Genomic DNA, 57671 nt, shown 5'->3' on the forward strand with positions numbered 1-57671 from the left:
AATAAAAACTTTAAAACTATAAAATTGATAAAAAATATAAACTAATTAGAGTTATAAAACTAATAAAAACTTTAAAACTATAAAATTGATAAAAAATATAAACTAATTAGAGTTATAAAACTAATAAAAACTTTAAAACTAATAAAAAATAGTTAAAATTAAAAAACATTTAAAAATTAGAATAAAAAGTATTTATTTCATTTGAGTTCTTTCTAAGATATATTCAGCCCTATTTTTCAAATTTTCATAAAGCCTAATTTGGCTCTTAAGTTCTTCAACAGCTTCCCAATGCCCTTGATCAATTCTTCTTTCTAAATCTAGTAATTTCGACCATTCATCCCCAGATGGAAGTTGTTTAAGATTTAATATATCTTCAGAAATATTTACATCAAAAGAATTTTCAGTTATTGTTATATTTATATTAAAATCATTAGGCATATCATAATATTTACGTGGCCTACCTCTTACAATCTTCTTGAAAGAAGATTCAAGGATCCCTATTTCTTCCATGGCTCGAAGATGTTCAATAATAGCTTTTTGACCTACCTCAAGTTCTTGAGAAATCTCACTAACAAATCTTGGCTCTTCCCTCAATAGATTGATTATTTCTCGCCTAGTACGGCATCCCATAACATCCAAAATAGCTTCCATATCAACATTATTAAATTGTCTACTATTATTAGTAATATTATAGGGGTTTGGACTGTTATATTTATTTATATCTTCATTATTGTTATAATTTTCCATAGTATTATCATTAATCATATTATTATCAACATTATTACTATTATGAACCTCATCATTAGGATCTGTGTTTTCATTATTGAACTTAATAATTCTAATATTACTTTTATTATTATTTTTATTATTATTCATATTATCATCTAATATTCTTATTAATATTATATTATATCGAAACATTTATATAACTTTTTGTTACTATAAGATAATGAGAAAGATAACTTTTTGTTACTTTAATAAATTTGAAAAAAAATAATGTTTAAAAATAGTTACTTCGATTACTAAAAGAAGAACCTATACTCAACCCAAAAAATTCTTTATAATTTGTAGCTATTTTTAAAAAAAATATAATAAAACAATCTTAAAAAAGATTAAAGTCCATAAAAAAACACAATTTTTTGTAAACCCCTAAATATGTATCATCAAATAAAAAGAAAATTAAATAAAAAGCGAAAAATTGTCCCTCTATTAATAAATGAAAATTAAGGAAATTAAAGGAAAATTTATTATAAGTAACAAATTGTTCTTTCAAATTACAGTTATCAGGTGAATTAATGGCTAATGACAAGAAAATAAAAGATCTTGAAGAAAAATTAAAAACAACAAGTGAAAATTTGGAACTTCAAGAAAAAAAATTAAAAGATGCTGAAAAAGAGCTAAAAATAAAGAGTGAAGAATTAGCTAACATTGAAAAAGACCTTGAAGATAAAAATAATGAAATTTTAGAATATGTATCTCATATTCAACGTCTCCAAGCTGATTTTGAAAACTTTAAAAAGCAAAGTGAAAAGCAAAAAGAAGATATCATTAAATTCGCTAATGAAACTTTAATAATAAATTTATTAGACAGCTATGAAGATCTTAATCGTGCTCTTGAACAATCCAAAAATGAAAAAGAGTTAAGAGAAGGAGTGGAGCTAATATACTCAAAACTAAAAAATACTTTAGAAAAGGAAGGTCTTAAAGAAATACCTGCAGAAGGTGAAAAATTCGATCCATTTAAGCATGAAGCCTTAATGGCTGAAGCTAGTGAAGATTATGAAAATGGAGAGATTATGGACGAATTAATGAAAGGATATAGCTTAAAAGACAAAGTAATTAAATATTCTAAAGTTAGAGTTTGTAAAAAATAAATTTTATTAAAGATAAATTTTATAAAAGCAAATTATTATTTTAAAATATAAAAAATATGAAATAAAATAAATTATTATTTTATTTTTATTTTTATCTAGATATTTATCTAGATTTATATTCATATAATTTATTTAAATATTATATAAATTATTTTAATCAATTAAAAACTAAAAAATTAAAAAGATGTATAAAAACTTTATATATCATATAGGTGATAATTATGGCAGATAAAAAAGAAAAAATTATTGGTATTGATTTAGGAACTAGTAATTCCGCAGCAGCAGTTCTTGTTGGTGGAAAACCTACTGTTATTCCAAGTGCAGAAGGAGCTACTCAATATGGTAAAGCATTTCCAAGTTATGTTGCATTTACTGGAGATGGGCAAAGATTAGTAGGAGAACCAGCTAGAAGACAAGCAGTTACAAACCCTGAAAATACTATCAGTGCAATCAAGCGTAGTATGGGAACTGATAGAAAAGTTAAAGTCAATGGAAAAGAATACACACCCCAAGAAATTTCTGCTTTTATCTTACAAAAAATCAAAAAAGATGCTGAATCCTTCCTTGGAGAAGAAGTAAAAAAAGCTGTTATTACTGTACCAGCTTACTTTGATGATAATCAGAGAACAGCTACCAAAGATGCGGGAACCATTGCAGGTCTTGATGTGGTAAGACTTGTTAATGAACCAACAGCTGCAAGTTTAGCTTATGGTATTGATAAACAAGAAGAAGATGAAATTGAAATTATGGTATTTGATTTCGGTGGAGGTACTCTTGATGTAACCATTATGGAATTTGGTGGAGGAGTATTTGAAGTTAAATCTACCAGTGGAGACACCCAACTAGGTGGAACCGATATGGATAATACCATAATGAATTACTTAGCTGATGAATTTAAGAAAGAAACTGGTATCAACCTCATGGACGATGATCAAGCTGTGCAAAGATTGAGAGAAGCAGCTGAAAAAGCAAAAATTGAGCTTTCAACTACTCTCACCAGCGAAGTAAATTTACCATTCATTACAATGGGCTCTGATGGTAGCCCTAAAAATTTAATAAATAACCTTACTCGTGCAAAACTTGAAGAATTAGTTGACCCTATTGTTAAAAAATGTGGAAGTCCAATGGAACAAGCATTAAAAGATGCTAAAATGACAAAAGGAGATATTAACAAAATAATTCTTGTTGGTGGACCTACCAGAATGCCTATAGTTCAAAAATTTGTAGAAAACTACTTAGGAAAAGAAATAGAAAGAGGAATTGATCCTATGGAATGTGTAGCTATGGGAGCAGCTATCCAAGGAGGAGTATTAGCTGGAGAAATTAAAGATCTCGTACTTCTTGATGTTACCCCATTATCTCTTGGTATTGAAACCATGGGAGCAGTTGCAACTAAACTCATAGATCGTAACACAACCATTCCTGCAAAAAAAAGTCAAATATTTTCAACAGCTGCAGACAATCAAACTTCAGTAGATATTCATGTTTTACAAGGTGAAAGACCAATGGCTGCAGATAATACCACTCTTGGAAGATTCCAATTAGTAGGAATCCCAGCTGCACCAAGAGGAATTCCTCAAATTGAAGTTACCTTTGATATTGACGCAAATGGTATAATAAATGTATCTGCAAAAGATAAAGGAACTGGTAAAGAACAAGCTATTACAATTACAGCTTCAACTAAATTATCTGATGATGAAATTGATCAAAAAGTAAAAGAAGCTGAAATGCATGCAGAAGAAGATAAAAAGAAACAAGAAGAAATTGAAGTTAGAAATAACGCAGATTCAATGATTTACACAGCTGAAAAAACTTTAGAAGATCTTAAAGATAAAATTTCCGAAGATGAAAAATCAAAAATAGAAAATCTTGTTAAAGAACTTCGTGAATTAATTCCTAGTGATGATATTGCAGCTATTAAAGAAAAAACTGAAGAATTAACCAAAATTGTTCAAGAAATAGGTGCTAAAATATACCAAGAAGCTCAAGCAGCTGAACAAGCACAACAACAAGGTGCAGGTGCAGATCAAGCTGGAGCAGGTCAAGATCCAAATAAAGAATCTAAAGACGATGATACCATCGATGCTGATTATGAAGTTAAAAAATAATAAATTAGCTAAAAATAAGTTAAATAGAATAGATTAACTAAAAATAAGTTAATAGCCTAAATTAACTAAAATTAGCTAAAATTAACTGAAAATAAAACTGTGACTAAATGTCACAGTTTAAAAATCAGCGAAATAAATATAAAAAATAAATATAAATTGCCTAAAATGATATGATTATTAAAGGATATATATTAGTTATAACATAACTATTATATCCTAAAATATATCTAAAATTTAATGAGATATAAGATATATTAATTAGATTTTATATATCTAAAGTAAAATAATCTAAATTTATATTTATATCTAAATTTTATACCTAAATCTATATAAAAATCCTAAATCTATATAAAAATTTAATATATAAACTTTATATCTAAATTTTATTTTTAAAATTTATCTAATAATTTAATTCAAATTTTTTAATTTAATTTAATTTTATACTTACAGGTGAATAAATGCCAGAAAAGCGTGACTATTATGATGTTCTCGGTGTAGAAAAGGGAGCAGATAAAAAGGAAATAAAAAAAGCTTATCGTAAATTAGCTATGAAATACCATCCAGATGTTTCTGAGGATGAAGGTGCTACTGAAAAGTTCAAAGAGATAAGTGAAGCTTACGCTGTTTTATCCGATGAAGAAAAAAGGAATACATATGATCAATATGGTCATGCTGGTATGGATGGCTTTTCCAATGAAGATATATTTAGAAATGTTAACTTTGAAGACATTTTCCAAGGATTTGGTGGTGGCTTTGATATGGGTAACATTTTTGAAATGTTTGGATTTGGTGGTGGACGTGGAAGAAGTGGTCCTCAACGAGGTTCAGATATATATGCAGAAGTAGATATAACTTTAGAAGAGGCAGCTACTGACATTGAAAAAGAAATAAGCATAAGACGAGACACAGAATGTCCTGTCTGTGAGGGAACAAAATCAGAACCTGGAAGTAATCCTGAAACTTGTCAGACTTGTGGTGGAACAGGTCAAGTAAAACAAGTAACTAATACTATTCTTGGACAGATGATGAATGTTAGACCTTGTCCAGCATGTAAAGGAGAAGGTAAAATAATTACAGACCCTTGTCATAATTGTAATGGTAAAGGTAAAATCAAAGAGAATAACGACATCAATATAAAGATTCCTGCAGGTGTTGAATCTGGTTCCCGCCTACGTGTTCCTGGTGAAGGAAATGCTGGAGATGTTGAAGCTGGTTATGGAGATCTAATCGTATTAATCAATGTGAAAAAACATGAGAAATTTGAAAGAGATGGAGCTAACCTTTACTATGAGCAACAAATTAGTTTTCCTCAAGCAAGTCTTGGAGATACAATAGATATTCCTACTATTGATGGAGAAGTAGAATTAAAAATACCTCCTGGAACTCAAAGTGGAAGTATATTCCGATTGAGAGGTCAAGGAATGCCGATAATAAGAAGAAATTCAAAAGGAAATCTTTATGTAACAGCTAACGTAGTTGTTCCTCAAAAATTAAACGATAAACAGAAAAAATTACTTGAAGAATTTGCTGAAATAAGTGGCGAAGAAATCCATACATATGAAAAAGGATTCTTTGATAAATTTAAAGAAGCTATTAATCATTAAGAGTTTTAAATTATCTCTTAAAATTTATTTTATTTTTATTTTATATTATATTTTAATCAATATTTTTCATATTTATCAATATCATTACCATTTTTTTATTTATCTAATTTTCTACTTTTTTTACTTTTTATTTAATTTTGATTTTGTATATTAATTTTCTTTTATTTTTATTTCTATTTATATTTCTATTTTTAATTTTACATAGTAATTGAAATACTATCCTATTATTTGTATATATAATAAATCTAATATAATAAATTGATATTATATACTAAATATCAAATATAGTTAAAAAAGAACTTTAATAGTAAATTTCAGTAGATTTCAATACTTCAGTGCCCCTTAGTGTTAATAAATAACCATTTCCTTTATTATCAAAACTAATACCTTCAAATTCACGATTTGTATCAAAAACAGAATAATAAAGATCTTGTTTAGTTATAGTCTTATTATTAAGTTTATCCAGAGGCATTGTATAAAATACTCCATCAGAAACTAAATACATGTAATTAGTAGTAGGATTTATTGCAAGAGATTGAGAATAGGTTCCAGGGCAGTTTTTAATAGTAGCTAAATGTTCAGTCTCAACAGAAGTATCATTAATAACTTTTCCTTTAAATATAATTGAAGAACCTTCAGAATTATTCCCTAATTTCTTAGTATAATCTGTATAAAAATTCCCATCTTTATCAAATGCTAAATTATTGAATTTCTTAATTTTATGATTATTTATTGTTAATGAAAAATTATATATCTTTTTAGGTTTTAATTCATCCATATCGATATTCATTAGTTTTAATGAAGAATTAGAACCATCGTCCTGCCACATCCACATAGAGTTATCTTTTGAATTATAAGATAAAGATTGGCCATGACCAGTATTGAATACTGGTCCAACTTTGATAGCTTTTTTAATAGCTTCCTGATCTTTTGTTAATTTATCATTTTGCTGTAAATCATATCCCAAATCCCTCATAGCACTTAAATTACTTGTAGTTAAGTTATATTTCTTTAAAATATCTGTATCATACCGGACAATGAATCCTTTATTTAAATTATAACCTGAAGAAGTCAAAACATACATGTATTTTCCATGCATAGCTATTGATTGGCAATTATACCAATATTCATTTGTACCTGTGTTTTTAGGTTCTTTCCACGCCATTGGTAAGAAATATTCTGTTTTAAATGTGTAATTTCTATTTCCATCAATAGTTTTTATTAAATTTTTTTCTGTTTCAATACCATTTGTACTTTCAAAAAAAGGAGAAATGTCATAGTTTCTATTAATCTTTACAAAATCAGGACAGTTATTATTGTCTATGAATATAGGAGCATTTTTTGAACTTTCAATTTTACTATCTTTTAAGCCAAACATCTCGCCATAAGATGAAATCACAGAAATCATAGATAATACTAAAAAGGATATTATTATAATTAAAAAGATTTTAATATATTTATTATTTAACAAATTTTCACCATATCAAAAATAAGAATTATATATTTGAAACTGAACTTATATATATTTTTTGTATAAATATTTAAATTTTATTTAATTAAAAACAAGAAAGATATCCAAAATTAAATAAAATAATTAAATCTTCGGATAGACTAATAAAAATTAGTAAAAATTAATCAAATTTAGTAAAAATTAATGAAAGCTAATAAAAATTAATAAAAGTTAATGGAAATTGATAAAAATTAATAAAAAATATTTAAATTTTTTAATTAAAAAACTAGTAATCATGATTTCTGAATATAGATACTATCAACCATATCCCTAAAATAGCACTTATTAAAAATCCAGCAATCCCTAAAAGAGAATATCCAAATAACATAGTTCCTCTATTAGAAAGTATGATTAAAGAAGATCCAATTAGTAATGCTGATAAAATAAGAGATAATGAAAGTCTGTTTGTCATCCTATCTAAATTCTTATGTTCAAGTTCAATGACTAATTTTCCCTCTTCTAACTTATAAAGAGCTTTAGATAGATTTAAAGGAAGTGTCTTTATTATATGTTCAATTTCAAAAATATTACTTTTAAAAAAATCTATTAATTTAAATGGATTTAGTTTTTTTCTAGTCATTCGCCTAGCTTGTGGTTCGAGAACAGCTATGGTATTGAAATTAGGATCTAATTCAATACCCGTCTCTTCTAACATTGAAAGTCCTTTAGAAATTAAAACAAATTCTCGAGGTAATATAACATCATAAGTTCTCATAATAGATATCATATCCATCATCCCACCATGAACACCTTTAAGTTCCATTCCATAGTATTTATTAACTAAATCCATGAAATCATATTGTAATGCTCTTCGATCAATATTATCTTTTAAAACACCCATATATCCCAATTGACTAACCATTCCTTTAACATTCCTTTCAATAAGATATATGAACAATTCAGTTAAATTTTCACGAAATTCAGAATCTAAAACACCCATCATTCCGAAATCTATATAACAAACAACATTATCTTCAAGTATATAAATATTAGAAGGATGAGGATCAGCGTGGAAAAATCCATGATCAACAACCTGTTTAAAGTATGATTCAATTCCTCTTTTAGCAATTAACTTTTTATCATATATTCCTTCACTAAGAACAACGTCGGAAATCTTTTCCCCTTGAATAAGTTCCATAGTTAGAACTTTTTTAGTTGAAAAATCACCATATGCTTTTGGTACATATACCGTAGGATCATTTTCAAAAATAATAGAAAATCTTTTCAAATTATTAAACTCTTGGAAATAGTCAATTTCTTTTAAAATAGATCTTTCAAACTCTTTTACAATAATAGGAAAATTATAAGTTTTGGCCTGTGGAATATATTGATCAATTCGTTTTGCTAAAAATTTCATTATAGAAAGATCAGTTTTTATTATCTCTTCTATATTGGGTTTTTGAATTTTAACTGCAACATAAGGACCATCTATTAATTTAGCTACATGTACCTGACCAATAGAGGCAGAAGATAAAGGAATTTCATAAAATATTTCAAATATATCTTCTATTGAACTTCCTAATTCTCTCTCAACAGTACGCCTTATCTCAGCAAAAGAGACTAGTGGATTGTCATACTGCATTTTAGAAAACTCTAAAGCAATATCTTCCCCTACTAAATCAGGGCGAGTACTTATCATTTGACCTAATTTAATGTAAGCTGGACCTAATTCTTGTAATGTTTTTCTTAATCGAATAGGTAAAGAACTATCTAATTCTTCCATTGATTCATAATTATGAGAGTGTCTAATAATAGGTATTTTGTGTTTCAATCCTATTCTTTCAATAATATAATCAAACTCATATTTACTTAAAACTTTCAATATTTCATTCAATCTTTTTAAGTTTGAATTGTTTTTTCTTCTGATTATATTCATAATTAAATAATAGTTTTTAATATTATAAATAATTTTTATAAAAATCAATAAAATGATAAAATAAAAATAAATAATAAAAATAGTAATAAAGAATATAAATCAATGAAATTAAATATAAGTAAAAATAAACAGATGAAAATAATAAAAAAACATTTAAATATGAACATTATAGAATATAGATAAAAATAAACAGATGAAAATAATAAAAAAACATTTAAATATAAACATTATAGAATATAGATAAAAATAAACAGATGAAAATAATAAAAAAACATTTAAATATAAACATTATAGAATATAGATAAAAATAAACAGATGAAAATAATAAAAAAACTATAATATAAGTATAAATAAATATTTGATGTTTAAACAATATTTAATTTAAAATAATCATCTATTTCAGTAATTTGTTCTTCAGATAATCCTGTTTTTTCAATTATATCCCCCATTGTCATATTGGTGTACATATATTTCTGAAAAACATTTAATAATGGTTCTCCAACTTCTATTACATGTTTATCTGGATCATAGAATCGGATGAATCTTTGTCCCCAAGGAACTTCTATAGTGTCATGAAGAAGTTCTACATTATGAGATTTCACTTTTTCCACAATGCCATCATAATCAGATGCTTCGAAACATATCTCAATATCATTAGCTTTACTAAGGCTTACACTATTTTTATTTTTATCAGTAGATCCTGTCCAAGAATCAATTGTTTGAAGTGAAAAGCCTCCATAAGTAACATTAGAACCTAAATCTATAGTTGCCTCCTGATTTAAAATCTTTTCATAAAAAGCTCTAGATTTTTCCATGTCTTTAACTAATAAAACTGCAGACATAAATTTCATAATCATCACTACCTTAAAGTTTATTTATAATAAAATTATGTGAAAATCAATATCAATTAAACCTATTTAATACTAATAAAAATAGTTTAAGGATATAAATTTTCTTAAATTAATTAATTATCTATCAATATCATCAATATTATTATCAATATCATCAATAATTCAAATGTAAGTTATTATAATCAATTTTCTATCATTAACCATTTTTATAATGTTATAAAATTTAAATAAGAAGAATAGATTGTTATCTAAAGTAAAAAGAATTTTATTGAATTATAAGAGTATTTAAGAGTGTTTGTTTTATGAAACTTTTTTTATATATTACTAGTGATTTAATTGATTTAAAGCTTAATCATTATATTAAATGGATTATTAGCAAAATTAAATTATTAATTTTTTGAAATCATATATTTATAAAATTTTAATAAGTCTTTATAAATCTAAATAAAAATATTAAATTATTTGAATGTTTATAAATTCATATTACTATGGGTTAAAATCTCAAAAACTACTGCAAGATCTAATAATTGAAACCTAAAGCTATTTACTTCTAATAAAAATTATAATAAATATAGAAAAATAGATGTTAGCTTTCATTGTAACTATTCTAAAAACAGTAAACTTTTAAGTTATTAAAGTATGTATAACATTGCTTATATATTTTACGAATTTCAGTCTATTAAAATAAAACTAAAAATATTATTAAAAACATATAATTTATATGTGAAAATATGAAAGATGAAAATAAAATGAATTCATTGAATTATTCTGAAAATGAAAAAAATTTTACAGATAAAAGGGAAAAATTAGTTAATATTCTTTCAGAAAATGGATTTATAAAAACAAAAGAAGTTAAAAGAGCTATAGGTACGGTTCCAAGAGAAGAATTTATTCCAGAAGAGAATAGAGCTTATGCATATCTTGATCGCCCTATAAGATTAATTGAAGGACAGACTATTTCTGCCCCACATATGGTAGCTATCATATGTGAAATTCTTCAATTTGAGGAAGGGATGAATGTTTTAGAAATTGGAACTGGTTTTGGATATAATGCAGCAGCAGTATCAGAAATGATGAATAAAAAAACCCATGTTTATACTATTGAAAGAATCGGGTCTTTAGCTAAAATCGCAAAAGAAAATCTAAAAAAAACAGGTTATGATGAAGTTATAGATATAATATTAGGTGATGGAACTTTAGGTTATGAAACAAAAGCACCTTATGATAGAATATATGGAACTGCAAGTGCACCGTATATATCAGAACCTCTCAAAAAACAGTTAAAAGTAGGTGGAAAACTTTTAATGCCTGTTGGAAAATATCCTGAGCCCCAAGATCTAATTTTACTTACAAAAGAATCAGAAAACAAATATAAAGAAGATTACTTAGGAAAAGTAGACTTTGTTCCAATGATTGGAAAATATGGGCATGATGAATAAACACGAATAAAAAAAAGATAATTAATAGTTGTAATAGTATAAATCAAGAGTAACCCACCTCCTGTTCATACAGCATTCATCTAAGCGGACTACCTTGCCTCCCACAGTTGGTTAACGGCAGTTTTGTCCTTGCATCCTATAGATTGGCCGTTTCACCGATCCTTCCAATGTCTTCAAGCATTGCTATCATAGTCATCCACTGAAAGACGTGTCGTTTCTGCTCCAGAGTCATACTTCTCAGCATACGCCTCTTGACGCTATAGTTCTGTGTGATGGATGGAGTTTCCTTAGTTAACGAATAACCAGTAGCTGTCTTTGACTTACTACTACAACATTATTATATTTCTAATTTGATATTAATAAATTTTTTTATAGCTATCTATTTCAAAAACTTATTTTTTAATTTATAATTTGATATAATTCAATTATAAATAAAAATCTAAATATAAATAAGATAAAATAAAACAAAGTAAATCTGAAAATATTATAAAAAATATAAAAATAGAAAATAGCAGGGCCTAGATTTGAACTAGGGCTCTCGGGGTTATGAGCCCCGCGGGATCACCAGACTACCCCACCCTGCTAAACGAATGAAATGCAATATATTCAAATAGAAGTACATAGTTAGCACTAATTAATAAAACTATTTAAATAAATATATTCATTAAACAATGAAAATTGATTAATAAAGTTTAATTATATTAATTATAAAATTAATTTTTAAAAGTTAAAAACTATTAAAAATAGTCATCAAGAAAATATATGTTTTATTAGTATATAAACGTTTCTATAAATTATAAAAACCATTCTAGAAAATAAGTGTAAGATTAAATAAATATTGAAAAATAATAAAAAGATTTTATAATAAAAATAAAGAAATAGAATCTTTATTTAAATTATAAAAATCTATTCATTATCTTCTTCAATCTTTTTTATTCTTTCATCGAGAGAATCTAATCTTTCATTAGTATATTCTCTATATTCATTGAATCTTTTAGATAATTCATCAACGTTCCTATAAGCTGTATCACATCTTTTTTCAAGGGTTGAAAGATCCTTTTTAGTAGCTAATTCCCAATCTTTAATCAATTCATCACTTTTTTCATCTAAAAAAGTATCGATTCTTTTTGAGAAAACATCGGTATTAAGGTTAGGCATGTCAATATCTTTAAATTTAACCTTAAGTTTTTCCCCCATTGAAGTACTTGAGTTTGCATCAACATTTTCAGTCATATCATATCCTCCTGTAGGAATCTGTTCTTCTTCAGTTTTGGTTTGAACAGAAGAAGGGACATAATCTTTAACTCTATTCATCTTATTCATAAAATCTGCATTATTTTGCATATAATAATATAATAAAACTATTATTGCACCTGCAAGTATAAGAATAGCTAAAGCTTCTAAAGCGTCCATAATAACACCTCATTTATTTTCCTTTTTTAAGAAGTTGTTTTTCTTTAGTTTCAATTTCATTGAGCATTTTTTCTAGCTTTTTTTGCTCTGTTTGTGCTTCTAATCTAGCTAATCTTTCATTGATCTCACTATGTAAATATCCAACATCACCCATAATATCAGAAGTGGATTTACGAATTTTAGAAAGATTGTCTTGTTGATTTTTAGGTAATTGAATTGGATTTTCCATTAAACGTTTGGATTCTAAATCTTTTTCAACTATGCTAATTTTTTTAAGCTCAATCTCTGTTTCCATAATTCGAACAGTGTTTTGAGATTCTCTAACACGTCTCCACTGCATAACTATTATAATAATAGCTATAAGAGCGATGATGGCTATAATCAAGATGAATATTTGATTAATAGATATAGAACCTAGATTTAGTACTGCTACATCTGCCATATTTTTACCTCATAAAATTTTACTAATTTAATTGACATATCTAAGAATATATTTAATAGTATTAATAATTTTGTTTTCAAAAGTATATAAAAATTGTGAAAATAATCATAAAAATGAGGAAAAATAAGTAAATTTATAACAATATTAGAATAAATATATAATATAAAATTATTAAATATCTTAATCAATATATTCTAATTATATAAAAATTATATTTATAAATTATATTTATAAATTATATTATCAATTGTATTACTAGTTATATTAATAATTATATTAATTAATTTTATAATTAATTAGTTTTATAATTAAATTTTATAATTAAATAAATTATTAATTATTAAAAATATTATAAATTATTAAGATTAATTTATATTAATATTAAATAATATTACTAATCTATAACTAAATAAAAATTATTAAATAAATAAAATTATTAAAATTATTAGAATTATCAAGTAAAATGACTCATTAAGAGGTAACCAATGATAGAATCTTATGAAAAAGCGGGAAAAATAGTTTCAAAAGTAAGGAATGAAGCTATTAAATTGATAAAAGATGATTTACTTATTCTTGACTTAGTTGAGTTTGTTGAAGGAGAAATATTAAAAGCAGATGCAGGAATTGCATTCCCATGTAATGTTTCTGTAAATGAAATGACTGCACATTATACTTCTCCAGCTAATGATAAAACAAAAATATCAACTGGAGACTTAGTAAAATTAGATTTAGGAGCCCATATCGATGGTTACATAGCAGATTCAGCTATTACAATTATGGTTCCTGGAAAAAATTTAGAAGAAAAGTATGATACCGATACAATCAACAAACACAAAGAAATGATTGAAGCTTCAGATGCAGGTTTAGAAGCAGCTATAAGTACAGTCAGACCAGGTGTTGAAATTGGGAAAATAGGTGCTGCTGTTGAAGAAGCCATAAATGAATTTGGATTTAAACCAATAGCTAATCTAAATGGACATAGTTTAGAACAATGGGAGCTTCATTCAGGATTATCAATTCCTAGTATTAATGATAAAAGTACAGTTAAGTTAAAAGAAGGAGATGCTATAGCTATTGAACCTTTTGCAACTGATGGAATAGGTATTGTAACTGACACTCCTCAAACTTATATCTTCAGATATTTAAAAGACAAACCTTTTAGAATGACTCACACACAAAAAGTTTTACGTGAGATAAAAACTAATTATGCAGATCTTCCATTTTCAATCAGATGGTTAACTGATAAGTTCAATGAAAATAGATTAAATAGCTCTATGAGACAGTTATCCCAAGCAATGGCTGTATATCCATATTCAGCATTAAGAGAAAAAACAAATTGTTGGGTTTCTCAGAGTGAACATACTGTTATAGTTGAAGGGGATGGGTGTACTATCACTACTAAATAGCTAATTTTTTAATAGTAGCTGTAGAATATACCAAAATTTTTATTATTATTATATCCTTCTTATTTTTTTGATTTTTTAGACTTTTGTTATTGTTCTAATAATTTTTTCATTTTTATAAAAAAGAAAAAAATTTAATTCAAACATTTCCATATTATTTTTTAGATAAACATATCAAAAACATATCGACAATCATATTATTTTTTAGATAAACATATTGAAAACATATTGATAATTATATTGACAATTATATTATTTTATTGTATAACAATAGTTAAACTTAAATGTAACATAAATCAAACAATTATATTAGTTAAGGCATAATTAATCAGAATATAATAATTAATATTAATATGCCAACTTAAACAGAATTTAATATCTTTAGGATTTTTAAGCAGATTATTATTCAATATTTGATTTATAATGTTAAAAATATGAAAAATATGGCAAATATGAAAATCCTATTTAATATTTAATAAAGAGTGTTAAACATGAAACGAAATATAATTTTTGCAATAATAGTAATCTCTATCATAGCTTTAGGCGCATTATCAATACCAACAATATCTGCAAATAATAATGGAAATGATGCATATGTAAATGAAGTTTTAAAGCTTGTTAACAACGAAAGAGAAAAAGCTAATCTCAAACCACTTATACTAGATAAAGACATGATTTCTGCAGCTGAAATAAGAGTTAAGGAACTAAACACATTATTTAGTCATACTAGACCTAATGGAAAGCCCTATTCAGTACTTTCTTCTAAAATCAAAGGTGAAAACATAGCTAAAGGTCAGAGAACACCTCAAGAAGTTATGTATACAGCTCAATTCTCGTGGATGAAATCAGAAGGTCATAGAAATAATATTTTAAATCCTAAATTCACTACAATTGGTATTGCATATATTAAAATAGGCAATGATCATTATTGGGTACAATTATTCGGTGAAAATAAAGTAACAACAAAACCTTCCACTCCTTCATTAAAAGTAGCTTCTGGAAAGAAAAAAATTAATCTCTCTTGGAAAAAGGTTCCAAAAGCAAATGGTTATCAAATTTATAAATCTACCACTAAAAAAGGAAAATATACTCTCAAAAAAACAATTAAATCAGGTTCTACAATTAAATTTACTGATAAAGGGTTGAAAAAAGGGAAAATTTATTATTATAAAATTCGTTCATATACTATTGTAAATAATGTAAAAAATTACAGTACATTTAGTACAATAAAAGGAGCTAAGGTAAAATAAACAACTGATTTTAGGAGTTTGAATAAAATAAACACATATTTTATATTATTAGCTATTTTGTATATTTTTTCTTTATATTTTTTCTTTTTAATTTTTCTTTTTAATTTTTAAAAATTTTTTAAATATTAATATATAATTTTCAATTATAGAAAATTTCAATTATAAAAAATCTATTTTTAAATCAAAAAACATTATATAATTATAAATTTTTTTATTATAAAAACTAGACAGAATGTGTTAAATATAAAAATTAGACAGCATGTTTAAATATAAAAACTAGAAAGAATGTGTTAAATATAAAAATCTTAATAAAAACTTCAAATAATATTAAATATTTAATTAAGTTCCAGTTTATGAGTTTAAGATAAATTTAATCATAGTATAATTGTCAAATCAAAATTTATTGTTATAAATTTTTTATTTTTAAACAATTTATAAAAAAAATAAGTCAAATACATTTAATTAATTAATTAATAAATAAAAAAAAATAAAAAAATAAAGAAAAATGAAATAGAATTAGAATGGGACTGGAAGTCCTAATTCTCTTCTACTGTCACTTTCTTTTTTAGCGTTATCTTTCTTGCCTTGTGATAGTTTTTCTAGTAATGGTAATCCTGGTTTTACACTATCCATTGCTTTAGTTTCAATAATTCCAGCTTCTACAGCTTGGTCAAATATTGAAGCACCAGCATCAGTTCTTTTGAGAACAGTAGACCAACCATCTGGAGAACCTACAGAACCGGTAGACACATCAGCTAACTCAGCAGTATAATCTGGACAAATATTACATCCAGCTTGTTCATATCCGTGAGTTTCTTTTAATGGGAGACCGATTTCTTCTCCTAATGATTTAATCCAGAATTTACCTTTTCCAATATCCATTTTCTCAGTTACTTCAGGTGAAGATTTCATTTTTTCACTGATGAAAGTCTCAAGTGAAGCAAATGGGAAGTTTTCCATACAGAAAATACCAACTACTAATGCTAATTTATCAGCTAAGAATCTTGTTCCAAATGGATAAGATTGCATTTTTCTGATACCTTGTAATTGACATGGAATTCCAACAGTTCCAACTTTTTCAAGACCGTATTGTCTTACAGCACTTTTCAATGCAGCAACGTTCGGAGAGAAAGTGTATTTTGTTCCTGCTGCGGAAATGATTTCATCAGCAGTCATAGCTACGAGAGGTTCTGGTTTCCATAATTCTTCGCCAGGTCCTGCTACTACAGCTCCTTCAATAATTCCTTCATCTAATGCATAAGATAATAATGCTGTTACGATTCCACCATCTTGTGAGACTTTTTGGATTTGTTTGTCAGTAGCTCTTGCAGATACAGCTTCTTTGTAAGTACCTAATACCATTTTAAATCCTCCTATAGTCCTAAATCCTTATTGATCTGTTCTGCAGGGAACCAGCTTCTTGGACAGTGAGTGTAGCATATACCACATTTAATACATCTGTCTATATTTACTTCTGGTCTTCCTTCTCTCATTTCAATAGCTCTAGTTTGACAAGCCATTGCACAAGTTCCACATCCAGTACAAAGAGATTTATTAACAATATTTTTTTGTAAATCGCAACCACAGTTAGCTGTGCATCCAGCCATGTCGAGCATAGGTTGTAAGTATTCCATGTCTCCGTTTATAAGTGCAACTACAGTTTTAGCTACAATTTCTGGAGATACAGGACAACCTGGCATTGAACAATCTACTTGGATTATGTCTCCAATTGGTAAAAATGCTTCATGTTTTGGTTGTGCTTGTTGTCCACCACGACAATATCTGGTGAAACATCCATTCATAGCACATGATCCATAAGCACATACTAATTTAGCTTTTTCTCTTAATTTTTTAAGTTCATGCATACTATGTTCATCTTGTAAACAAACGGACCCTTCAACTAATGCTAAATCCATTTCTGGCATGTCATCAATTGCGTATGGGTTGTTTTCATCATCATACCATACGTCAACTAAGGTTTGTCCGTATACAATGTCTACCATATCAGTAAGTAGGTCAGCGAGTATGTCATAATTTTCAGTTAATGCCATACCGTCACCAGAGCACCCACTCAAGTGAAAATATCCTATTCTTGGTTTATCAGCCACTTTTTCAACCTCCTGTTGTGAAGATTCATCATCTTTTGGCTTAATTGGCTTAGCTTGTTGTACTTGTTTACCTCCAAGTCCTAAAAACCTTTTAATTCTTGCAAGCATTTGCTAAACCCCTATTTCTTTTAAAATCATCTCAATGGCTTTAGGGATTGAATTTTTTACAGGCTCAGTCAAGCCCATATCCACATTCGGTGCAGAAATTTCCTTTGGTTTACATCCTACGATAACTACTTCGATTTTTTCAGCTAAATCATGAAGTGGTTCTTCAACAGGCCATGAATGAACATTTTCATATGCTCCCCGTGGCATGTCATAAGGACTAAAAATTTTTAGAGTTCCTGGTTCTGCATCAAACTCCACAACATCAACTACAATTATCTTTTTCCAACTTTCATGTGGTAAAGTAAATATAAAGTGTGTTGCACCAGTTCCTGCATCAATAAACATGGTGTCATTTGGCATTTCTTTATCTTTAAAATATTCTTCTAAAGCATTAATAACTTCAGGTCCGAAACCATCATCTTTAAAGAGTATGTTTCCGCACCCTACAACTAATGTTTCTGCATCGTATGGCATATTTTTCCCTTAGAATAATCCATTAATAATATCAACGATTGTAAAGTAATAATAACTTTAACTCATCAACAAATTAACTTAGATTCTTACCATTTCGTTTTTAACAACGCTCTTGTCTTCATCATCTACTACCATTACATGAGTAGCACAAGATAAACAAGGGTCATAAGCTCGTATTACGTGAGGTCCCCATTCATGATGGAATCCTTCGGTTGCAGGCCCCATAGTTGGAATATTCCAAGTAGTAGGTACTAATGCACTATAGAATTGAGTTTTTCCATCAGCAACTTGTGCCATGTGAATATCAGTTCCTCTAGGTCCTTCAATAGGTCCAATACCAAGCTTATTTGTACCTCTTGGGTCAAAGTCAGCCATAGTATTTGCAGAAGTATCTAACTCGTCTAAGATAGCAATTGCTCTAGAAAGATAAGTTTTCATTTCTACAGCTCTAGCTACATGTTGAGCTACAACTCCTTGATCTTTGAATCCTCCGAATTTAGCTGCTCTTGCTCTTGGACCAGTTTCTACATTTACACCATCGTATAAAGGAATGGTAGAACAAGCTCTTTTAGCTATTTCTGCATCATCATACCAACTTTCAGGCATGATTTCAGTAAATCTATCTAAATCAAAGAATTCTTTTTTACCGTAAATTTTATCACTAGCAAATACAGGTTGGTCATGTACACCTAAACCTTCTGGGAATCCTTTGTCTGCAACTAAACCAGTAATTAATTCAACATGTGAATCTACAACAGGTACTAATGCTTTTAATCTTGAATATAATTTTTTCCTAGCTAATTCACTAATGTTACTAGCCATACCACCTATTCTAATATCAGATGGGTGGATACCTTCACCAGCAACCATATCTACAACATATTGTGCATTTTTTCTTATTGTAGAAACACTGTTTACAGCATCAGCAAATAAGTTTTCTGGCACAACATCAGTAGCTATTAAAAAATGGTGTATAGCGTGACTGTTAACTGTGTGTGCAGCTAAGGTTAATTCTCTCAACAACTTTGCGGCTTTAGGAATTTCAATATCTAATGAATCATCCATTGCCTCTACGGAAGCTAAAGTATGAGGTATTGGGCATACACCACAAATCCTCTGACACATAACTGGTGCAGTCTCAGGTGCTTTACCAGCTACGAGTTTCTCTAAGCCTCTAACAGGTGTGATACTAAAGTATCTTCCTTTGGTAACTATCCCTTCATCATCAACTTCCATGACAAGCTCAGCATGTCCTTCTTGTCGAGATGTAGGAGATATAACTATTCTTTCGCTCAAATGTGTCACCTCTTTATTTATAAAAAATTAGAAACTAACAAATAATATTTACATAACTCTTTATTAATAAAGTTTTCATTTGAAAAAAAAAGAAACACTTATATATAATAACAGTAACTTTAAGTGTTGTTAAAAAACAAGATTTTTAATAAAAATTTTAACATCAGTATTAATCCAAATATAAAGGTCATTAGTATAATTATAGCTAAAATTATAACTATACAGGACAAATCAAAAAAATCTAAATCAAAAAAATAAATACTATCTTAAATGAATAAAAATTATAATGAGGATACTATACAGAATCATAATAATAAAGAAAAACAAGAAAATATTAAGAATTGATGGGAAAAGAATAATGATTCATTTATAACAGCTTAATGACTCATATACTAATAATTGTTTTATAAATATAGAAAGATATATTAACTAAATAATATATATTATATCATGTATAATTATGTTATAGTTAATAAACATAAGATTTAACTAATTTGGTTATATTAATCTAAATAAGAAATAAATCTAAATAAAAAAGCCTAAAAAAATAAAAAAGAAAAAAACAAAAAATAAGTGTTATTAACGGCATAATATACCAAATTTTAAAGAGGTAATTAAATGAAAAATTCAAATATAATTATTTCAGTTATAATAGTGTTATGTATAGCTGGGGGAGTAACAGCTTACAGCATTACCAACCCAGAAGGAAGCATATTTAGTCTTCCAGGTTTCACTCCATCAAGTGATAGTGGAGCTGGAGATTTAGCTGGCGATAATGGTGTAAACAACGGAACAACAAGTAACAGTAGTGGAAGTACTGGTGGAAGTTCAAGTGGATCTTCAAATGGAGGATCTAGTAGTCAGAGCTCTGGAAGTAGTGGAAGTAATGTCCATATAGGAATGACTTCATCACAAGCACAAACAATTATCAACAATGCTGTTGGTGAACCCGGAGCTTATGCAGGCAGTGCACAATGGGATAGCTCTATAAATATGTGGGTAGCAAAAATTTACGACAAAGATGGAAATGTTGTAGATGCCATTGGTGTCGATTCAAATAAGCGTACCAATAGAGTATAACTATTAAAAAAGAATAATAGCTAGCTTAAAGTTAGCTATTAACTTATAATAGCTATCAAATAATTAAATTAATAATAAAATAAAATTCATAATCATTGAGGCGGAAATATGATAAATGAAAAAGAAGCACAGGAAATAGCTGAAAGGTATATTGAAGAACCTAAAGCTACTACTGGAACACCAAAATTAAAAGAAATAGATAATGATTTATTAATTTACATTGTCCCTATACTTATTGACGATGATGTAAAAGGAGAAATACATATTCATAGTGAAACTGGTGAAAACCTCGGTGGTGCTGGTTGCTAATTATAATTAATAGGATTATTAATATAATTTAAATTAATTTTTTTAAATTAATTTTTAAATTATATCTAACAATAATTTTAATAAATCATTAAATATCAATATTTTATAATTTTTTAAAAATTTAATTTTTTAAAAAATATATTAATTTATTTTTAAAAAATTTTCAATTTCATAAAGTTCATTTATACAATTAAATGCTAAATTCATCAATTTAATTAATATTTCATAAAGTTTAATTTCATAAGTTCATTTATACAATTAAATGTTACTTTTCAATCTCATAAAGTTCATTTACAATTAAATATACATTTCATCAATTTAATTAATATTTCATAAAAATTAATTTCATACAGTTTATTTATACAATTAAATGTTATATTTCATCAATTTAATTAATTCTACATATTAAAGTTATATTATTAATTATTATATAATAAAACAAAAATAAAAAGAATGAGATGAATTAAATGATAGTGGAAACTAAAACAGAGTGTTGTAAAATAGTATCTGAAGATATAGAAGATGCGATTGTACTTGAAGGATCTCCAGGTGCAGGACTTATTGGAAATATAATCGGATGGTTATTAGTTGATAATTTAAAGATGAGAGAAATTGGTTATATTGAATCAAAATATTTTCCTCCTTTAGCTGTACTTTATAAAGGAGTGGCATTACATCCTTTTAGAATATATGAAGGAAACGGACTTGTATTATTTTTATCAGACTTTATAGTTCCACAAGAAGTTGTTTTTGATATGACTAATGCTATTGTTGATTGGATGGAAAAAAATAATAGCAAAGAGTTAGTAACATTTAACAGTGCTATTGTTAGAGAAAAAATGAACCCTGCAGGGGCAGTAGCTAACACAACTGAGTCACTTGATAGATTAAAAGAAAAAGACTTTCCAATAATGCAAATAGGAAATATAAATGGACTTTCTGGAACTCTCTTAACTCAGACAGCTCAGAAAAATATCAAAGCTACTTGTATATTAGCAGAAACTCTCACCCAATATCCAGATCCAAGAGCAGCTTCTGAAGCTGTTAAAGGACTTAATAAATTATTAGATATGGATATTGATTATGAACCTCTTATCCAAGAAGCTCAAGACATCGAATCAAGATTGCAAAAATTAGCTGAAGACGTTAAAAATGATCCTCAGCCACCTATTTATATGTAAGTAGCTAACTAGCTATTTACAAATATCTTTTTTAAAATTTTAACTTTTAATATATTGTTAATAGATAATATATTATATTATAATTACTAATTAGCTACTTAGAAATAACTTTTTAAAAATTTTACTTTTCAATATATTTTAATATATTATATTTACTAATTAGCTACTTAGAAATAGCTTTTTAAAAAATTTATTTTTATATATTATATTTAATATTTTAGCTATAAATTTAAATATTAAAAAATTCAAACTATATCTTTCATAGAAATAGTTACATTTATATACTAAAAAATATAATATCTTATTATTCTGCATATCATAGCCTTTGGCATAGTTTATATAGTGCAATAAACTTCTAATCTTAATGAAGTAATATCCTATGACAAAAGCAAGAATTAGCAGGAAATATTAGCTTTAAAAAAGGAGAAACAACTCCAATTCAAAAAAATAAATCATATTCAAATGGACCGGTGGCCCAGTCTGGATAAGGCGACGGACTTCTAATCCGTAGATCGAGGGTTCAAATCCCTCCCGGCCCGTTAATTTCTTTTTATTTATATTCTAAAATTTTTCAACTGATTCAATTTAATTAATCATCAAATATAGCTATATTTTAAAATAATTCATCAAAAGCTTTATAATTTTAGAAAGATCTATTTATTGTAAAATATATTATATTAATAAATAGCTAGCTATTAAAATAAATATTTAAAAAAATAATATATGAATATAATATTTATGGGCTTGTAGCCTAGTCTGGAAGGGCGTAAGACTCCTAATCTTAAGATCGAGGGTTCAAATCCCTCCAAGTCCGTTTATTGATAATTTAGTATTATTACTAAAATATAATTTTATCAATTTTCAGTTTTAAAAAAAGCAATTAAGCTATTTATTAAATGGAATGCTAGATTGCTCAGTGAATTCTAAAAATATTTTATATAATTTTTCCCAATTAACATCATAATTTATCATTTCAAGAAATTTAGGAATGTTTCCCAAAAAATCATACCATGCACATATGAAGTCAGAATCATGTCCCCATTTTGCAAATAATGATTTATGAATAATAATTAAACATTTTTCCCTTAATTCTTTTTTATCATAATGTTCATAAAAAATTGTGCTTGGAAATCCATGATACCACCCATCACAATATTTAGCAATTTTTTCAGGCCTAATATGGTTGTTTTTTATATATTCTAAGTCTTCTTCTGAAATATAGCCGTTTTCAAATGGAATTCTAATTTTTTTATCTTTTTCATTTGAATTTTCTGAAAAAGAAAACCCAAAATAATCAATATGATTTAATATCGATTTTTTATATTTTGACTTTAAAGCATTACCCATATCATCAGGGCTTATATTCTTACCATAAGAATGATAATGAAAAATTTCAGCCATTCTTTCCTCAATATCATCCAAATTAAAATAATCTAATCTAGGAGGATCTAACTGGAAAATGTCTGCAAAATCTTTATTTAACTCATTATTTTCAATCAATACTTTAGTAAATTCAGGATCTTTACTATTAATATAATATTCTAACAAATAATTTATTCCTTTTTCAGACTGTTTCATTAAAGATTCAATCAGTTTAATAGAATCAGAATAATTTAAAAAATTTTTATTTTCAAATGTAATTAATGCATCATGTATATTTGTTACTGTGTAATCTTTTCTAAAAATATACATTGTATAATATTTGTTTAAGTCAAAAATATTGAAGTCTTCATTTAAATGATTTTTCAATCGAATATAGCTTGTTACATAGTCACCAACTTTAAATGAACCTTTAGGAGATATTTTATTAATAACTTCCTTTAAACTATTTTTTAAAAAGATATTATCTTCAGTTATAACGTTTAATTCCATTAATTTTAATTTTACTTTAGGCATGATTCTATTTAAATCATACCCCATAATTCCATGTTTTTCAAGCGGTTTAACATGTTTGTTCAATATTTTTTTAATAATAGGATCTTTTTCATCCTTCAAATATCTATTAATTAATTCATAAAATACAGAATTTTCATGCTTATTTATCCAAATTAATATAATAAAATCAACTAAACAGGTAATTGTATTCTTATAAACATTATCTGGAGAATTATCAAGATATTTTTCTAATTTATCTTCATCAACATTTTTTTCAAAAATATCAAAAAATTCATATTCCATATCCCATAAGTAGAAAGTTTTACGTAAATCTGTGCCAAAATGATTATCACTTAGAATTTTTTTATAATATCTTTCATTTTTATGAATTAAGCATAAATAAGTTCCCCATAGGTAACCACTACTAAAAATGCTTTTTTCATCAATTTCTTTTCTTTTTATATATTTAATTACATGATAATTCAAAGAATCATTATGAAATTGATAATTTATTCTTCCAACTATCAATAAAATTAATATAAATGAATAATACTGATAAATATCAAATAAATTAGGATAATTTTCTAACATTAATTGTAATTTTTGATAAAAGCTTTCAATAGATGCTAAATCAAGATTTTGATTGCATAGTTTTCTGAAAAGTTTAATATCAGAGTATTTTATAAGAATTTTTTCAATAAATTCCTTATCAAATTTAAATCCATCAAATCTTGCTAAATATCTAATTTCTTCTTTTTCAATACTTTCTTTTATTTTAGGCAAAATTTTCTTTTTTAAATTCAAAAAATATTCTGTATCTTTGTTTTTTTCTCTAAGAAAAGTATTTAAACTATCATGTATAAGTGAAATTCTATTTAAAATTATATTGAATAAATAAGGATATTCTGCAATGAATTCTTTTATAGGGTCACTTATTAACACATCATCAAGTAAAAGGTCTATTTCCTCTTCTAAAAAGAAATAATCATTAAGTAAAAATATACTAAGACGTTTTGTATCATTATCTTTTATTAATTTTTCATAATAATCTGAAATTTCGGTAGTTGGAGTTGAAATTGGAATTTTTCCATGTAATTTATAATGTTCGGCTAAAAAATTAGTTATAATAGGATAACCATCTGACAAATCATAAATTTGTCTAATAATTTTGTAATCAGCTATTGAATGTGAATCAGATAAATATTTTTCTGTTTCTTTAAGGTTCCAATTTTCAAGAACTTTTTCATTCCAACTCAATTCTTTTTTTAACGGTCTCGATAAAACTAAAACTTTAGTTTCTGAAAGTTTATCAATAAAACTAATAAAATCTTCAAGTTCCTGAGGATTATAATTTTCAACATGATCTAAACCATCAATCACAACAAATAAATTATCTGAATTGATTTTATCAATTAATTCTTCTGTTTTGAAACTTTTAGGAGATTTAAATACTTTACTGCCTAAATCTCGCAAAAAATTTTTAAAAATTCTCCTATCTTTAATATATTTATCTTGAGAACTTGTCCAAAATCTATACGTAACATCAATATGAATTTTTTCTTTTAATTCATTTACAAAATGACTTTTTCCAACCCCTGGCTTTCCAGTGACAAGTTGTATTCCATTATTGATAATGAAATCATCTCTAATAATAGAAGTTTTTTCATCTAATTCTATTGAAAATGTAAAAAGCATTGGTAAATCATCTAAAGTAACTTTAAAAATATTGTTTATAGTAGTCTCATAAGCAAATTTATATATCATATTTATTCTTTTATCATCATCATACATCTCATCTAAAATTTCTTGAGTTTTGCTTGGTGTTAGTGGAACTATATAAATACTATCCAATTTGCTAGCAGGAACTCCCAATACTTCAGTGTTAGTTTCTATCTTATCACTATTTAAAATCAAAATATTATTATTGTCTTTTTTATAAGATATTTTTGTATATGACGGCAATATAACTTCTTCATCAGTAACTGTAATCTCATCTAAAGATATCATTTCCCCATTTTTATTTTTTTCATTTTTCACTTGAAAATAATATTTTTTTGAATTTGATTATAAATAACAATCATCAAAATTATGAGAAACATCTCTTTCAACCTCTATAGAACATATATTTCTATCAACATCCATTTTTGATATCAATAACCAATATATAAAGTGTTGATACGTATAACCCTTAAATGATGCTCTTTGTAGTGATGACATAGTATCTCCTTAATTAATAAAAATTAAATATCTTCAAAAACTTCTTTCCCTTTTTATCTATTAATTTAACAAATTCCTTGTTTAACTTCATTATTAATATTAATTCTATACAATAATAGACATTTTTTATTATTATAATTTTCTATATTAATCACACAATAATAAAGCATGATAATTGAATAGTTTATTAAAAAATTAATATTAAACATAAGAGTGTAAAAAAAATACTAAAAATAAAAAAACTTAAGATAAATAATTTTATTTTTAAAGACTTAAATAGTGCCAAAACTATTATTAATTCCAAAATAAAAGTTTAATGCATATTTAATAAAAATTAATGTAAATAAAAGTATTGATACTATTCTAATATTCCAATAAATTTTTTCAATGCAAATTTAGTTTTCTCATTAATATTTTTATTATTACTCAAAATATCCTTAATTCTTTTTTCATATTTTGATTTTTCTAAATAATTATTGATTGATTCATCAAATTTGTAGAAAGAACCATTATATTCAATACCAAAATGTTTAGTTGAGTTAGATGCAAAAGAAGAGATAATATTTATTAATCCTTTATCAGATTCATCATTACTATTTATAAAATCAATGGCACTTTCTTTATCCAAGCTTAACCAAATGTTAAGAATTGAATCCAAATTATTATCATTAATTATATCATTATTCTCATCAAAACATTTCATTCCATCAATCGCTAAATGCCTCAAATAATCTAGCTGTTCTGAAGATAAAAAATTATCTCTTTCTTTTTCATTTTCACGATATAAACCATTAATAAAAATAGAAAAGGTTATTATAGAATTTTTTGAATCTTCAAACGAATTTTCTAGTATTTTAAATCTAATCTCATTATTATCAAGAAGCATTAACAAATATAAAATTATACCCACAAAATCATAGCTATAATTATCTTTTTGAAAAATATAATCACCAATTTCAAATAAACTAGTTAAAATATTTTGAAACTCTGAATTATCAAAATTAATTTCTTTATTATTGTAGATATATGATTCAAACTTATTTAAAAATAAAAATAATTTGTTTGATTTATATAATTCAACTAATTTATCTTTAAAACCTTCTTTAGAAACTTTCAAAGAAATTATCTTATTAAAATCTTCATTAGATAATTCATCTTCTGGAATATTAAGTTCAAAATATTTATCAAAATGTTTAAAGCTACATATCTTTAATTCTCTATCCCATATTCTTTCCCATTGAATACCTGAATACCCTCTGTTTAATTGAGGGAATAATAACTTGATTAAAGAGTACATATTATCATGGCTGACATGTTTAAGATTTTTAATTATATCTTTATTAACAAATTCTTTTTTTTCTTCAATATCATCCTTCTGACTTTTTCGAGTATACAATACAGAAGTTTCTAATAAAAATCTTTTATTTTCTATTATGTTTTCAAATACATTCGGTTCAAATACTTTTATCGCTGTTAATAACATGAAATCATAAGAATTGACTTCACCATTAACATTACCAAAATCAAAATTTAAAACATCACAATACCTATTAACATCCCTAACATTTCGAAAAAAAGATTTAAATTCCATGTAATGCTCAACATAAATAAAATGATCTTCATTTAATGGAATAATAGGGTTAATCCTTTTGTATAATATTTTATTTAAATCATTTTTAGAAATTTTAGGTATATCTAGCGGAATTTGAATAATTTTTTCTAAATATTGATGTCCTTTATCATGCTGGGTTTTATTGAGAGACTTTGAAACAATTTCTTTATCATATGCCATCAAATATATAGTACGATTAAAATCAGCTACTAATTTGACAAGTTTAAAGATTTGTTCAGTCTCAATGTCAGATAATCTATCTATATCATCAATAATAAAAAGAATTCTAAGTTTTTCTTTTTCAATATAATTATTAATTTTTTCTTTTAGCTCTGTCAAACTTTTATCTGAATTATATGCATCTATAAAATTATTAAACTTTGGTAATATATAAGGAAGTGATTTTATAGAATTCTTAATAAATTCATTTTCATTTAAGGATAATATTGAAGAAACAGTTGATTTATCAATAAGAGAATTATAATAATCTTTAAATGAATTAATAAGATCATTTTCATTGATTTTATTTAAAACTCCTTTATTTTCAGATAAACTAATCATTATTGCTTTAAAAAATTCATCAATCAATTCCTTTTGGTTAGAAAAATACCAAGGATTGAATTCTATCAATATCAACTCATTAGGATATTTTTTTTCAAATGTTTCAATAACCATATTTAGCATTGAAGTTTTTCCAGATCCCCATTCTCCCGACAGACCAATCACTAAACTTTTCTTATTTTTATAATTAAATATCTTTGATGAAAGCTGTTCAACATATTTAACTCTGTGTAAACCATCTTCTTCTTTTTTATTAATTGAAATATCATTTATAAAATCATTTGACACTTAAAACACCAAATATTTAATATTTATTCTATACATTTATATTTATTTTTTATTATTATAATTTTCTATATTAACCCCACAATAATATAGAATAAGTGAATAATCTATTAAAAAAGTAAAAAATAACAAAAATTTAGTTAATATGTATCCAAATTCAATCTAAACTATTAATGATAAAAATACTTCATAAAATAAATAATTTTTATTTAGATTCAATACAATCTTCTTTAAATTCATAAAAATTAACATTTAATAAAATGAAAAAATTATTTTATCTTTTTAGAAGATTTTTTTATTAATTATCTATCTTTATATTTTAAGTATTAAATTATAATTAAAAACATATTAATATTCAAATTTATAATAATTAAATAATTCCGCATTTTTATAGTATTCAATTAAAATTATTCTTTTATTTAAATCTATTTCATAATATACTCCTAAAATATATCCACAAACATTTTCAGGAAAATTTGTTCCATTTATTCTAGTAATAGTTTCATCTAATGGGCGTGTCATATCCTGCAATCTAAATTTATCTTTTTCTTTTTCATTTGATTTTCTGTAACTTTTTTTCATTTCTAAAGTAATTAAATTATCTTTATTTTTTATTTCACACCTATTATGTACTATCAAATCACAAGTAATCTCAACATTTATGTTTTCAGAACCCTTAATTGTTTTTTTATCCCAACATAATTCATATTATATTCAACATCAACATAATATTCATAATATTTTGAGTTTTTTATATTATTTAATATTGTTTGAGATAAACTAGCACAAATACATCTTTCACTAGCTTTACTTTCTAAAATAATCATATTTTTATCAATGAATTCTTTATTTGAGTTTTCAAAAATATGAATCAATTCTTTATACTCTTGCATATTTATTCCCTATTTCATGAAGTAATAGTATATTAATAGACCATTTTGATAAAACAACCCACTTATGTTCCTTCAAATTGCTTTATTTTTTCCTTAAAATATTTTTCAAAATCTGATTTTAATAAGCTATAAATATATGAAAATATAGGAGTTTTTTCAAAAACAAAATCTAATCCAGAATGATGATACTCTATAAATCTGTAATCAGTACCATTATAACTAAAATAATCCTGCTCTTTCTTTAAAAAATCCTTATTTTTTAAAAAAGTTGGCATTTGTTCATCTCCTGAAAAAAATATTTCTGAATTAAACTTATCTCCATTAGATTTACAATAAAAAATGTTAATTGTAGGATATTCAAAAGGATTCTTAGGAATTTTTACTTCTGTAAAGATATTATTTGATTTTAAAAATCTATTTGCGTCATTTAAATTATGAAAATTTTGATTAAAAATATTATTGTACACTATTGGTAGTTTTCCAAAAAATGTTTCTAAGAACTTTGATAATGAACTTTTTCCATACATATCATAGATTCTAGCGTTATATGTATCATATTGGGGGTATGGCATATATATTTTTTGTATATTAGAATTTTCAAAAAAATAGAGACAATCGATTAAAACATTGAGTGGATAATCATTATCCCACTTGTTACGATTTTTACTATTAAGGTATTCTATTAAAGAATCTCTTATTTCTAATGTACTATAACTTTCCTTTTTACTAATTCCAAGTAAGTCATTTTTATAAAATGCAAATGAAAACAAAAATTCATTTGCTAAAAATTCATTGTTAATAATAAGAGCTTTTTCATTAAAAATTTTTTTAATTCTTGTCCTAATTACTTCAATAGAATATGTATAATATTCTTTTTTCAATATTTTATTATCATCATTAACTATTGTAAAGCCAAAATTTTTTCCTGCCAAACTAGGGAAATCCTTAACTTTTTTTATTTGAACATCATTAACATCCCATTCAATTGGATACAATGCATAAGATAAATGTGATTTTGAAAACTCATGGTACATGAAACCAATTTTCCAAGAATCTCCAAAAAATCTATGTTTTACAATTTTAAATTTTTCAAGCATATTATTTAAAACATCTAAAAATTTATGAATATGGATAAAATTTGGATCAGAATTTCCTAAAATAGGTTCAATATTTTCTTTTAACTCGTTAAAATCTGATAATAATTTTGAATATCCTCTAAATTTTAATAAATGATCATTGAAAATTTTTAACCATTTATCATGAAATTCTAAATCTTTATAGTTATCTCTTGTAATAATACCTTTATCAAAATCCTCATCATTAACAAAGACAGTTGTAGATTTATATATTACATTTTTAAAACTAATATTTTTAGTATTCTTAAGGTTATCATGAATATAAACCCAATATACAATTTTTTGATTAATATCTGAACTTATAAACAAAATAGGATTAGTATTAGAACTTGAATAATCATATAATGATAAAGGAACTATGACTTTATTATTTTCATTATTAGGATGTTTTTTGATTTGAACAAAAATAGTAGCTATTGTGTGTCTATTTTCATCAACAATTTCAAAGAATCCATCATGATTAGGTGTTTTATCTTCTGTTTTAATTTGTTTTTTAAATAAATCATTAGATAAAAATTCATTGAAAAGATCAACTGCATTTTTTTCAGCACTATCTGTGGATGGATAAGGATTTTTTCTAGTCATAATCATACCTACTTATATATTATTCATATATTTTTCAACAAATTTTTTTATTTTATCTGTTAATTTGATAAAATTACTCATTAAATTATAAACAAGTCTTCGCTTAAATTATTAATAATTTTTTTGTTTTTATATTATTTATAAAGTTCTTACTTAGATTATTAAACTAATTATTCTATATATTTTAAGACTTCTTTTCCTTTTATATGTTAATTATTTACTTAATAGTATAAAGCTAAAAAATATTATTAATACAAATCTATTATGAATATTTTAATTCATCAAAATAATTTTTTAAATCAGCTGTTTCTTTAAAATTAAATTTTTTGTTAGATATTAATTTAATCAAAACATTTTGAACAATAAATAACAAATCAATCATATCATATTTAGATACATAAACATCTCCTTTATGTGTAATATTGCTTCGTATTACGTATAAATCTTTAATTCTCTTTTTAATATTCACACGAGTTTCATAATCTTTGCCTAGTATAAAAGCAACTCTTTCAGAAATATTTTCAACAATAGGTTCGTTTTTATCAAATATTAATATTGATTCCAATGCAATGAACAGTTTAATAACTCTTTCTCCTAATCTGAAACATTCTAAATTCTCAATTTTATCTTTTTTAGCTTCTTTTCTTGAATTTATATTATGTACATGAACATTAGAAGCTTCACCAAACCAATATATAGAATTTAAAATATTTGATTCATATTTTGTTTTTTTTTGTTTTAATAAAATTTTGTTTAATTTATCAAACCCTCTATTCTTTAAAGATTTAATTATGTCATCATTTAAATCAAACATAAGTGAATGACCTATAATTTCACTATTTTGTAAAATTGGTTTATCTTGATTATTTAAATAATAACCCCTATAAATCCCAATCAAAGATTCTCCTTTTAGTCCAAAAGAATAATCTTGCGAAATAAACAATTTTAAGCAGTTTAAAGCTAGATTAATTCCCTTAATAGCTTTTATTTTTGCATAATCAAGAGTTTTAGAATTATAACCTATCCCTTTAATATTAATTTCAGCAAAAGTCTTGTTTAAATTGTCTTTAAAGAATTCAAGTTCAAACCAATTATTTTGATTAATATCATCTTTCAATTCTTCAATTTGTTCTTTTGACCAAGCTTTTTCAAGTTGTTTTACTCTATATTTTATAAAATTTTCTTTAACTTTTTCAAATTCAATATCATCAAAAGTAAATAGCTTTATATTTCCAATTTTTATATTTTCTTTTACTTTTAAATTTTCTACAGGAAATCTGAATATTAAATCTGAAATTTGATTTTTGATATTATCTTTAAATTTTTTAATTTCTCTTTTAATAAATGGTTCTCTTTCATTTTCAGGCTGAGAAATCGCCTCAGAAATAATATCTTTAAGTTTATCATCAATATATTCAACAGGGAAATTATCTTTCATGTATAAATCATCTTTAAATACAGCATCAGAAGCTTCTCTAAAAAGATTCAACCTTTCTTCATCAAAATAAATATGATTTTTTCCAAAAAATTCATATACCCATTCTTTTTCTTTAAATTCTTCAAAATCATTATAGTTGAAATTTGAAAGCTTCAATAAATTTTCAATTATTTTTTTATTATTCATTTTTATCATTTTTAATATTTAATTTAAATATTTTAATTAGTCATTTAAAATTTAAAAATCCTTTTTTTTATTTGTTAATTTGATAAATTCCTTGTTTAACTTAATATTGTGCAATAAAGTTTTTTTATTATCATTAAAATAATTTAACATAAATATCTAATGTTATTTTCTGTTGATTATCATTTATAGGGAATCCATTTACCATTTTCATCATAACTCTTAGATCCATTTATATAATCAGTATCATAATATATTGAATCAAAAGAATTTTTCATTTCTTGAGCTAATCTCTCTAAGTTTTCAGTAGTTATAGTTGACACAGGCAATTCCAATGTATTGTTTTCAAACCCACACTTTGATTTGGATAAAAAACGATTTTTTTCAAAAATTCTAAATCCATTTAAATTAGTTAATGATAAATAAACCTCTATTGGAGTATTAATTTGTAGTTTTTTATACAATTTAACATATTTACTAATGGAAATTAAAACTTTATTTTCATAATAAGGCATATCTATATCAACAATATCATCATCTTTTTCTAATCTCAAAACAGATTCTATAATACCATTGTTATAAATTTTAACATAATCTTCAACTTCATTATTTTCATTTTTATATGATGCTAAGTATCCATCTGAAACTCTTTTTCTATTATTAAAAAAAGTTCCCTCTAATGATTTGAATAATTCATAATTTTTTTCAACTAATTTCATTTCTTTAGAAATATTTATATTTGATACATTAACAGGAACTAAAAATAAGATAAACTGCATAAAATTTTTATAATTTGAATCAGAAAATAAAATATTAATTTTTTCGTCGATAAAATCTTTATTTTTTGTTTCTATATTAGTGAAATTTGAAAAAGCATTTTTTAATTCATTCCAATTCATATGATCGCATAGATTATTATTTCTTATATAGAAATCACCTGTTGTATCAGGGTTCATTATGCGCCTTATTGGACTATTAACACTTTTAAATATTTTAATCAAAAGTATTTTTTTGTTGTTTATATCTAAAGTTTTAATTTTTATATTTGGTAAAGGATTTGGTTCTGTGTTACTTCTAACCATAGAATTAATAGCAGAAATTAATTCATCATAGTTAGAATATTTTAATCCATTTAAATAAGGGGTTTTATCCTTATTTTCACCCATACCTATAATTATTAATCCTCCTTCTTTATTAGAAAATGCAGAAATTTCTTTTAATAGATTTCTTTTATGATCCATATTAGTTAGTTCATAGTTTTTTTTATATTCTAAATATTCATTTTCAATAATTTTATTTTCAACTAGTTCAAGAATATCATTTATATTAATATCATCAATATCTTTATTGAATAATTTTTTTCCTGTTAACATATACAATCACTGTTCATTCAACATATTCTAAAACTTCTTTTCCCTTTTTATCCGTTAATTTGATAAATTTCTTTGTTTAATTTTATTCTGTGTTAAGGAGTTATATATGTTTTTATATCTAAATTTCTTTCTTTTTTTGTAAAATCTTTAATAAATCCTATAGGATTTTTAATATGATTTCCCGGGTTATATATAAAAAACATTAATGTTTTTACTTCTGGATGTTTTGAATATTTTCCAATATCATCATTAAGTTGTTTAGTTAAAGCATTATTTCTTAATGTTGGAGATGTGATTTTAGTTTCTATAGCTATATTTTCATCTTTTAAAAAAAAGTCTATAAAACTTCTAGTACTGCCTTGTGTAGGTACAGATTCTTCATCTATAATGTCATCAAAATATAATCTTAATAAAGGCAGTAATAAATATTGAACATCATATTCATCTTCAATTAGTAAAGGAGCTTTATTGTGAGTTCTATTTTCAAATATCTTAACTAATTCATGAAATTTGTTAAAAATATTTTCAACATCTTCAATAGGATTATGTTCAATATTTTTAATTTCTTCATCATTACCAATCATATTTTTACTGATATCTTTTGAAATGTTTTCTAGTATTTCAATTCCCCTACTTAACAAAGAATACCCATTGATACTTCTTACATCAACATCTTTTTCAAACGCTTTAACATATTGATTATCTGGCGTTAAAGTTTCATATAGATAATTTAAAGTTCTAGCTTTCCATCCTAAGAATTTAGCAGCGTTAAAATTACTTCTTTCGACCTTAATTTTATTTCCTTCATCTATTAGTTCATCTATAATGTTTTTTTCTATAGTGACCATTTTAAATTCTCCTATTTCAAAAATTTCTTCCATTTTAGCTAATTGATAAATTCATAATGTAATCTCATCTAATCTTGTTTTAGTATAATGCCTATAAATAAAATTTACTTAATAGTTTTTTTGTTTTTTGTATTATTTAAAAATTTTTAAATTATTAAACTAATTATTCTATATATTTTAAAATTTCTTTTCCTAAATCTGTTAAGCCATAAAGCCTACCCCTATAACTTTCTTCATTATGACAAACTACTATTCCTGCATCTTTCAAAGCTCTCAATGTCCTACTAACTTCAGATTTACTTAAACCAGTTGATTTACTAATTTCTGTAGGAATTTTTAAATTATTTGATAGGTCCCTTACTATTTTTTTCCTATGTTCAGATAGCTTAACCCACCCAATTTTTGCAGCGATTTTGGCTTCCATGTATATTTTGTTGAATTTTTATATTAAAATGTAAATTTGACATAGTAGTCCAAATATAATTGACATTATAGTTGACAAATTTTTTATATATAATATACATTATAATGTACTAGTTAAGTATTTTTCTATATATGAAAAATATTGATTTATATTATATAAAAATACAAAATATTGAAAAAATATTTATAAGAATATAAATTACAATTATTGTTAAAAAATAAAAATGATAGTAAAATAAATAATATTTAATTAGCTAATGTATATATTTTATTATCTCATTTCCTTCATCAGTTAAACCATAAAGACGACCTCTATGACTGTCTTCATTATGACAAACTACTATTCCTGCATCTTTCAAAGCTCTCAATGTCCTACTAACTTCAGATTTACTTAATTCAGTTGATTTACTGATTTCTGTAGGAATTTTTAGAGTGTTTGATAGGTCTAACATTATTTTTTTCCTATGTTCAGATAGCTTAACCCATCCTATTTTTTCCGCAGTTTCAACTTCCATGAATATTTTTTTGAATTTTAATATTAAAATATAAATTTGACATTGTAGTCCGAATATAATTGACATGGTAGTTGACAAGTTTTATATATTATAAAATTCTATTAATTTACAAGATGAATTTTTTATAGATATACAAAATTAAATCAACTCCCCAATATTATAAAATAAGCTAATAAAAATAGTTTATTTTAAAATTGGATTTAAATTTTTTGTATTAATAAGAAGAAAACTACAAAAAATAGTTTTCTTCTGATTAATAATTAAAAAATCTAGCTATTTCATTAAAAATCCATGATTTGTACCAACTAATGAAAATAGCTATAAAAACAAATGTTATTAATCAAAAAAACATACGATGAAAATTTATGCTTAGTAAAAACCACCCGAGATAATTAAAAATATCCATTTTTTTTTACTAAGCTAATTTTCACAATTTTAAATAAATAAAATAAAAAGGGAGGGAAATAACCTATGAAAATAAAAAAAATAACCTTAATATTATTAGCTATGCTTTTATTAATTTGTAGCTTATCAACAATCAGTGCAGCTAACAACACAATCAGTGACACTAGTACTGGTGGTATATTACAAGGTATAACTGACACTGGAACTGGAGACACATTATACTTAAACCCTGGAACTTACAACAAAACTAACCAAGACACTAACATAGCTATTAACAAAAATATAACAATTCAAGGAAACGGACCAAAAGATACAGTAATCATTGATGCACAAGGACTAAGCAGAATATTCGCAATAAGCAGCAATCGAAACATAATTTTCATAAATATTACATTCTTTAATGGAAAAAGTACTTTTGGAGCGGCTATTTCAGCATCTAATTCAAATAATACATTGTTGACATTTATAAATTGTTCATTCATAAACAACAGTGCTTCATCTAGTTATGGTGGGGGTATTTACTGTGAATATGCTAATTTAACCATTATAAATTCAACATTTATTAATAATACTGCAAAGGTTGGTTCTGCTATTCATTCATATGGGACTCATGATTCTTCTATTATTAATTCTACTTTTATTAATAATTATATTCCTTTGGGTAGTTCTGGAGGAGGTACTATTAATATAATGGCTGCCAATAATTTTACTATTAGTGATTCTGTTTTTATTAACAATAGTGGAGATTCATGGGGTGGTAGTATCACTGCTATTAATACCAATAATTTAACTATAAACAATTGTAATTTTATTAATAATTCTGCTACATATGGCGGAGCTATTGATTTAGACAGAACAAATAACACACTCATTAATAACTGTGAATTCTTTGATAACAATGCAAGTTATGGTGGAGGTATTTATGCAGAAAATGGAAATAATTTAACTATTATTTCTTCAAATTTCACTAACAATTCAGGGAATAACGGTGCTGCAATATATAATCACGTAAATAGTAATTCTACTACTATAGAAAATAATACTATTGTGGATAATAATGGAACTGGTATACTTAACAGAGGCTATAATACTACTATTTCTGGTAATAATATTACAAATAATAATGGTAATGGTATAACTAATACTGGTAATGCTAATATTGAGAATAATATAATTTATGGCAATATTGATAATGGCGTTAATAACGGAGGTAATGCTACCATTCGTGATAATGATATTACAAATAATGGTAATGCCCTAAATAATACTGGTTATTTAGGTGGTTCAAATAATACCAACAGACATCAAACATCTCTTTTAATGACTACAATTATCTTATCTAACAAAGTAACAATAACAGTAACAGCTACAGATAACAAAGGTAATCCTATTATAAATAGAATAATTAATTTCTATGTTAATGGAGAACTAGTAGGAACTGCAACAACTAACAGTAATGGTATAGCACAATTCACATATACTGCAACACAATCAGGAACATATAATATTCTCGCAACTATAGATAACTTTACAATCGAAACCAATCCAATTTTAACAGAAATCTACTCAGAATCTAATATTAGTGAAAATATTTTAATCAAAATAAACGATGAAAGAGAAATACCAACTCCTACACCAAATCCAACCCCAACTCCTAAAAAACCTAAAAATCCAGATAGTCCTAATCCAAAGAATGATCCAAACAAAACAAGTAACAAGCCAGTTGCAACAGCAGCTATGAAAGAAACCGGAATACCAATAAACTTAATACTATTAGTACTATTAAGTTGTTTAGGAATAATCATTAGGAAAAAACAATGAAAAAACATTTTTAAAAAGGATAAATAATTATTTATCCTCATTTTCTTTTTTAATATAATCTATAATTTAATTTTAAAATTTGTATTTAATTAAACAATGTGTCTGATTTATGTGAAATCAACAATCCTTTTAATTTCTTTAATCTTTCTATAACCTGTGCTAATCATCATTCCTATTAAAAGTACATTTAGATAAACGTGGTTATAGACAGATATAATTGTATATGCATGTATATTCTTTAATTTAAGTTTTTCTTTCATAAATTTAAAAAATTCCTCTATTTTCCATCTAATTCTTCTGTAATCTTCCCATTTAACTAGTGAATCAAATAGTTTTTGCTTTAAATCGTTGTAAATTTTAATTTCCCCATTATTATCTTCATAATAATCAATAGGATTCTGTATTCTTTCAAATAAATTTATTAATGATGGTTTTTTCTTTGGAAAGAGTAAAGTAACAATATTATATTTGTTAATTCCTATTAAATAATTTTTTAAGCTTTGAAATCCCCTATCACATAATATTAATTACCATTTTTTAATATTTTTCGTCTTTTCAGTTCATTAAGCATATCATCAAATAATGTAGTGTCGTGGGGTGCTCCTGGATGTATTAATATTGTTAATGGTTTGCAAATCTTTTTATCTATAGCTAATGTCATTTTAAATACTGCATAATGTCCATTATTTGTAGAATAGACTCTTTTATAGTCTTTTGTAAGTAATTTTTGCTTTGATAAATATTTTCCACCAAATTTTAAATCCAGAGTAATTGAAGTTGAATCAAGGATCATCGTGTCAATTCTTTTTATTTCTTTAAAATTCATTTTATTCAATGTTTTTAAAGCTAATTCAAGATATTTACATTCATCATAACGATGATAAATCTTTCTTATCTGTTTTAGAGAGAGTATCTCATCAATATCTAAAAATTTTTTAAGCTTAGGACGACTTATTATTTTATTATAGACGTAGTTTAGATCTAATTGGTAGAATATGCTTAATAAAATAATTTTAAGGATTATTTGATGATTTTTAATATTATTTAGTCCATTTCGAGCTAGTTCTTGTTGAAAAGTTCTAGAATCGATAACTTTAAGTATTTTGGAAAACAAATTCCATACTTGGTCTTTTTTATCGGGATTTAAAGGAATTTTCATGTTTTGTCACAAAAATATATTTAAATTCCATTTTATTTTAAATTTTCCAATTTAAAAGATCTAAATTTAAATTTTACAAAATTATAAGACGTATTTTTAAAAACACACATGGATTAATGCATATTTTATATGAAACAAAGATTCTGCTTCCATGAGATTTTCATGAAAATCAGACACCTTGCTTTGTAAACAATTTTATATTATAAAAACAATATATTGTATTATACAATTATTTGAAGAAATATTAATATTTAATATATAATTCCATAATTAGTATATATAAAGAAAGGGGGGTGAAAATATGGAAATCTTAAAAAATAAATTTTCAAGTAAAATGATCCTTATCATATTCATATTATTCTTATTATCAATTACAATATCAACAGTAAATGCAGCAGAAAAAAACATAACAAGCAGTGATAATTTAGGCCAAACTATAGCAAATGCATCAAATGGAGATACAATAAACTTAGATGAAGGAAATTACACAAATAATGTGACAGGAATAAACATAAACAAAAACTTAACTATGGTGGGGAAAAACAAAGAAACTACAATAATAGATGCACAAAAAATAGCAAATATATTCACTCTAACAACAGGCAATACTCTCACTTTAATAAACATCACATTAATCAATGGAATAAGGGTTACTAGTGGTGGGGCAATTGAGACTCAAACTGGAACAACACTAAATATAAACAATTGTATATTCACCAATAACAGAGCAGGAAATGCTGGTGGAGCAATTGATAGTGCAGGTATACTTAACATAGCTAATTCTACTTTTAATAACAGTAGAGCTGATAGTTGGGGAGGAGCCATCTATCAGACCGGTACAAATCTTACTATAATTAATTCTACTTTCACCAACACAATAGGTCGCCTTGGTGGTGTAATCTTCAATTCTAATGCAAAACTAATTGTAATCAACTCTACTTTCACCAACAATACAGGAACGATTGGTGGTGCAATTGATACTTTCGCTCCAAATCCTACTATAGTTAACTGTACTTTTAACAATAATACTGGAACTAGTGGTGGCGCAATCAATAATAATGGTGCAAACCCCATTATAGTTAATTGTACTTTCAACAACAACAATGCAACTATTGGTGGAGCAATTTACAACAATGTAGGTGGTGTTAATTCTACTATCAGTAACTCTACATTTACAGAGAATAATGCAACTAATGGTGGAGCAATCTACAATATTGGTGTTAATTGTACTGTGAATAATTCCAATTTTACAAGTAATCAAGCTAGTAATTATGGAGGAGGAATATTTAACAATGGTAGTATGCTAGTCACTGGTAATTTAATGGCAGATAATATTGCGAATGTTTTAGGTAACGAAATCTATAATAATGGTACAATGGGGATTTTAAACCTAACATACCTTAATAACTCAACAATAACTGTTGATAAAAATAGTGATGTTATTTTGTACGCTACTTTAACTGATGATATGGGTAATTCTGTTACAGGTCAAAATATAAGTTTTTATGTTAATGGAATATTTATAGGTGAAGTAGAAGCTATTGAAGGAAATGTAAACATAACATACCTTGCTAACCAAAGCACTGGTATTATTCCTGTTACTGGTAATTATGCAGGTCATGAAGGATTCGACATTATCACAAAAAACGGCCAACTATTAATTGTAGCTAATACCACAGTTAATAGTGAAATTACATTGGACAAAAATGAATACCAAATTAATGAAACAGTACATGGTAAAATCACTATTACTAATACAGACAATAATACTGCGACTAATGTAACAACTAGAGTACTTTTCCCTTTTGGTTTTGTTTTAAATCCTATTAGTGTGGTTGTTTCTCATGGAATTTTTGATCCAAATACTAATATTTGGACTATTGGAAATTTAGCTCCAGGAGAAGTAGCAACAATAACATTCACAGGAAAATTCACAACACCAGGAGAACACACAATCTCAATCGAAACCACAGGAGAGAACTTCGAAATAAGCACAGATTCAGCTTCTACATTTGTAGAAGAAGAACCAGAACCACCAATTCCACCAAAACCTCAACCAGAACCAGAAGAACAAGAAAAAATAAATGAAAACAATGAAATAGCTACAGCTGTTATGAAAGAAACAGGAACCCCAATATTAGCTATCTTAATCGTGTTATTAAGCAGTTTAGGCCTAGTTTATAGGAAAAAATAATATAAATGTTTTTTAGGGATGATTATTTTTTACATCCTTTTATTTTTTTATTTTATCAATAGTAATATTAATTATTATAGTTTAGTTTTAGGAAAGAATATTTAAAAACTTCTTTTATCTTGTTAATTTGATAAAATTCATTTTTTTAACAATTAAGCAAATTTTCGCTTAAATTATTAATAATTCTTTATATTTTTGTGTTATTTATAAATTTTTTAAATATTTTTTAGGTCTCTTATTATTTTTCAACAAATATTAAAAAATCTCTATTAATAATATAATGGCCTATAATTACTATTCTATTATAAATGATATTAATAACATATTATGAGTAATAATATATTAATAATATTTTAATTAGATCATTTTAGTATTAATAATAATAAATAATCTATAAATATATATTAATGTATGAATACTTAATACATTAATAAAATAAGTTATTTAGTTTTAATAGTTTGAAAAATTTTTAATGGATACGAATGATTTAAATATTAGAAATAGTAAAAATAATATTTGGCATTTATAATTATTAAATGACTAATTTATATAATATTGAACTATAAAGGAGGTGGAAAACAATGAAAATTTTAAAAAATAATTTAGCTAATAGAATAATCCTTATCATATCATTATTATTTTTGTTATCAGTTTCTTTATCTGTAGTTAATGCAGCAGAGACCAATATAACAAGTGATGATAATTTAGGTAAAACTATATCCAATGCAACTAATGGAGATACAATAAACCTAGATAATGGAACATATAACACTAACGTGACTAACATAACAATAAATAAAAACCTAACAATAATCGGAAAGGGAGCAAATAATACCATAATAGATGCACAAAAAACTGGAAGAATATTCAACATTGAAAAAGGGAACACCGTAAAATTAATAAACCTCACTCTAACCAACGGACAAATTATAGGATCCGGTGGAGCAATTTACAACAATGGTACATTAATATTAATTGATTGTATATTTAGCAACAATAACCTAACAGGTTCTTATAATGCTGGAGCAATTTACAACAATGGTACTTTAAATATTACTGATTCTAAATTCAATAACAACACAGCTTATTATGGTGGAGCAATCTATAGTAATGTAAATAGTAAAATGATAATTAAAAACTCTGAATTCACTAACAATACGGCCATTTCTGCAGGAGGAGCTATAGATTCTGAAAGGGGAGCATCATTCGATATTAATAATTCTAATTTCATTAATAATAAAGCAGCATCTCAAGGAGGAGCTATATTTGCACAAGACGAGTGGAATGAATCATATAACAATATAACTAACTCCAAATTTATCAACAATATAGCAAATGGAATTGGTGGAGCTTGTTCAATTAATGGTCAAAATAATTTTACTATTAAAAATTCAACTTTCATTAATAATACAGCAAATAATAATGGAGGGGCAATAGAAGATTTTTTCAATGATGGCCTCAGGATAATTGATTCAACTTTCATTAATAATACAGCAAATAATAATGGAGGAGCTATAAATTGTTATTCAATAACAAATATAACTAACTCTAATTTTATCAATAATACAGCAAATAATAATGGAGGAGCTATTTATAACACTTATTATAAGATGAATGTTATTGATTCTTATTTCAATGGTAACAAGGCCATTATAGGAGGAAGCATATTTAATAATGGTAATATGTCAGTTTCTGGTAATATCATGATTAATAATATTGCTGAGTTAGGTAAAATGATATATAACAATGGAAATATAGGTGTTTTAAATCTAACTTATCTCAACAATAAAACAATAATTGTAAATAATAATACATATGTTATATTAAATGCTACATTAACTGATGATATGGGAAATACAATTACTGGGCAAAATATATCTTTCTATGTTAATGGAACATTTATTGATAATCAAACAGCTACCGAAGGATTAGCAAACATAACATTCAAAGTTAACCATGGAAAAGGAATAGTTATAATTGCAGGAGAGTATGCTGGGAGTGCGACATTTAGTAATGTTATCTTATACGGCCATCTGTTAATTGTTGATAATACCACAATAAATAATTCTATTAATTTAGATAAAAATGAATATTTAGTTAATGATACAGTTAATGGGATTGTTAGTATTATTAATAATGGTTCTGAGATAGCATATGATGTTAAAGTTAAAATTAACCTGCCTCCAGAATTTAATCTAAACAATTTCACTGTTTCACATGGTTACTATGATCCTAATACTAATATTTGGCATATTGGTAATTTAAACATCAATGAAGAAGCAACAATGAATTTCACAGGTAAATTCAAAAAAGCAGGCACATATATAGTAGACATCATAAGCAGTGGTGAAAATTTCAACACAACAACAGATCTAGATACAGCATTAGTTAAACAAAATACAACTCCCCCAATTCCTCCTATACCACCAAAACCTACTCCAAAGCCATCCAATGATACAAATAACAATCCAGCAGCAAGTGCTACTATGAAAACTACAGGAATACCAATAAACTTAATATTATTAGTACTTTTAAGTTGTTTAGGAATAATCATTAGGAAAAAACAATGAAACAAAATTATTAAAAAGGATAAATAATTATTTATCCTCATTTTCTTTTTTAATATAATCTATAATTTAATTTTAAAATTCGTATTTATTTAAAATAAAAATTCAAGTTAAGTAAAAATAAATTAAAATCACCTTAAACTTAGCTTTCTATATTTAAAAGTAGTTGTATAATCTTAAATCCTTTTGTTGTAAGCATGTATTCTTTATGATTCTGTTTTTGAAATATTAAATCACTTTTTAGTAGCTTATTTATATGAAAAATCAAATTTCCTCCTCTCAAGTCAGTTAAATTAGAAAGAGCTGAAAAACTTTGAGGTTCAATAGCTATGGATTTTAATATCTTTAATCGTTTTTCATGAGATATGGAGTTTAAAACATTTTGAACTAAGTATTTTTCATCTATATCTGAAATTTTTTTTTCATCTTCATCTTTTTGATTATCATAAATTTTCACTGATTTTATTAGTGCAACATGATTTTCAAAGATATTAGAAACTTCATCAAAACATTGGTCACATTCATCTTTTTGTTTATTTTCTTTAATTTTTTCAAATTCATCATAACTTTTGCTTATTTTTTCATTTGATATATTATCAGGGTTTAAATCATCTGTATGTTTCTTTAAATATTTTTTAAAAATATTTTTACACTGATTTCTCATATCACAGGGGTTTACCATTCTTTGTTCTAATTCAGGATCAATTTTATCGATCATATATCCATTCATAGAATTTATAAACTCATTTTTAAGATTTGTGTACATAAAACTTAAATGTTCTTCATTTGAGTTTTCTGTCATTTTTTTAATATCATTTTGAATATCTTTAACCATATTTTTGATTTCAGATATTGTATCTTTATTATAATCATTATTTTCATTATTAATTTTTTGAAAATCTTTTTTAGAAGTTTGTTTTTGCTTCATTTTACAACCCCATATTATATTTAATAATAAAATCCAAATCAAGTATTTCCTTAATTTTAATCAGTACAACTAAATCATTAATCATGGGAAAATTTTTAGTTATATAACTATAGTTAAGTATATTTTTATGACGAAAAAGTATATATTTATATCTATTCTATAATTTATATTGTAGAACATTTAAAATTTTCCTAAAAATTTAAAAATCTTTTAAGATTTTAATTGTTCAAAAAAAAATATTGTAAAATATAGGTGAAAAAATGTCTGTAAGAGAAGAAATTCATGAGCAAATTGTTGGAGCATTAGAAGGAGCTAAATTTCCTATTAAAACACCAGAAGAACTATTTGATGCATTGCCAGATGGTGCAAATACAACATGTAGATCAGGAGATGTTGTTTTAAAAGCTTCTGATGCTGGAGAAGTTTTAACTTCCGATGATTTTCCATTTGAATCTGCTGAAAGTGTTGCAACAACAATTGTAAACAAAGCAGGACTCTAATTATTAAATAAAATTTTTTTTATTTTTTATTTTTTATTTTTTCAATATTATATTAATTATTAAGCTTAAAAATAATTATTTAATGTTTATATTGGATATATCACATGGAATATCATAAATTTAGTTTTTCTAGTGATATATTTCTACAAACCAATTAACACTCCAAAAATTAAAAAATAAGATTATCAACAGTTAATTTAGTAAATAGTAATAGGTTAGATGGTTATTTTAGTGATTAAAAATTTTCATAAGGTTAATATAAATTAATTTTTATTTTTATAAGTTTATTTTTTATATAAATCATATTTCTTAAAATCCTTGACTTAAAAACGTATATAATAGCCAGACAATAATAACTCCTATAAATAACAACTGTTTCCATGCTCTACTAGGTTTATCTTCAATTGCATAAGACATATATTTTATTGCAGATAATGGTTCTTTTGGCATCCGTTCCTTCGGCAATTCTTGTGAAAAACTGTGAAAATAATTCTGAATTAAAGTCATACCAATCATAAAACCAGTTGCAAAACTTAAAAATTGCATTTTACCAGATACCACAAGTAAAATCAAAAGAATAGCCATAAAAATAAGAAAACCAATATCTTCAATATTAGTTGCACCAGTTTTACCATCATATGCACTATCTAACAATTTCTTCCTACTATCATATTTCACAAAAAAGAAAAAACAAAATTTAATCAAAGAATAAATCATGTAAATTACTAATAAAACCTCTAAAACTAACAATACTGTAATTTCCATCTGAAATCATCCCTCACAGAAAATATCCCTATAAATAATATGTTTTTTATTAAACTTAAAACTAATGATTATTATTCCTAATTTCAAAAAAAATAATCCCAAGACCCATTGCTCAAATCCCTTCAAGTACGTTGTTTATTTTATTTCTTCCCCTAATATTATTTTGGGCATAGTTGTTAGGCATCTGTGAAATCTTTTGATGAAATTTTTTTCATAAGCTAGTTTACAAATTTTACCATGTACCTCTTCATTCTCTAACTCCCAATATAAAACATAGGTTATTTTTCCCACTTTCCGTGTTAACCTTATTGGAGTTTCGCCATTTATTACAGCTTCAAAATCTTTTTGCCTATGTGTTCTTTTAATATATTTAACATCTTTAACACCAGAACAAGAACGATAAAAATCACCAACTTCTTTAATTAACTCTTCAAACTCTTCTTCTTTATTAGTTTTAACTTCATATATACAGATTTCATAAAACATTCAATCACCCTATATTTAAAATACTTAATATATGATTTAACGTTTAAACATTAATAATTAACTATATAATTTACAAGAAAGTATTTTAAATAGATTAAATAGAATATATAAGAGAATTGTTATACTTTTTTAATAACCATGATAGTTAAGATTAACAAATTTGATACTTTATAATTATTATGGAAATAAAAAAACAATTTATAAAAATTATGAGGAAAATATGAAAATTTGTCCAAGATGTGGATCAAAAAATGTTGATTGGTTTGATCCTCAGGATTCAGCAGTTTGGGAATGTAAAGATTGTAACTATACTGGAACTATTATTGAAAAAAATAAAAAAAACCTGAATAAAATAAAAATAATCAGGCACCTATAATAAAAAAAACAGCGAAAGGAATAAAAAGATTTATATTTTTTAAATAGACTGTTAAATTTAAATATAACTACCAATATATTATTAGTAGGAGAATATAATATGACTGTTACAACTAAAATATATGAAAACAACCAAACAGCAATACCTTCTGAAATAAGGAAAAAATTCAATATAGGAAAAAATGACTTAGTAGAATGGTCTATTAATGAAAAAGGAGAACCTACAATAAAATTCAGGAAAAAAACCAGTTTCAAAGACATTAGAGGTAAAGGAAAATTAGATTATAAAACCAACTCTGTAGATTTGAAAAAGGAGCTGTATAAGTGAAAATATTCTTAGATAGTTCTTTTTTAATAGCTTATGTAATTGAAACTGATGAGAATAACAAATTAGCCTATAAACTAGAAAATCAAGGCATATTTGACAATGAGTGTTATATAAGCAATCTTATAATAAATGAAATAGTCACAGTTATAGGAAATAAAATCAATGTAAATTTAGCTATTGATACATATAATGCTATTAAAGATAATTGTACCATTATCAATGAATATAATATGCCAAATTTTAATGATAGTGTAATAAACACATATAAAAAATATAATACTAAATTATCATTTACAGATTGCGCCATACTTGAAATAATGAAAGAACATAAAATAAAAAAATTAGTGTCCTTTGATAAATACTTTGATAGAACAAATATAGAAAGAATACACTAAAAACTTTAAAATTATCTTTAAAACTCATAAAAATGTTAATCCTAATATCAAAGGTTTAAATCTCTCCAAGTCCGTTTTTCAACAATTACTGTGAATATTACTTTTCATTGACTAGGAAAAATTACTATAATAATTATATTCAATATAATTATAAATAGAAAATAATTATTGACATGAAAATATATTAAGGTGATATAATGAAGTTACACAAAGTAAAATCAACAAGAGCTAACAATTTTAGTGATGATATTGCAAAAATTATTGATTTATGGCAAGAAAGTATTATGAGTAATGAAAACTATACTGGTAATTGGTATGGTGTTTATCATGAATATGAAAGTGATTTTAAAGGAGATTATACCTTAAGTATTTGTAATGAGGATATTTCAAGTAATAAAGATAATATAATAATCGATGATAAACAAAAATATGAAACTTTTGAAGTAAAATCTAGAGACGATCTTCCCAAAGTATGGCAAAAGATTTGGGATTTAGAATTAAAAGGACAATTGAAAAGAGCATATACAATTGATTATGAAAAATATTCTAAAAATAATATAACAATTCATATTGCATTAAAATAAAAACAAAAAAAATAATCTTAAAATCAAAGGTCCAAAATCCTTCCAAAATCCATTAACTTCTTCTAAAATTTCAGACTTATTTTTTAGAATAATCTAAATAAAATCACATATACACATACTATTTCTAAAACTAGTAAAAATATCTTTTCTTAAAAACATCTGCTTAACTTTAATATCAGATGAAATCACATTATTATATTCTTTTTTTTATGATAAAGAAATCTCTTCAATACTACTATTTTAAGTTTATCAAATTATGAATTATTACTATTTATTATACTCAGCCCATTGAAAAGAATTATATATTTTAATTTTATCAAAGAATCAATATTCAACCATAAAAACACCATTAAAACCTATAGGTCAAGCATTAATAAAAACATTATTCTTATCAAAAATAATAGAAGATAGTAAATCTGATATAAGTATTATTACCTTAGATTAATTGTTGAAACATTACAAATATATCTTATTTTGAATATCAACAAAAGTATTAACAGTAGAAACACCAACAACAAAAATTAAACAAAAAACATATAAGTCTTCTTATAAAACACCACTTACAAATAGTAATAATAAACATATATTTAGACAAACTACATGATAAATGTATCGATCTATTCATACACAAAATATAAAAACCCTAAAAAACAATGAACCCACACTTCAAAACAAAAAAATCTTCGAAATTCTAAACTTAAGACCAAAATTCAAAATCCCCACAAGTCTGTTTTACAAATTTATAATACAATTTTATTTTATTTTGAATAAAAATTTAACAGATATTTGTTTAATTGATATATTAAGTAAAATTCTCTATTAAATTTATTATCAATATATTTGTAAATAAGAGATAAATAATAACTCAAAAAAATAGTTAAAATCCACAAATAAAATCTAATAATCGCCAAAACCTATGCGAAAAATTTTAAAAAATAAAAAAATAGAAAAAATATAAATGGTAAGTATTTAATATTGATTTAACTAATATATATTATATACTAAGTGTGGATGTTTTTTTTATGAGTACTAAAGATAAAATAATTGAGGCTGCTTTTTTGCTGTCTCTTGAACATGGTTATGATAATATGTCTATAAGAGATATTATTGAGGAATCTGGGGCTAGCTATAGTTCTATTTATTATCATTTTAAAAATAAAGATGATTTATTAAAAAATCTGATCCAGAGGTATATGGTCGATATTAATGAATATCATCATGAAAGGATAATGGGTTTTGATGGTTCTTTTATCGAGAAATTAAATATTCTTTTTTATTATGTCATGGGTATTGATTTGCAAAATGATAAAAAGCCTATTTTAGTAGTCGGAGACCATATTGTCGATTTTAAAGAATATTATTTAATGTTTTTAGGTATATATCATAAACATCCTGAATATCGATATATATTTGATGATTTAAATGAAAAAGGTATTAATTTTTTAACAAAATTCATAGAAAAATCAATTCAAGAGAATGAAATAAAGAAAGATATTAATTCAAAAGACTTAGCACTTTTTATTACATCACTCCTACGAGGATCTATAGATATTTGGACTTGTTCACCTAACGATCAGTTAGACAATATCATTAAAACTAATATTGAGTTTATTAATCAAGTAATATGAAAATCAAACTCCTTTATTAATAATTTTTAATATTCATTATTATCATAATATAATTATGTAAAACTATTTTATAAAGTTAGTTTTCTAAGATTTTTTTATTTTTTTAATGTATGGATCGATATATTTAAATAGTTTAGTGATTATAATAATAATTATAATTATATCTATAGTATTTTGTAAAAAATTTATCCAGTTATATTTCTACTGTAATTCTAAAGTTTGAAAATATTTTTACACTATTGATAACAAATTTTTTAATATAAATCCCAAAAAAGCAATAATATTCTAAAAAAACAAACCAAAACCATATAAATTTCTCATAAAAACCATATAAATTAATAATAAATACTCATTAATACAAGCAATATATAATATATAGATCAAAAATTCATACAAAGCAAAAAATCAGTCACAAAATGATTATAATTATATAAATAAAAAATCCTTTCAAATAACAGAATATAGTGTTGTTAATGGAAAAAAAATCTATTCATACCCCCCTCCCAAATATTCACCTTTATGTTTGGGATTACTTACAGCAATCTTCAGTATCAAATAACATCTCTTTCAACTGAATTTTTTTGATACTGATACTGTAAGTTCATCTAAAGAAACATAATTATTTTTCAATATTATTTTTACTACAAATATTATTATAATTCTTATTTATATCGTTATTGAGTTTATTTTTAATTTATTTTTATCCTTATTTTCTTTTTTTAATATTATCTATAATTTAATTTTAATATTTATATATTTAAAATAAAAAACTGAATAAAATAAAAATAATCAGACATCTATAATAAAAATAATATTAATATCACAGGTTCAAATTTCTCCATTTCTATTTATTGTTTCTTCAATAGGAGACTATTAGCTATTTATTATAAAATTTGATTAATATTGCTCTTTTATTTTATTATATTCTAACATTTTGTTATATATAAATCATTACATAATTTATAAATATTTTTTTTGAGAAATAGGACAAAAAGAATTAGTATTAATTTAAATAATACTTGCTATAAACTTTTATTTACTACTAAACAATTTTTCAAAATATAGTAGTAGATATTAACAAAACTTAGTTTTCCCTAAAATATAGGCATTGATAAAAAATATTAAGATAGGGGTGATAAAAAAATGAAAAAAATAATATTAATCTCAATAATGCTAATTACAGCAATATTAGCAATAAACTCGGCATCTGCAAGTGAAATAACAATAGATGAGAATAGCACTGGAGGCATTAAAGAAGCAATAAAGAATGGTAATTCAACTATTGTATTAGAAAGTGGGACATATAAAGGAGAAAACAACACAAAAATTGAGCTTGATTCTCGACTTAGTAATAATATTACTATAAAAAGCAAAAATCCTAAAAATAAAGCAATAATTGACTGTGAAAAATCATGGTTTATAGGAAATGCAGGAAATTTAACACTAATAAATCTAATAATAATTAATGGACAAGGAATAGAAGACGGAATTACTCAGGGAGTTATTACTAATTTAGGAACAATAACCATTACAAATTGTTCTTTCATGAATAACAATCTAACCATAGGCTCAGTAATTAACAATATCAAAGTTTCAGATCCAGAGGAAAATATTACAGTTGGTAGTGCATATATTATAAACTCAACATTCATCAATAACATTGCCATTCAAGGAAGTGCAATATTCAATCAAGGAAATATAACTATAAAAAATTCTAATTTTACAAATAATTCTGCTATCACTGGAGGAGCAATATATAATAAAGAAGGATTTTTGGAAATTTATTCTTCAAATTTCCTAAACAATAAAGCAACAGGAGACGAAAATGGTGGAGGAGCGATATTTAATGATTACAGTAAAATTCCAATAATTATCGATTCTTGTAGCTTTATTAATAATTTTGCAGGAGTTGGAGGTTCTATTACAAGTAATGGAAATTTGAATATTCTTCGTTCTAAATTTATAAACAATACTGCTACTATGGGTGGAGGAGCTGTTGCATCATCAGGAGGAGAATCAAGTTATATTTGTAATATTTATGATTCATCTTTTAGTAGCAATAGTGCCCCAATCGGAGGAGCAATATTGAATATGGTGACAATGAATATTTTTAATTGTAATTTCACCAATAATAAGGCAAATGAAAGTGGAGCTGCAATAAGTAATTATATTCTTTCTTTAAATATTTCTAATTCTAATTTTAATAATAATTCATCTCCTAAAGGTAGTGATATTTATTTAAATGTAATCCAATTTCCAGTTTTTATTACTTATAATACTTTTTTAAATAGTAAAAATTCTATTTATTATAGTAATACAGACGAAATACTGACTGGAATGAAAGGTAATGTTTCTAATGTTAAAATTAGTCATAACTGGTGGGGAACAAACAATATAAAAGATAAAGTCATTAATGTTAAACCAATAAACTATTTCACAACTAAAATAAAAGCAAATGTAGCTAACAATAAATTATATGTAACTGATAAACTCCGTATATATTACTATTTTGTACTTAATGGTACAAATAACAATGCAAATGCGAAAAATAAACTAAAATACTTTACTACAAGTTTATATTATAATGGAAAACTTTTAAAAAAGATAGATGGACGAGTAAACACCGCACATTCCATTATTTTAAACAAATTAAGTAATACAATAAAAACTAAATCAGAAAAACAAGAATTAAGTATTAAATATACTGCTCGTAAATTAAAAACAGCAAACAGTTTTATAATATCCTATAAAAGCAGAAAATACACAATAGTGAAAATATTACTTAAAGACAACAAGAGAAAAAAGTTGAGTAAAAAATGGATTAAAGTTTACAAAGGCAAAAAATACTTAGGAAGAGCAAAAACAAACAGCAAAGGATTAGCATACCTCAAAATCAGAACATATAAAATCAAAGGCAAAAATAAGATAACAACAAAATACACAGGAACCGGCGTATACACATCATCCAAAAAAACAAAAATAATCAGAATATAAAAAAAGTAAATTTAAAAGAAAGTATGAAAAATTAAAATTATTTTTCATCTCTCTTTAAATTTAAAAAAAGACAAACTATTAAAAATTACTTTTAATTTGCTAACTATAATAATATTTCATTATTTCTTTTTATCTAATTTTTTTATTTCAAATATGTAAAATAAACTCATAAAATTTCCTAAAAATAAATTAAACTCTGTAAACAAGTGTTAATATTGAAATCAAAGGTTTAAATCCCTTAAATAGATTTTAAATTGATTTTTAAACTTATAACTTTAGTAACTACTTATCTAAAAAATAATGTGAATAAACTTTTATGTATAAAATATCCCAAAAAAGAAACCAATGTAAGATTATACTCAGAATAATCAAAAAGAGCTTAATTCATCATGAAAAAAGTCTAATAAAAAAATCACTATAAATAAAAAAATTTTTGGCTATTTGTTGAATAATAGGAATAATCACTTATTTTATATAAAATCAGTTTCTAAGTAAATTATATTATTAATATTTTGTTATGATTAAAATTTAATACTATAAATATTATAATGTTGGATTTTTCAATAGAATAGTTGAACAATTGAAAAAGAAAAGTATAAATATATAAAATTCTAATATGAGATAGGTTATTATGAATTTGTTTTTAAAGAATGTTTTTAAGGGGAAAAGAAGGAATGTATGGTTTTATTTTTTGATTTTATTCATTTCTTATATTATTTTAAATTTGGTCAATGCTTTTGTTCAAATGGTACCAAGTTTATCTATTAACAATTTTTTTGGATATCTTATTTATTATATGAAAAATATAGGAAATCTTGGTCATATTATTGGTTTTGGGATTTTTATACTTTTAGCTGTAAAGTTTATTCATAAAAGAGATATATTTTCTGTTATTAATATCTCTAATTTATCTTCTAAAACTGAATCTTGGATAAAAAAGATAAGATGGAATAATTTTTTAAAAGGAATTCTTATTTGGGGAGTCATAGCATTCATACAGATGATTCCATATATAATTTATCCAAATTATTTTATTTTGAATCCAAGTACTAATATTCTTTTCATAATTATTTGTGCATTGCTTTTTATTCCTGCTCAATCAATTTCAGAAGAAATAGCATTTAGAGGATATTTAAATCAAGGCCTATTTTTAAAATTTAAAAATCCATTAATCATAATATTAATTAGTTCTTTAATATTTGGATTATTACATGAGATACCTTCAAATATTGATTCTTTGTTTTATTTTCTTAGTACATTCACTTTTGGTATTATTCTTTCTTTAGTTGTGTTAACAGAAAATGGACTAGAAACTGCAATGGGGATGCATGTTATAAATAACATATTTGCTATTTCACTTATTAGTGAGTTAGGAGCTACTGCACCAATTTCACTATTTATTCAAACACAAGAAATACCATCCAGTATTTTCGGTTCTCTTGATCAAAGTATGGAACTTATTCTCTACTTAATATTTTTAATAATTTTAATTATATATAAACGAAAAGAAATCAAAGCATTATTTATAACCAAATAATGATTATTATTATAATTATTATCTAAAATCTTGTCTGTTTTCTTTTATTTTAAAATTTTTTTAATAAATTAATAAAAAATAAAAAATAAGGATAAAGATAAGGATAAAAAAAATAAATTAATAAAAAATTAATAAAAAATAAAAAATAAGGATAAAAAAATGAATAAATAAAAAATAAAAAAATAAGGATAAAAAATAAATTATCCTCTTTAAAAATTATAATTTTATTATTTTCTTCTTACAATTAAACCTAAACTAGCTAATAGAACTAATAAAACAGCTATTAATGGTATTCCTGTTGATTTCATTGATGCACTTGTTATTATATTTTTTGCATGTTTTTCATCAGTATTATTATTAGGATTTGGTTTATTCATAGTTATTTTGATTTTGTTTTTTGCGTTATTAATCAAAGTAGTGTTTTCATCACTACTTGACATAGTTGTTTTTATATAGTAAGTTTCAGTTTTAAAAGCTTTTGAATTTAAACCTAAGACTATATTGTCATTTTCAATTAATTCACTTAAAGGTTTAAGAGTTAATCCTAAGACTAGATTGTCATTTTTAGTCAATCCATTTATTGTCCATGTTATAGTATTTGAATTTCTATCAATTTTTATTATACCTTTATTTAAAGAGCTTATAGCATTAATAATTTCAAATTCTTTTGGAATATTGAATTTTACTGTAATGTTTGTAGGTTGAGATGAATTAGTGGATATTGGATATTTAATTACTATTTTAGAATCTTTTTTAGCTTCAATTGAAGGTTTGTCAGTATCTAGAATAACTGTCTTATTTGTCCCATTTGAAGTGAATATAACATTTAAACCAATTAACTGGTTATCTGCTAAAGTTTTTATATAATATGATTCATTTTTTCCATTGATGGTTTTTGTATAGTTGAATGATCTTGCATCTGAATTAGTTGTTGTATTATCAATATCTTGAAATATATCTTCAAAATACGGCAATAATGTTTTATCATTGTTTATATTTTTATTATTGAGTTCTAATAAAGATTTCAATATTACTTTTGTTCCTTTAGGAAATTTAATATTATTTCCATTTGAAATAATCTCATGATTGTTAGCATATATTTTAAGCATATACCAGTTAGTAATATTCAGATCTCCAACATTATCTTTAAATTCATTAGATATATTGTTTATACCCCACCAGTTAAGATTTGCATTTGTATTTAAACCATTATTTATAAGACTTGAGTTTGTATTGTTAACCAATCGATTGTAATTTATTGTAGTTTTATTTCCTTCATTGTATATACCATATACATTTTTTAATAGATTATTAGAGAATATTTTATTGTAATTACCATCATTATATATTCCATATAAAGATTTAGTTATATTGTTTGATTTAACAGTAGTATTGTCACATAATAGATAAATTCCATATTCTCCAGTAATTTTATTATTATAGATTTCATTATTAATAGCAGCTGAAGATGAGGATGTATCCATTGAATAGATCCAAGTTCCAACATAACTAGAAGTTATATTATTGTTATATATTTGATTATTTTTAATATTAATACCATTTATGTTATTTCCACCTATAATTGAAACACCAATAGCGGAATTTCCATTACATATTATCTCATTGTCATGAATCTTATTATTTAAAGCTTCATTTTGATTACTGTTCATGTAATTAGCTGTTACATATATTCCGCCTGCATAATCTCCCATATTAGTATTATTTATCTTATTGTGATTAATAACATTATTTTTATTGGATTTTCCAGAGATCACAATTCCATTTTGTTTTGTTTTTAGTTTGTTTTTAGAAACAACGTTATTTTTGGTAGTACCATTTGTACTAATTATATTAATACCACTACGTCCATTTCCAGTTGTATTTATGTTATTTTCATTAACTTTGTTATTTCTAATTTCTCCAGTAGAAGTATACATATATACCCCACTTCCACCTTTTGTGGAAATATTATTATTTGAGATATTATTATTTGATACATTGCCATTACTAGTCCAGATTGCAATTGGAACCTTACTTTCTGCACCTGCAGTTGAAGAATTGTTGTTTATTTGTATATTATTGTTAGAAATTGTGTTATTTTCTACATTACCATAAGTTCTGAGATATATTCCATGTTCATTTGCTGAAATATTATTTTTTGAAATATTAAGTCCCGTTAGATTACCATTATAATATTCTGAAGTAATACCTTTGTTATAATTATTTATATTAAATCCTGAAATCATGACATCAGCAGATTTAACAATAAATGCATTAGATTTTATATTTCCTACGAGATTAACAACACCATTACTTAAAAGTTTTAAAGGTTTTGTTATGTTTAGATTAAATATAAAATCATAGTTCCCCTCATTAAATATTATTGTCGAGCCTTCTTCAGCACTATTGATTAAATTTTGTATATTAGTTAAACTCATTGTATTATTAACATTAATTTCTGAAGCACATGCACTTGGAATAACTAAAAATAATACTACTAAAAACATTGAAAGATATATTGGTACTTTTTTAAGGACTTTACTATTCTCATTGTTTTTAATAAACATTTTACCCCCTTTTTCAAATTTTTCAATATTTTATTTTTTTTTTCAATATTTTATTTTTAAAATTTTTTTACTAATATTGACTATTTTTAAAATTTAAAAGTAATTTTAGACTATTACATATAACCCCCTCCATTATATGGAATAATAACCTATAAACCATATATACAT

47 protein-coding genes, 3 tRNA genes and 1 other RNA gene are annotated in these 57671 nt (G+C 24.6%); 22 read left to right on the forward strand and 29 right to left on the reverse strand.

All coding sequences use genetic code 11. From position 1 onward, the window contains the following. Window positions 1-192: 192 nt before the first annotated feature. On the reverse strand, window positions 193-651 hold the full coding sequence (locus KQY27_RS05075; protein WP_224425552.1) for an ArsR family transcriptional regulator: 459 nt from the start codon (window positions 649-651) through the stop codon (window positions 193-195). A gap of 644 nt (window positions 652-1295) precedes the next feature. Between KQY27_RS05075 and grpE the strand changes: the two genes are divergently transcribed. From grpE to dnaJ, 3 genes are all read left to right on the forward strand, one after another. Further along, window positions 1296-1874 carry a nucleotide exchange factor GrpE gene (grpE, locus tag KQY27_RS05080; RefSeq protein WP_224425497.1) on the forward strand — a complete coding sequence of 193 codons (579 nt, stop codon included), beginning with the start codon at window positions 1296-1298 and terminating at the stop codon, window positions 1872-1874. Between the two features lie 221 nt (window positions 1875-2095). After that, window positions 2096-3982 carry a molecular chaperone DnaK gene (gene dnaK, locus KQY27_RS05085; RefSeq protein WP_224425498.1) on the forward strand — a complete coding sequence of 629 codons (1887 nt, stop codon included), beginning with the start codon at window positions 2096-2098 and terminating at the stop codon, window positions 3980-3982. Window positions 3983-4440: 458 nt separating this feature from the next. Beyond that, the gene (gene dnaJ / locus KQY27_RS05090; protein ID WP_224425499.1) at window positions 4441-5586 is read left to right on the forward strand and encodes a molecular chaperone DnaJ; all 1146 of its coding nucleotides are present in this window, start codon (window positions 4441-4443) and stop codon (window positions 5584-5586) included. 301 nt (window positions 5587-5887) lie between these two features. Here the strand turns inward: dnaJ and KQY27_RS05095 are convergent, their stop codons facing one another. The 3 genes from KQY27_RS05095 to KQY27_RS05105 form a co-directional block, all read right to left on the reverse strand. Next, window positions 5888-6994: a hypothetical protein gene (locus tag KQY27_RS05095; protein ID WP_224425500.1), complete on the reverse strand. Its 1107-nt coding sequence runs from the start codon at window positions 6992-6994 to the stop codon at window positions 5888-5890. Window positions 6995-7322: 328 nt separating this feature from the next. Further along, window positions 7323-8918 (reverse strand): AarF/ABC1/UbiB kinase family protein, encoded by a 1596-nt coding sequence (locus tag KQY27_RS05100; RefSeq protein WP_224425501.1) that lies wholly within the window; start codon window positions 8916-8918, stop codon window positions 7323-7325. A gap of 419 nt (window positions 8919-9337) precedes the next feature. Beyond that, window positions 9338-9823: a VOC family protein gene (locus tag KQY27_RS05105; RefSeq protein ID WP_224425502.1), complete on the reverse strand. Its 486-nt coding sequence runs from the start codon at window positions 9821-9823 to the stop codon at window positions 9338-9340. Window positions 9824-10554: 731 nt separating this feature from the next. Between KQY27_RS05105 and KQY27_RS05110 the strand changes: the two genes are divergently transcribed. Then, window positions 10555-11262 carry a protein-L-isoaspartate(D-aspartate) O-methyltransferase gene (locus KQY27_RS05110; protein ID WP_224425503.1) on the forward strand — a complete coding sequence of 236 codons (708 nt, stop codon included), beginning with the start codon at window positions 10555-10557 and terminating at the stop codon, window positions 11260-11262. Window positions 11263-11300: 38 nt separating this feature from the next. On the opposite strand, the gene rnpB is transcribed toward KQY27_RS05110, so the two are convergent. The 4 genes from rnpB to KQY27_RS05130 all read right to left on the reverse strand — a co-directional run bounded on the left by rnpB (window position 11301) and on the right by KQY27_RS05130 (window position 13117). Further along, window positions 11301-11586: RNase P RNA component (rnpB, locus tag KQY27_RS05115), an RNA gene on the reverse strand. Window positions 11587-11771: 185 nt separating this feature from the next. Further along, window positions 11772-11846, reverse strand: a tRNA-Met gene (locus KQY27_RS05120). Between the two features lie 322 nt (window positions 11847-12168). After that, on the reverse strand, window positions 12169-12675 hold the full coding sequence (locus KQY27_RS05125; protein ID WP_224425504.1) for a hypothetical protein: 507 nt from the start codon (window positions 12673-12675) through the stop codon (window positions 12169-12171). A 13-nt stretch (window positions 12676-12688) separates the two neighbouring features. Then, on the reverse strand, window positions 12689-13117 hold the full coding sequence (locus KQY27_RS05130) for a hypothetical protein (protein ID WP_224425505.1): 429 nt from the start codon (window positions 13115-13117) through the stop codon (window positions 12689-12691). Window positions 13118-13602: 485 nt separating this feature from the next. Here KQY27_RS05130 and map point away from each other — a divergent pair, with 485 nt between their 5' ends. Both map and KQY27_RS05140 read left to right on the forward strand, forming a co-directional pair. Further along, window positions 13603-14523, forward strand: a complete 921-nt coding sequence (gene map, locus KQY27_RS05135) for a type II methionyl aminopeptidase (protein ID WP_224425506.1) — start codon at window positions 13603-13605, stop codon at window positions 14521-14523. 488 nt (window positions 14524-15011) lie between these two features. Further along, a complete protein-coding gene (locus KQY27_RS05140; RefSeq protein WP_224425507.1) occupies window positions 15012-15770 on the forward strand; it encodes a CAP domain-containing protein in 759 nt (252 codons plus the stop codon). 516 nt (window positions 15771-16286) lie between these two features. Here KQY27_RS05140 and frhB read toward each other — a convergent pair. The 4 genes from frhB to frhA all read right to left on the reverse strand — a co-directional run bounded on the left by frhB (window position 16287) and on the right by frhA (window position 19756). Next, entirely contained in the window at window positions 16287-17132 is an 846-nt protein-coding gene (gene frhB, locus KQY27_RS05145; RefSeq protein WP_224425508.1) for a coenzyme F420 hydrogenase subunit beta, read from the reverse strand. A gap of 11 nt (window positions 17133-17143) precedes the next feature. Continuing rightward, window positions 17144-17986, reverse strand: coding sequence for a coenzyme F420 hydrogenase subunit gamma (gene frhG / locus KQY27_RS05150; RefSeq protein ID WP_224425509.1), 843 nt, complete (start codon window positions 17984-17986; stop codon window positions 17144-17146). A gap of 3 nt (window positions 17987-17989) precedes the next feature. After that, complete coding sequence (frhD, locus tag KQY27_RS05155) at window positions 17990-18460, reverse strand: coenzyme F420-reducing hydrogenase, FrhD protein (protein ID WP_224425510.1); 471 nt, start codon at window positions 18458-18460, stop codon at window positions 17990-17992. Between the two features lie 78 nt (window positions 18461-18538). Further along, complete coding sequence (gene frhA / locus KQY27_RS05160) at window positions 18539-19756, reverse strand: coenzyme F420 hydrogenase subunit alpha (RefSeq protein ID WP_224425511.1); 1218 nt, start codon at window positions 19754-19756, stop codon at window positions 18539-18541. Window positions 19757-20374: 618 nt separating this feature from the next. Here frhA and KQY27_RS05165 point away from each other — a divergent pair. The 5 genes from KQY27_RS05165 (at window position 20375) to KQY27_RS05185 (ending at window position 23140) form a co-directional block, all read left to right on the forward strand. Next, complete coding sequence (locus KQY27_RS05165) at window positions 20375-20836, forward strand: endoglucanase (protein ID WP_224425512.1); 462 nt, start codon at window positions 20375-20377, stop codon at window positions 20834-20836. A 108-nt stretch (window positions 20837-20944) separates the two neighbouring features. After that, complete coding sequence (locus tag KQY27_RS05170; protein WP_224425513.1) at window positions 20945-21145, forward strand: hypothetical protein; 201 nt, start codon at window positions 20945-20947, stop codon at window positions 21143-21145. 467 nt (window positions 21146-21612) lie between these two features. Next, window positions 21613-22326, forward strand: coding sequence for a proteasome assembly chaperone family protein (locus KQY27_RS05175; RefSeq protein WP_224425514.1), 714 nt, complete (start codon window positions 21613-21615; stop codon window positions 22324-22326). Between the two features lie 464 nt (window positions 22327-22790). Further along, window positions 22791-22865: transfer RNA gene (locus KQY27_RS05180), tRNA-Arg, on the forward strand. 201 nt (window positions 22866-23066) lie between these two features. Beyond that, window positions 23067-23140: transfer RNA gene (locus tag KQY27_RS05185), tRNA-Arg, on the forward strand. 71 nt (window positions 23141-23211) lie between these two features. On the opposite strand, the gene KQY27_RS05190 is transcribed toward KQY27_RS05185, so the two are convergent. The 11 genes from KQY27_RS05190 to KQY27_RS05240 all read right to left on the reverse strand — a co-directional run bounded on the left by KQY27_RS05190 (window position 23212) and on the right by KQY27_RS05240 (window position 36270). Beyond that, on the reverse strand, window positions 23212-26208 hold the full coding sequence (locus KQY27_RS05190; RefSeq protein ID WP_224425515.1) for an AAA family ATPase: 2997 nt from the start codon (window positions 26206-26208) through the stop codon (window positions 23212-23214). Between the two features lie 57 nt (window positions 26209-26265). Continuing rightward, the gene (locus KQY27_RS05195) at window positions 26266-26418 is read right to left on the reverse strand and encodes a hypothetical protein (RefSeq protein WP_224425516.1); all 153 of its coding nucleotides are present in this window, start codon (window positions 26416-26418) and stop codon (window positions 26266-26268) included. Between the two features lie 358 nt (window positions 26419-26776). Beyond that, on the reverse strand, window positions 26777-28879 hold the full coding sequence (locus KQY27_RS05200) for a P-loop NTPase fold protein (protein ID WP_224425517.1): 2103 nt from the start codon (window positions 28877-28879) through the stop codon (window positions 26777-26779). A gap of 345 nt (window positions 28880-29224) precedes the next feature. After that, window positions 29225-29458, reverse strand: a complete 234-nt coding sequence (locus tag KQY27_RS05205) for a hypothetical protein (protein ID WP_224425518.1) — start codon at window positions 29456-29458, stop codon at window positions 29225-29227. Window positions 29459-29535: 77 nt separating this feature from the next. Further along, complete coding sequence (locus KQY27_RS05210) at window positions 29536-29769, reverse strand: hypothetical protein (protein ID WP_224425519.1); 234 nt, start codon at window positions 29767-29769, stop codon at window positions 29536-29538. 62 nt (window positions 29770-29831) lie between these two features. Beyond that, window positions 29832-31490, reverse strand: coding sequence for a hypothetical protein (locus tag KQY27_RS05215; RefSeq protein ID WP_224425520.1), 1659 nt, complete (start codon window positions 31488-31490; stop codon window positions 29832-29834). Window positions 31491-31752: 262 nt separating this feature from the next. Then, a complete protein-coding gene (locus KQY27_RS05220) occupies window positions 31753-33114 on the reverse strand; it encodes a HEPN domain-containing protein (protein WP_224425521.1) in 1362 nt (453 codons plus the stop codon). Window positions 33115-33293: 179 nt separating this feature from the next. Then, complete coding sequence (locus KQY27_RS05225) at window positions 33294-34484, reverse strand: ATP-binding protein (protein ID WP_224425522.1); 1191 nt, start codon at window positions 34482-34484, stop codon at window positions 33294-33296. A gap of 92 nt (window positions 34485-34576) precedes the next feature. After that, window positions 34577-35365, reverse strand: coding sequence for a hypothetical protein (locus KQY27_RS05230; RefSeq protein WP_224425523.1), 789 nt, complete (start codon window positions 35363-35365; stop codon window positions 34577-34579). Between the two features lie 130 nt (window positions 35366-35495). Then, window positions 35496-35756, reverse strand: coding sequence for a winged helix-turn-helix domain-containing protein (locus tag KQY27_RS05235; RefSeq protein WP_224425524.1), 261 nt, complete (start codon window positions 35754-35756; stop codon window positions 35496-35498). Window positions 35757-36009: 253 nt separating this feature from the next. Continuing rightward, window positions 36010-36270 carry a winged helix-turn-helix domain-containing protein gene (locus KQY27_RS05240; RefSeq protein WP_224425525.1) on the reverse strand — a complete coding sequence of 87 codons (261 nt, stop codon included), beginning with the start codon at window positions 36268-36270 and terminating at the stop codon, window positions 36010-36012. 471 nt (window positions 36271-36741) lie between these two features. On the opposite strand from KQY27_RS05240, the gene KQY27_RS05245 reads away from it, so the two are divergent. After that, a complete protein-coding gene (locus KQY27_RS05245) occupies window positions 36742-38496 on the forward strand; it encodes a right-handed parallel beta-helix repeat-containing protein (RefSeq protein WP_224425526.1) in 1755 nt (584 codons plus the stop codon). Window positions 38497-38603: 107 nt separating this feature from the next. On the opposite strand, the gene KQY27_RS09255 is transcribed toward KQY27_RS05245, so the two are convergent. Both KQY27_RS09255 and KQY27_RS09260 read right to left on the reverse strand, forming a co-directional pair. Further along, window positions 38604-39020: a transposase gene (locus KQY27_RS09255; RefSeq protein ID WP_342765745.1), complete on the reverse strand. Its 417-nt coding sequence runs from the start codon at window positions 39018-39020 to the stop codon at window positions 38604-38606. Beyond that, entirely contained in the window at window positions 39020-39655 is a 636-nt protein-coding gene (locus tag KQY27_RS09260) for a transposase (RefSeq protein WP_255596633.1), read from the reverse strand. Before KQY27_RS09260 ends, KQY27_RS09255 begins: the two co-directional genes overlap by 1 nt. 301 nt (window positions 39656-39956) lie before the next feature. Here KQY27_RS09260 and KQY27_RS05255 point away from each other — a divergent pair, with 301 nt between their 5' ends. Both KQY27_RS05255 and KQY27_RS05260 read left to right on the forward strand, forming a co-directional pair. Then, on the forward strand, window positions 39957-41849 hold the full coding sequence (locus tag KQY27_RS05255) for a right-handed parallel beta-helix repeat-containing protein (RefSeq protein ID WP_224425527.1): 1893 nt from the start codon (window positions 39957-39959) through the stop codon (window positions 41847-41849). A 581-nt stretch (window positions 41850-42430) separates the two neighbouring features. Beyond that, window positions 42431-44419 carry a DUF11 domain-containing protein gene (locus tag KQY27_RS05260; protein ID WP_224425528.1) on the forward strand — a complete coding sequence of 663 codons (1989 nt, stop codon included), beginning with the start codon at window positions 42431-42433 and terminating at the stop codon, window positions 44417-44419. 139 nt (window positions 44420-44558) lie between these two features. On the opposite strand, the gene KQY27_RS05265 is transcribed toward KQY27_RS05260, so the two are convergent. Continuing rightward, a complete protein-coding gene (locus tag KQY27_RS05265; RefSeq protein ID WP_224425529.1) occupies window positions 44559-45344 on the reverse strand; it encodes an ArsR family transcriptional regulator in 786 nt (261 codons plus the stop codon). 260 nt (window positions 45345-45604) lie between these two features. Between KQY27_RS05265 and KQY27_RS05270 the strand changes: the two genes are divergently transcribed. Next, window positions 45605-45844 (forward strand): MTH865 family protein, encoded by a 240-nt coding sequence (locus KQY27_RS05270; protein WP_224425530.1) that lies wholly within the window; start codon window positions 45605-45607, stop codon window positions 45842-45844. A gap of 309 nt (window positions 45845-46153) precedes the next feature. Here KQY27_RS05270 and KQY27_RS05275 read toward each other — a convergent pair whose 3' ends face one another. Then, on the reverse strand, window positions 46154-46609 hold the full coding sequence (locus KQY27_RS05275) for a hypothetical protein (RefSeq protein ID WP_224425531.1): 456 nt from the start codon (window positions 46607-46609) through the stop codon (window positions 46154-46156). Between the two features lie 135 nt (window positions 46610-46744). Further along, entirely contained in the window at window positions 46745-47095 is a 351-nt protein-coding gene (locus tag KQY27_RS05280) for a hypothetical protein (RefSeq protein ID WP_224425532.1), read from the reverse strand. A gap of 160 nt (window positions 47096-47255) precedes the next feature. Between KQY27_RS05280 and KQY27_RS05285 the strand changes: the two genes are divergently transcribed. The 7 genes from KQY27_RS05285 (at window position 47256) to KQY27_RS05315 (ending at window position 54936) form a co-directional block, all read left to right on the forward strand. Continuing rightward, window positions 47256-47471 carry a hypothetical protein gene (locus KQY27_RS05285; protein ID WP_224425533.1) on the forward strand — a complete coding sequence of 72 codons (216 nt, stop codon included), beginning with the start codon at window positions 47256-47258 and terminating at the stop codon, window positions 47469-47471. 99 nt (window positions 47472-47570) lie between these two features. Continuing rightward, window positions 47571-47798, forward strand: coding sequence for an AbrB/MazE/SpoVT family DNA-binding domain-containing protein (locus tag KQY27_RS05290; protein WP_224425534.1), 228 nt, complete (start codon window positions 47571-47573; stop codon window positions 47796-47798). Further along, window positions 47795-48193, forward strand: a complete 399-nt coding sequence (locus KQY27_RS05295; RefSeq protein ID WP_224425535.1) for a PIN domain-containing protein — start codon at window positions 47795-47797, stop codon at window positions 48191-48193. The genes KQY27_RS05290 and KQY27_RS05295 overlap by 4 nt, the downstream gene beginning before the upstream one ends. Before the next feature lie 197 nt (window positions 48194-48390). Then, the gene (locus KQY27_RS05300) at window positions 48391-48777 is read left to right on the forward strand and encodes an effector binding domain-containing protein (RefSeq protein ID WP_224425536.1); all 387 of its coding nucleotides are present in this window, start codon (window positions 48391-48393) and stop codon (window positions 48775-48777) included. A gap of 1022 nt (window positions 48778-49799) precedes the next feature. Then, window positions 49800-50405, forward strand: coding sequence for a TetR/AcrR family transcriptional regulator (locus KQY27_RS05305; RefSeq protein WP_224425537.1), 606 nt, complete (start codon window positions 49800-49802; stop codon window positions 50403-50405). A gap of 1143 nt (window positions 50406-51548) precedes the next feature. Then, a complete protein-coding gene (locus KQY27_RS05310; RefSeq protein WP_224425538.1) occupies window positions 51549-53399 on the forward strand; it encodes a hypothetical protein in 1851 nt (616 codons plus the stop codon). A gap of 796 nt (window positions 53400-54195) precedes the next feature. Further along, window positions 54196-54936, forward strand: coding sequence for a CPBP family intramembrane glutamic endopeptidase (locus KQY27_RS05315; protein WP_224425539.1), 741 nt, complete (start codon window positions 54196-54198; stop codon window positions 54934-54936). A gap of 227 nt (window positions 54937-55163) precedes the next feature. On the opposite strand, the gene KQY27_RS05320 is transcribed toward KQY27_RS05315, so the two are convergent. Further along, the gene (locus tag KQY27_RS05320; protein WP_224425540.1) at window positions 55164-57503 is read right to left on the reverse strand and encodes a hypothetical protein; all 2340 of its coding nucleotides are present in this window, start codon (window positions 57501-57503) and stop codon (window positions 55164-55166) included. Window positions 57504-57671 lie beyond the last annotated feature (168 nt).

Source organism: Methanobrevibacter sp. TMH8 (assembly GCF_020148105.1).
Classification (GTDB): Archaea; Methanobacteriota; Methanobacteria; order Methanobacteriales; family Methanobacteriaceae; genus Methanobinarius.

What these genes read in the sequence shown, in the direction of transcription:
- KQY27_RS05075 (WP_224425552.1), bottom strand. Translation starts at nt 651, where the DNA reads ATGGAAGCTATTTTGGATGTTATGGGATGCCGTACTAGGCGAGAAATA.
- grpE (WP_224425497.1), top strand. Translation starts at nt 1,296, where the DNA reads ATGGCTAATGACAAGAAAATAAAAGATCTTGAAGAAAAATTAAAAACA.
- dnaK (WP_224425498.1), top strand. Translation starts at nt 2,096, where the DNA reads ATGGCAGATAAAAAAGAAAAAATTATTGGTATTGATTTAGGAACTAGT.
- dnaJ (WP_224425499.1), top strand. Translation starts at nt 4,441, where the DNA reads ATGCCAGAAAAGCGTGACTATTATGATGTTCTCGGTGTAGAAAAGGGA.
- KQY27_RS05095 (WP_224425500.1), bottom strand. Translation starts at nt 6,994, where the DNA reads ATGATTTCTGTGATTTCATCTTATGGCGAGATGTTTGGCTTAAAAGAT.
- KQY27_RS05105 (WP_224425502.1), bottom strand. Translation starts at nt 9,823, where the DNA reads ATGAAATTTATGTCTGCAGTTTTATTAGTTAAAGACATGGAAAAATCT.
- KQY27_RS05110 (WP_224425503.1), top strand. Translation starts at nt 10,555, where the DNA reads ATGAAAGATGAAAATAAAATGAATTCATTGAATTATTCTGAAAATGAA.
- KQY27_RS05125 (WP_224425504.1), bottom strand. Translation starts at nt 12,675, where the DNA reads ATGGACGCTTTAGAAGCTTTAGCTATTCTTATACTTGCAGGTGCAATA.
- KQY27_RS05130 (WP_224425505.1), bottom strand. Translation starts at nt 13,117, where the DNA reads ATGGCAGATGTAGCAGTACTAAATCTAGGTTCTATATCTATTAATCAA.
- map (WP_224425506.1), top strand. Translation starts at nt 13,603, where the DNA reads ATGATAGAATCTTATGAAAAAGCGGGAAAAATAGTTTCAAAAGTAAGG.
- KQY27_RS05140 (WP_224425507.1), top strand. Translation starts at nt 15,012, where the DNA reads ATGAAACGAAATATAATTTTTGCAATAATAGTAATCTCTATCATAGCT.
- frhB (WP_224425508.1), bottom strand. Translation starts at nt 17,132, where the DNA reads ATGGTATTAGGTACTTACAAAGAAGCTGTATCTGCAAGAGCTACTGAC.
- frhG (WP_224425509.1), bottom strand. Translation starts at nt 17,986, where the DNA reads ATGCTTGCAAGAATTAAAAGGTTTTTAGGACTTGGAGGTAAACAAGTA.
- frhD (WP_224425510.1), bottom strand. Translation starts at nt 18,460, where the DNA reads ATGCCATACGATGCAGAAACATTAGTTGTAGGGTGCGGAAACATACTC.
- KQY27_RS05165 (WP_224425512.1), top strand. Translation starts at nt 20,375, where the DNA reads ATGAAAAATTCAAATATAATTATTTCAGTTATAATAGTGTTATGTATA.
- KQY27_RS05170 (WP_224425513.1), top strand. Translation starts at nt 20,945, where the DNA reads ATGATAAATGAAAAAGAAGCACAGGAAATAGCTGAAAGGTATATTGAA.
- KQY27_RS05175 (WP_224425514.1), top strand. Translation starts at nt 21,613, where the DNA reads ATGATAGTGGAAACTAAAACAGAGTGTTGTAAAATAGTATCTGAAGAT.
- KQY27_RS05190 (WP_224425515.1), bottom strand. Translation starts at nt 26,208, where the DNA reads ATGATATCTTTAGATGAGATTACAGTTACTGATGAAGAAGTTATATTG.
- KQY27_RS05195 (WP_224425516.1), bottom strand. Translation starts at nt 26,418, where the DNA reads ATGTCATCACTACAAAGAGCATCATTTAAGGGTTATACGTATCAACAC.
- KQY27_RS05205 (WP_224425518.1), bottom strand. Translation starts at nt 29,458, where the DNA reads ATGAAAAAAAGTTACAGAAAATCAAATGAAAAAGAAAAAGATAAATTT.
- KQY27_RS05210 (WP_224425519.1), bottom strand. Translation starts at nt 29,769, where the DNA reads ATGCAAGAGTATAAAGAATTGATTCATATTTTTGAAAACTCAAATAAA.
- KQY27_RS05215 (WP_224425520.1), bottom strand. Translation starts at nt 31,490, where the DNA reads ATGACTAGAAAAAATCCTTATCCATCCACAGATAGTGCTGAAAAAAAT.
- KQY27_RS05220 (WP_224425521.1), bottom strand. Translation starts at nt 33,114, where the DNA reads ATGAATAATAAAAAAATAATTGAAAATTTATTGAAGCTTTCAAATTTC.
- KQY27_RS05225 (WP_224425522.1), bottom strand. Translation starts at nt 34,484, where the DNA reads ATGTTAACAGGAAAAAAATTATTCAATAAAGATATTGATGATATTAAT.
- KQY27_RS05230 (WP_224425523.1), bottom strand. Translation starts at nt 35,365, where the DNA reads ATGGAAGAAATTTTTGAAATAGGAGAATTTAAAATGGTCACTATAGAA.
- KQY27_RS05235 (WP_224425524.1), bottom strand. Translation starts at nt 35,756, where the DNA reads ATGGAAGCCAAAATCGCTGCAAAAATTGGGTGGGTTAAGCTATCTGAA.
- KQY27_RS05240 (WP_224425525.1), bottom strand. Translation starts at nt 36,270, where the DNA reads ATGGAAGTTGAAACTGCGGAAAAAATAGGATGGGTTAAGCTATCTGAA.
- KQY27_RS05245 (WP_224425526.1), top strand. Translation starts at nt 36,742, where the DNA reads ATGAAAATAAAAAAAATAACCTTAATATTATTAGCTATGCTTTTATTA.
- KQY27_RS09260 (WP_255596633.1), bottom strand. Translation starts at nt 39,655, where the DNA reads ATGAAAATTCCTTTAAATCCCGATAAAAAAGACCAAGTATGGAATTTG.
- KQY27_RS05255 (WP_224425527.1), top strand. Translation starts at nt 39,957, where the DNA reads ATGGAAATCTTAAAAAATAAATTTTCAAGTAAAATGATCCTTATCATA.
- KQY27_RS05260 (WP_224425528.1), top strand. Translation starts at nt 42,431, where the DNA reads ATGAAAATTTTAAAAAATAATTTAGCTAATAGAATAATCCTTATCATA.
- KQY27_RS05265 (WP_224425529.1), bottom strand. Translation starts at nt 45,344, where the DNA reads ATGAAGCAAAAACAAACTTCTAAAAAAGATTTTCAAAAAATTAATAAT.
- KQY27_RS05270 (WP_224425530.1), top strand. Translation starts at nt 45,605, where the DNA reads ATGTCTGTAAGAGAAGAAATTCATGAGCAAATTGTTGGAGCATTAGAA.
- KQY27_RS05275 (WP_224425531.1), bottom strand. Translation starts at nt 46,609, where the DNA reads ATGGAAATTACAGTATTGTTAGTTTTAGAGGTTTTATTAGTAATTTAC.
- KQY27_RS05280 (WP_224425532.1), bottom strand. Translation starts at nt 47,095, where the DNA reads ATGTTTTATGAAATCTGTATATATGAAGTTAAAACTAATAAAGAAGAA.
- KQY27_RS05290 (WP_224425534.1), top strand. Translation starts at nt 47,571, where the DNA reads ATGACTGTTACAACTAAAATATATGAAAACAACCAAACAGCAATACCT.
- KQY27_RS05300 (WP_224425536.1), top strand. Translation starts at nt 48,391, where the DNA reads ATGAAGTTACACAAAGTAAAATCAACAAGAGCTAACAATTTTAGTGAT.
- KQY27_RS05305 (WP_224425537.1), top strand. Translation starts at nt 49,800, where the DNA reads ATGAGTACTAAAGATAAAATAATTGAGGCTGCTTTTTTGCTGTCTCTT.
- KQY27_RS05310 (WP_224425538.1), top strand. Translation starts at nt 51,549, where the DNA reads ATGAAAAAAATAATATTAATCTCAATAATGCTAATTACAGCAATATTA.
- KQY27_RS05315 (WP_224425539.1), top strand. Translation starts at nt 54,196, where the DNA reads ATGAAAAATATAGGAAATCTTGGTCATATTATTGGTTTTGGGATTTTT.
- KQY27_RS05320 (WP_224425540.1), bottom strand. Translation starts at nt 57,503, where the DNA reads ATGTTTATTAAAAACAATGAGAATAGTAAAGTCCTTAAAAAAGTACCA.